This window comes from Bradyrhizobium hereditatis (genome assembly GCF_020329435.1).
In the GTDB taxonomy this organism is placed as follows: Bacteria; Pseudomonadota; Alphaproteobacteria; order Rhizobiales; family Xanthobacteraceae; genus Bradyrhizobium; species Bradyrhizobium hereditatis.
The window spans coordinates 1-56351 of record NZ_JAGKJK010000012.1; the positions used below are offsets into that span (position 1 = coordinate 1).

Here is a 56351-nt window from a genome sequence, read left to right on the forward strand (position 1 = left end):
CACAACGGCGAGATCAAGTGGAACGGCAGCACGATCTACATCAACGAGGCTCTCGTCGGCGAGCCGGTCGGCCTGGCCGAAGACGACGCGGGATGCTGGACCGTCAGCTACGGGCGGATCGAGCTCGGCGTGATCACTCACCGCGGCGATCGCCTGAACAAACCAAAACGCAAGGCCTGTGGACTTGTGGACAACGCGAAGGGGCGTTGCCCACAAGCCGCACAGGCCCAGCAACAACAGACCTGAACGAAACGGGAATTGTGTTACCTATGTCGTCGGTCAGAACTGTTACCCATGTAGCCGGTTGCTCAGAGAGGGGTAAGCCACGAGCACTGCCGTTGCCGCTACCCCTCTCCCTAACCCTCCCCCGCAAGGGGGGAGGGAACAGACCTGTCGCGCGGTGACAGCATGCCCGTACTCCCGCGCGCAGCTTCATCGCGAGCGAAGCGATCCATCTCACCGCAAAGCAGATCGATTGCTTCGTCCGCTTCGCTCTTTGCAACGATGAGCGGATATAGCATTGCCCCACAAGACCGTCTGGTGCCAAGCTCACTCCACAATAAAATGCGAGGGAGCGCTACATGTCCGAGGAAAATTCCGTTCTCGTCGAACGCGATGGTGCCGTCACCATCGTCTCCATCAACCGGCCGCATTGCCGCAACGCCGTCGACGGCGCGACCGCGCGCAAGCTGTATGACGCTTTCCTCGCCTTCGACGCCGACGAAAGCGCATCCGTTGCGGTGTTCACCGGCACCGGCGGCTATTTTTGCGCCGGCGCCGATCTCAAGGCGGTGGCGGCGGGCGATCCCAACAAGAAGCGGGAGCTTGGCGGGCACGATTCGATTGCGCCGATGGGGCCGAGCCGGATGCGGCTGTCGAAACCGGTGATCGCGGCGGTCGAGGGCTTTGCGGTGGCCGGCGGCATGGAGCTTGCGCTATGGGCCGATATGCGCGTGGTCGCCGATGATGCGACCTTCGGTGTCTTCTGCCGCCGCTTCGGCGTGCCCCTGATCGATCTCGGCACCATCCGCCTGCCGCGGCTGATCGGCCATTCGCAGGCGATTGACTTGATCCTCACGGGACGCCCGGTCGGCGCGCAGGAAGCGCTGCGCATGGGGCTCGCCAACCGCGTCGTCGGCCGCGGCGAAGCTGTGGCGCAGGCGATTGCGCTCGCCAAGGAGATAGCGCGCTTTCCGCAAAAATGCCTGCGCGCCGACCGGCTGTCGGCGCTGCGGCAGTGGGATCTCTCCGAGGAAGAGGCGATCGACAACGAGATGCGCGGCGGGCTCGCGGTGATCGCCTCGGGCGAAACGCTGTCGGGTGCGACGCGCTTCGCCTCCGGCGTGGGACGTCACGGCGCGTTCGCCAGTGACGCCAGTGATTGATTGGTCGCAGCTATACGCCCGCCATCATCACATATTTGATCTCGACATATTCCTCCATGCCGTGATGCGAGCCCTCGCGGCCGAGGCCCGATTCCTTCACACCGCCGAAGGGCGCGACTTCGGTGGTGATGAGGCCGGTGTTGACGCCGACCATGCCGGCTTCCAACGCTTCGGCAACGCGCCAGACGCGGCCGAGATCGCGCGCGTAGAAGTACGATGCCAGGCCGAACGGCGAGTTGTTGCACATCGCGATCACGTCGGCCTCGTCCTTGAAGCGGAACACGGGCGCCAAGGGGCCGAAGGTCTCCTCATGCGCCACCAGCGCGTCCGCCTTCACGTTGGCCAGCACCGTCGGCTCGAAGAAGCTGCCGCCGAGCGCATGGCGCTTGCCGCCGGTGATGATCTTGGCGCCGCCCTTCACGGCATCATCGATGTGTTTTTCGACCTTGAGCACCGCATCCATGTTGATCAGCGGCCCCTGCACCACGCCCTGCTCCGTGCCGTCGCCGATCTTCATCGCGGCGACCTTCTTCGACAGTTTCTCGACGAACTCGTCATAGATCTTGTCCTGAGCGTAGATGCGGTTGGCGCAGACGCAGGTCTGGCCCATGTTACGGTACTTCGAGATGATGGCACCGTCGACCGCGGCATCGACATCGGCGTCGTCGAACACCACGAACGGCGCGTTGCCGCCGAGCTCGAGGCCGAGCTTCTTCACGCCCACGGATGCCTGCTGATAGAGGATCTTGCCGACCTCGGTCGAGCCGGTGAAGCCGATGAAGCGAACGGCCGGATGCTCGCACAGCACCTTGCCGATGGCTGATGAGTTACCGGTGAGGATGTTGAACACGCCCTTGGGCACGCCGGCTTTCTCGGCGAGCGCAACAAGCGCCAGCGCGGTCAGGGGCGTCTCATTGGCCGGCTTGAGCACGACGGTGCAACCGGCAGCGAGCGCCGGCGAGACTTTTCGCGTGATCATCGAGCACGGGAAATTCCACGGCGTGATCGCGCCGCAGACGCCGATCGGCTGCTTGATCGCGAGCAGCCGCGCATCGGGCCGTTGGGTCGGGATGGTCTCGCCATAGACGCGGCGAGCTTCCTCGGCGAAAAATTCGACATAGGCGCCGCCGATGTCGACCTCACCGAGCGCTTCCGCCAGCGGCTTGCCCTGCTCGGAGGTGAGGATCAGCGCGAGGTCCTCGCGGTTGGCCGCGATCAGCTCGAACCACTTTCGCAGGATGTTGGAGCGCTGTTTGGCGGTGAGCTTGGCCCAGGCCGGGAAGGCGCGCTCGGCGGCCTCGACGGCTTGCGTCGTTTCCGCCGTACTCATCACCGGGACTTTTGCGAGCTCGACGCCGTTGACCGGATTGGTGACCGGACGCGACGGCGTGCCGACCCAGGCGCCGTCGATGTAGCAGCGATCTCGCAGCAGCGAGGGATCTTTCAGGCGGTCGTGCAGCGAGGGCTGGGAGGATGGAGCGCGAGCGGCGACGGGCGGGTTCATGGCGTTACTCCCTGAGGGTTTCTTGGGGTTGGGTGGGAGTATAGGCCTATACGAGGGACGGCGCATCGGCCGCGGACGCAGCTCTGCTTCAATGAATTTTGAGGCGCCGCCAGTGAGGGGCCTCGTCATTCCGGGATGGTGCGCTGGCACCAGACCCAGAATGATGGCACCCTTTACGCCGCGCCGCTCATATACGTCTCACGGCGGCCGATCATGCGCTGCGCGGCGGCCTTGGCGTCGGCTTTCGTCGATGTCGCGCAGGTCCGGTATTCGAGGTCGGGCAATTTGGCCGTGTCGCGGCGGCCGAACCAGGATTTGGAACCGACCGGCAGCAGTGCCAAGGCCTGGGCGACGTTGTCGACCGCCTCGAACGAGTGCAGCGCGCCGGTGCCGGCATAGCGGACTTCGTAGATGCCGGGCGAGATCGGCGCCTCGATATTTTCGCCACGCCCGGGACGGGGGTAGCGCTTCCATTCACTCCAAGTCGAAATCATTGCGCACCTTCGCAACTGAAGAAATGACAGCCATTTTGGTTAATTTGATCCAGCCAAGACGCGGGCGTTTGTGCTGGAATCTGAACGCCTTACTGAAAAAGATCGGCGACGGGAAGCGCAGGCGCCATCACGATATCGTGGATGGTTAAGCCGGTCACCGCCACTCCCTGCCATCCACCGCTGAATGCGGCGAGGTGTTGCAGTTTTGCGCCGGAGCACCGCGCGAGGCCTGCCCACACGCCTCCCACGCCCTTTGCCATCACGAGATCGCGACATTTGCGGCCGCGCTCGCCGGGCGCTTGCGGGATCAGGCGGGCGGGAGGATGATCGTTCCACTTCCATAAAAACAAAGCGGGAGGTGACCCATGCAAGGCAAAGCTGAGATCGATCAGGTTCTGCGTCAGAAATGCGAGGCGAACGAGATCCCCGGCGTGGTCGCGATGGCGGCGACGGGAAGCGACGTGATCTACCAGGGCGCGTTCGGCAAGCGCGACCTTGGCAAGGACGACGCCATGACCACCGATAGCGTGTTCTGGATTGCCTCCATGACCAAGGCGATCACGACCGCCGCCGGCATGCAGCTGGTCGAGCAGGGCAAGCTTTCGCTCGACGAGCCGATCGGCAGGCTTTTGCCCGACCTCGCCAACCCGCAGGTGCTGGAAGGCTTTGACGAGCGCGGCGAGCCGAAGCTGCGCCCCGCCAAAAGCCCGATCACGCTGCGCCAGCTCATGACGCACACCGCGGGCTTTGCCTACAACATGTGGAACGCCGACTGCGCGCAATATCTGGAGAAGACCGGCACCCCCGCAATCACCACTTGCCAGAACGCCGCGCTGAAGACGCCGATCATCTGCGAGCCCGGCACGCGCTGGGAATACGGCACCAATATCGATTTCGTCGGCAAGGCGGTGGAAGCCGTGAGCGGCAAGCGGCTCGATGTGTATCTGCGCGACCACATATTTGCGCCGCTCGGCATGAACGATACCGCCTTCAAGATCACGGACTCGATGCGCCAGCGCCTGGTCGGCACGCATGCGCGCGGCGAGGACGGGTCGCTGGCGCCGATCCCGTTCGAGCTCGAACAGGAGCCGGAATTCCACATGGGCGGCGGCGGCCTCTATGGCACCGCGGGTGACTACATCAAGTTCACCCAGATGATCCTCAACCAGGGCCGCGGCAACGGCAACGAGGTGCTCAAGCCCGAGACCGTCGCGCTGATGAGCCGGAACCACATCGGCGATCTCACCATGGTCAAGATGGTGTCGGTGGCGCCCATGTACACAAACGATGTCGATCTCTACCCCGACATCGTCAAGAAGTGGGGCCTCTCCTTCATGATCAACACCGCCAAGACGCCGGAAGGCCGCAGCGCCGACAGCCTGGCCTGGGCGGGCCTCGCCAACACCTATTTCTGGATCGACCCGGCGCGCAACGTCTCCGGCGTGATCCTGATGCAGCTGTTGCCATTCGCCGACGCGAAGTGCCTGGAGGCCTTTGCGGGCTTCGAGCGCGGGGTTTACGCCGGGCTCGATGCCGGCAGCGGCCAGAAGGCAGCGTGAGAACGTACAACGAGGGCGGCGACGCGTCCGCGCGTCGTACGCCCTCACCTCGCCCACAGTTATCATGCCCCGCCACCGGGTCTTGCTTCAGGCGAGCCCGGTGGCAGGCGCCAGCGGGGCATCCAGTACGGCGCGGCTTCTCGGCTTAAGCACCGCTTTCTCCGCAGCGTCATTGCGAGGAGCGCTAGCGACGAAGCAATCCATCTCTCCGCGTACGCCGCGGCCGCCCCATCGCGCCCCTCAAGCGCAGGGCTGTCGCACCCCTCAGGTCAAAATATCGAAAACAACCCCATGCAAAGTAGCCTGGCGGCTGGATGGACGCGAAGCGTCAACGCTGGCGAAGCCTGCTGGCTTAAGCCGGCCAACCAGTGGTCTCCAACAGCCCTGAGATTGTCCGGTTTGACCGGTGCGATCCAGCATTCCGGAGACGCCATCTCTCAAGCCGATATGCCTACGGTCTGCTGGATGCCCCGGGTGCGCGCTGCACCCCGCGAGCGCGTGAGCCTTCACCGCTCGTTGGCCTTGTCCCGATCGAACTTGTAGTCGGCCGGAAAAACCCAGTTGAGCGAAGCCAAGCGCTCCAGCGCGGCCTTGCGCCGATCTTCTTTTTGTACAAACAGCGTCCGGTCGACCACCTCGACGATGTTAGGTTCGTCGCCGACCTTCAGACCCATGTTCTCGACCAGCGCCTTGGCGCAACCGCACCGCCAGGCTATTGCCCCATTTCGAAACCTGCATGGCAGCCTCTTTTTGCGTCGTCGGGTAAATCAGCGCTGACAGCCTTCAATCCAATTGCAGATGCTGCGCCACTCCTTCACCAAAATACTCTTCGACGAAGACGCGCCGGTCGGGTTGAGCCGGAGGATCATCGGGGATGCTATGCAGTAGGAATTCGCGTCCGCCGAGTTCGTCGAGACGCGCAAACCACGCCTCCGCATCGAACGGCACTCCATCAGCGGCTTGCAGTCAAGTTTGTTCCGGATCTTGCTGACGGCCTGTCCTTCGGATGGAAGTCGAATTCGTTCGTATTGAACTTCTAGGCGAAGTTGAGCACTTTCGAAAGCCCGCAGGCTCTGCTCGCAGCGCAAGACAGGACGTGGATGGCCGGGCCATCAAACCCGGTCATGACGGAGAACGGCCCCTACACCCCCAACCCGTTCTGCCCCGCCAGTTCCTTCAGCGACACCTGCGGCCGGGCGCCGATATGCTGGATCACCTCGGCTGCGGCCAGCGCCCCTAAGCGCCCGCACATCTCATAGCTCGCATCCCGCACCAGTCCGAACAGGAAGCCGGCGGCGAAGAGGTCGCCGGCGCCGGTGGTGTCGACCAGCTTCTCGATCGGAAATGCGGGCGCGGAGGTGATGCCGTCCTGGCTTATGACCACGCAACCCTTCTCGCTGCGGGTGACGACGGCGAGTTTGCTATCTGCGCGGAGCTGCTTCAGCGCACCGTCGAAATCCGAGGTCTGGTAGAGCGAGTGCAGCTCGGCCTCGTTGGCGAAGACGAGATCGACGGTGCGCTTGCGCATCAGATCGAGAAACTCGTCACGATAACGATCCACGCAGAAGGAATCCGACAGCGTTAGCGCCACCTGGCGACCGGCCTGGTGTGCGATTGAAGCTGCCTTGACGAAGGCTTCCTTGGCGTTCTTGGGGTCCCAGAGATAGCCTTCGAGATAGACGATGCGGGAGGCCGCGATCTGCGCCTCATCGATATCAGCAGGCGAAAGGTCCTGCGCAGCGCCGAGATAGGTGTTCATGGTGCGCTCGCCGTCCGGCGTCACCAGGATGTAGGAGCATCCGGTGGCGGGGCCCCCTTCGGCCGCCTTCGTCTCATAGGCGACGCCGGCCGCTCTGATATCGTGGGTGTAGAGGCCGCCGATTTGGTCGTTCTTGACCTTGCCGATGAAGGCTGTACGCGCGCCGAAGCCGGCGACGCCGACGATGGTGTTGGCGCCGGAGCCGCCGGAGACTTCGGTGGCCGGCCCCATGTCGCGGTAGATCGAGGCGGCGCGGGTCTCGTCGATCAGCGCCATGCCGCCCTTGGTCATGCCATGGTCGGCGAGGAATTTCTCATCGGTCTGGGCAAAGACATCGAAAATCGCATTGCCGATGGCGAGCACGTCGTATTTTGCGTCAGTCATTCATCCGTCCTGTCAGCGGCGCTTTCGATGAGGCTCGGGCTATCAGATCGGGCCTTTCGCAGCAAGGGAAGTGGCCTCACCTCGCCCCGCCTGCGGGGAGAGGTCGGAATTCAAGCACCAGCTTGAATTCCGGGTGAGGGGGAGTCTCCGCGCACTCTCTGCCGGCCGTATTCGCGGAGAGAGCCCCTCACCCCGACCCTCTCTCCGTGAAGAACGGGGAGAGGGAGAAGAGGCGCCGGCGCTGATGGTTTCTTTGCTCCTCGCTGCTATACAGCCCCTCAATGATCCGCTCCTTTCTCACGGTATCCACGGGAACGCTGGCGTCGCGGCTACTCGGCTTTGCGCGCGATTCCGTGCTGGCGGCGCTCTTGGGCGCAGGCGCGGTGGCGGATGCGTTTCTGGCGGCGTTTCAGCTGGTCAATGTTGTCAGGCGGCTGCTCACCGAGGGCGGGCTGAATGCGGCGCTGGTGCCGGCGTGGCTGCGCGTGCGCGAAAGCAGCGATGCCGAAGCAGCGGCGGCGTTTGCAGGGCGCGCGCTCGGCAGCATCGCTTGTATCCTGATCGTGGCGACGGCGCTGCTGGCGCTGGTGATGCCGCTGGTCATCACCGTGCTGGCGCCGGGATTTGTCGGGCGCGAGACCTTGCAGCTTGCAGTCGACAACGCGCGGCTGATGCTGCCTTACCTCGCCTTCGCCGGTCCTGTCACTGTCATGATGGCGCTGCTCAATGCGCAAGGGCGGTTTGCGCTCACCGCGTTCTCGCCGCTCTTGTTCAACATCGCGCTGATTGCGGTGATGGCCGCGCTGCTGGTGGCCAAACCGGATGCGGCGCACGCCGCGCAGATCATCGCGGCCACCGTCGGCATCGCCGGGCTGCTGCAGCTTTCCGCGCTGGTGCTGCGCCGGGGCGAGGCCCTCGCGACGCCGCTGCGCATTTCCTTCGACAAGGAGATCCGCGGCTTCCTCGCCAAGGCGGCGCCGGGCATGATGGCGTCGAGCGCGCCGCAGCTTCTGATGGTCGCCGGCGCGATCATTGCATCAACCTCGCCATCGGCGGTGTCGTGGCTCTATTTCGCAAACCGCCTGGTCGAACTGCCGCTCGGCATCGTCGGCGTCGCCATGGGCACGGTGCTGATCCCGGAACTGACGCGCGCGGTGCGCGGCGATGACCATGCCGCGGTGGCGCATGCGGAATCGCGCGGGCTCGAACTCGCCGTTGCGCTGGCGCTGCCGGCGACGCTCGGGCTGATCGTGTTAGCTGCGCCGATCGTGCGGCTGTTGTTCGAGCGCGGCGCCTTCACGGCAGATGATACGCAGGCAACCGCCCGCGCGCTGATGTGGCTGGCGCTGGCGCTGCCGGCGCATGTGTTGGTCAAGGCGCTGTCGCCGGCGTTTTTCGCGCGCGAGGATACGATGACGCCGTTGGTCGCGGCGCTGCTGGGCGTGGTGCTTTCGATCGCTTCTGCCTTCCTGCTCGGACACTGGTACGGCACTGAGGGCATTGCCGCGGCGATTGCGCTCGGCGCCTGGAGCATGGCGCTCTGCCTGCTCCGCCGCGGCGCGGAGACGTTTGGGTTCTCGATCGATGCAGACGCCCGGCGGCGGCTGCCGCGCATCGTGCTTTCGGCGCTCGCGATGGGCGCGGTTCTCTGGCTTTTGACACGGTCGCTGCCGGCGCTCGCCTCAGGCGCACACAGCCTCGTGCAGGCCGTCCTGCTGCTCGCCGTGATCGCAGCGGGAATTGCGGTGTATGGCGTTTTCCTTGGCCTTTTCGGCGTCACGGGCTGGCGCGAGGCGGTTAACGCCTTAAGGCGAACGCGGGCTTAACGGCTTGCACGGACACCGCCCGCGTGGCAAACGACGGCGCGAAACAGGCACCCCAAACCGGCATTCTCGGGAAAGCTGACCAATGGCCTTTGTTGAACGGGTTTTCTCCGGCGTCCAGCCGACCGGTAATCTGCATCTCGGCAATTACCTCGGCGCGATCGTCAACTTCGTGAAGATGCAGGAAACCCATAACTGCATCTATTGCGTTGTCGACATGCACGCGATCACGCAAGGCGTCGACGTCTGGGGCGGCCCGGCGGAGCTTGCCCGCAACACCCGCGAGGTCACCGCGGCCTTCATCGCCGCCGGCATCGATCCGAAGAAGCACATCGTGTTCAACCAGAGCCAGGTCGCCGGCCATGCCGAGCTTGCCTGGATCTTCAATTGCGTCGCGCGCGTCGGCTGGCTCAGCCGCATGACCCAGTTCAAGGAGAAGGCCGGCAAGGACCGCGAGAACGCTTCCGTCGGGCTCTACGACTACCCGGTGCTGATGGCCGCGGACATTCTGCTCTATCGCGCTACGCACGTGCCGGTCGGCGAGGACCAGAAGCAGCATCTGGAGCTGTCGCGTGATATCGCCCAGAAGTTCAACAACGATTTCGGCGATTCCATTCGCAGCCATGGCTTTGGTGACGGCCAGTTCTTTCCGCTGCCGGAGCCCTTCATCACCGGCCCGGCAACGCGGGTGATGAGCCTGCGCGACGGCACCAAGAAGATGTCGAAGTCGGACGCCTCGGATAATTCGCGCATCAACCTGACTGACGATGCGGATTTGATCGCGCAGAAGATCCGGAAAGCGAAAACCGATCCGGAACCGCTGCCGTCGGAGGAAAAAGGGCTGGAGAACCGGCCCGAGGCCGACAACCTCGTCGGCATCTATGCGGCGCTGGCCGACAGGAGCAAAGCCGATGTCCTGAAGGATTTCGGCGGCGGACAGTTCTCCAGCTTCAAGAACGCGCTGGTGGAACTTTGCGTCGCAAAGCTCGCGCCGATCGCTTCCGAGATGAAGCGGCTGGTCGCGGACCCCGGCCACGTCGACAGCATCCTGGTCGACGGCGCCGATCGCGCCCGCGCGCTGGCGGATGAGACCATGCGCACGACCATGGACATCGTCGGTTTCATCCGAAAGCGCTAGGCTTCACTAGCGCCTGATCGCAGCGAGGCCGCTTGTCGAACGCGGCCGCGCCGTGGCAGCATGCGGCGGTTTGGCGCAGCACCGGGACATGCATGACCACCCAGCGACGAAGCTACGAGACGGGTCACAAGCCAAAATGCCTTGTCATTGTTGACGACACCGCCGAATGGGACCGCGCGGTGTATTACGCCAGCCGCTGGGCGGTGCGCGGCGGCGGCGGCGTCGTGATGCTGCGCATCATCGCAATCGAGGACCAGAACCAGCAATGGCTGGGGGTTGCCGACCTGATGCGCGCCGAGGCCGAGGACGCCGCCAACGAGGCGCTCGACCGGGCTGCCGGCCGCGCCAACGGCATTGCCGCGATCACGCCGGAGCGGGTGATCCGCGAGGGCGACCCGATCACCCAGATCCTCGAGGTGATCGACAAGGACGTCGATATTTCGATGCTGGTGCTGGCGGCCAATCCCGGCCCCGAGGGCCCAGGGCCATTGATCAGCATGATGGCGCAGGTCGCCGGCTCGTTCCCGATCCCGGTCGTCATCGTGCCCGGCGATCTCACCGATTCCGACATCGACGGGCTGTCTTAGCGATTGATACGCCTACAGAATTGCTGGTTTGCGCCCCTTGATCGTGCGCAGCCCATCGCCATCTGCTAAGGGATACCCACGCGCCGGCCTTGAACCGGCGACGCCGGAGAAAAACGCATGTTCATTCAGACTGAAGCTACGCCCAATCCCGCCACGCTGAAATTCATCCCGGGCCGCACCGTGCTCGACTCGGGCACGATGGAATTCTCAAACCGCGAAGCCGCCGCCCGCTCGCCGCTGGCCGAGCGGCTGTTCGGCGTGCCTGGCGTCTCCAGCGTGTTCTATGGCTATGATTTCGTCACCGTGACCAAATCGGAGGGCGACTGGCAGCACCTCAAGCCCGCGATCCTCGGCGCCATCATGGAGCACTACATGTCCGGCGCGCCGCTGCTCGCGGACGGCACGGTCGGCAGTGATGAGGCTTCCGACGAGGAAGGCGAGTTCTTCAACGAGCAAGACGCCGAGACGGTCGCGACCATCAAGGACCTGATCGAGACGCGGGTGCGGCCCGCGGTCGCCAACGACGGCGGCGACATCACCTTCCGCGGCTTCAAGGACGGCGTCGTCTATCTCAACATGAAAGGCGCCTGCTCCGGCTGCCCGTCCTCGACCGCGACGCTGCAGCACGGCATCCAGAATCTGCTGCGGCACTTCGTGCCCGACGTGATCGAAGTCCGGCCGATGTAAGTTGGTGCCGTAGGGTGGGCAAAGCGCAAGCGTGCCCACCTACTTCTTCCGTCAGACCTCATCCTGAGGAGCCGCGAACCGGCGTCTCGAAGGATGAATGGCACCAGCGCGGCCTCGTGGTTCGCGACGGCGCTGCGCGCCTCCTCACCATGAGGGTTTACGGTCCCTCTGCAGCCGCAAGACATGACGGCATGATTGCGCGTCTGCTATACCTGCCCTTATGCTGATCCTCTCCATCGATACCGCGCTCGATGCCTGCGCCGCGGCCGTGCTCGACACCACTGCGGGCGGCGCGATCGCGCTGGAAACGCTAGCGATGAAGCGCGGCCATGCCGAAGCGCTGATGCCGCTGATCGCGCGCGTGATGAAAGCGTCCGGCGTCGCCTTTGCCGCGCTGGATCGCATCGCCGCAACCACCGGTCCCGGCAGCTTTACCGGACTGCGCGTCGGCCTTTCCGCCGCGCGCGGCATTGCGCTCGCCGCCGGCAAGCCGGTCGTCGGCGTGACGACGCTCACCGCTTTTGCCGCTCCCATCGTCAGCGTGCACAGCGAACATCCGGTCATATCGGCCGTCGATGCGCGGCATGATCACGTCTATTTTCAGGCGCTGGGCGGCGACGGCCGTTCGCTGATCAAGCCGAAGGTCGCGCCGATCGCCGAAGCGCTCGAAGCGGCGCGCCTCGGCACGCCGCATCTGGTCGGCAATGCCGCGAAGCTTCTGGCCGAGCGCTGGCCGGCCGATGCGCCGCCACCATTCAAGGTCGACCAGCAGGCCGCGCCCGATATCGCCTGGGTGGCGTGGCTGGGCGCTGCCGTCAATCCCGAGGGCTCGCCGGCACGGCCCTATTATCTGCGCGCGCCGGACGCCAAGCCGCCGAAGGATCCATTATCCGGCGCATCGCAGCCATCCGCCTCATCATGACATGGCTTTCCGATTGGTGGGGCGGCGGCACGTCGGTGATCGAACCGGCTGGCCCGCGCGACGCGTCGCGTCTGGCGCAACTGCATGGCGCATCGTTTCACCGCGGCTGGGGCGAAGGCGAGTTCGAGGTGATGCTGAGCGAGCGCAACACGCTCGTTCACCGCCTCCGGCTCGGGCGCAGGATCATCGGCTTTGCCGTATCGCGCATCGGCGCCGATGAAGCCGAGCTGCTCTCGATCGCCATCGATGCGACCCAGCGCGGCCGCGGCCTGTCGCGCAACCTGCTGCTGACACATCTCGGCCATCTCGCAGGCCGCGGCGTGCGCAAGGTGTTCCTCGAGGTCGAGGAAAACAATCAACCGGCGCGGCGACTTTATGAATGGGCCGGATTTGAGGTCGTCGGCCGCCGGGAACGCTATTATCAGCAGCCCGGCGGGGAGCAATTGAACGCACTTCTGATGCGGCGCGACTTGTCGTAGGATGCGCGCGATGGCAAAACATCCCCGATCTGCCCCGAGGCGTTAGAGAGCATGCCCGCATTGAAATCCCCGCCAGCGCAAAAGAATACCGGCATCGAGGCGCGCTGCGCCGCCACGGGCATGCGCATGACCGAACAGCGCCGCGTGATCGCACGAGTGCTGGCGGAATCGGTTGATCATCCCGACGTCGAGGAACTCTACCGGCGCTGTGTCGCGGTCGACGACAAGATCTCGATCTCGACGGTCTATCGCACCGTCAAGCTGTTCGAGGATGCCGGCATCATCGAGCGGCACGATTTCCGCGAAGGCCGCGCGCGCTACGAGCAGATGCCCGACAGCCATCATGACCATCTGATCAATCTGCGCGACGGCAAGGTGATCGAGTTCACGTCCGAGGAAATCGAGAAGCTGCAGGCCGAGATCGCCCGCAAGCTCGGCTACAAGCTGGTCGATCACCGGCTCGAATTGTATTGCGTGCCGCTTGACGAAGACAAAACTTAAGCTTTCGCGAATTACTTTTCGTGAACTTCGATCTCATCATCTTCGACTGCGACGGCGTGCTGGTCGACAGCGAAGTGATTTCGTGTCGCGCGCATGCGGAGACGCTGACGCGTCACGGCTATCCGATCACGTCGGAACAGGTGTTTCATCGCTTTCTCGGCCGCTCGACGCGCCAGGCTAACCTCGAAATCGAGGCCGAGCTCGGCCGCGCGCTACCAGACGATTTTCATCTGCAGTTGCAGGATGAACTGCATCGGAGTTTCGAGACCGACCTGGAAGCCGTGCCGCATATTCACGCGGCACTCGATGCTATCACCCAGTCGGTCTGCGTCGCCTCCAGCGGCTCGCACCAACGGATGCAGATCAGCCTCGGCTGCACTAGACTCTACGAGCGCTTTGCGCCGAATATTTTTTCGGCCTCGCAGGTCACAAATGGCAAGCCTGCGCCCGACCTGTTTCTGTTCGCGGCCGAACAGATGAAAGTCTCGCCGGAACGCTGCATCGTGATCGAGGATAGCGTTCCCGGCATCACCGGCGGTCGTGCCGCCGGGATGACCCTGCTCGGTTTCCACGGCGGCAGCCATTGCCAGCCGGGTCATGCCGAGATGCTGCGCGCCGCCGGCGCCGTCGCAACGTTCGACGATATGCGGCAATTGCCCGATCTGATTGCGCGTATTGGTCGAAAGCCCGACTAGACTAGCACTACATAGAGGTCGGGCGTCGCTTCCGGCATCACATCAAGCGACCTTGCCGCGAGTTAACTGGCCGCGAAACCCGCTGGTAGGTTCAGACAAACCTGCGTCAAAGGGGCGGCGCATTCTGGAATTACGCGACAGCCGGATAAAAGCCGCCTCGGTATTGAAGGCGGCCGTACCGCTCACGCTCATCGTGGCGCTGGCTATGCTGGCGCGAACTTGGCAGCTTTCGCAGAACGAGTTCGGCAGGCAATAATTACGCTGCGGGCGTTCGCAGCCAGCTCGATAGCTGGCACAATTTCATCTTCAATTCGCTCGATCCCGCCGGCTTTGTTTCCATCGACAAGCCGCCGGTGGCGGCGTTGCGGACGTCGTGGGTGGAAGCCTCCCGCAAGAAGCTCATCAGCTACCTGACCGCCGATCGCGGGGCCGCAAACTTTCTGGTCGCGGTTCCCAACGCCAGAAACCCGGAATGACTGGGGCCAAACACTGGCTTTTTGGCCATTTAGGCTATATTTGACCCCCAAGCCGCCGCCAGGGCGCTATTTCCACCAGCACTCAAGGTCCCATGAAGCCGCCGCGCAAGCTGCACATCAAATCCTATGGCTGCCAGATGAACGTCTACGATGCGCAACGCATGATGGACACGCTGGCCGGCGAAGGCTTTGTCGAGACCGAAAGTGCTGATGATGCGGATCTGGTGATCCTCAACACCTGTCATATCAGGGAAAAGGCATCCGAAAAGGTCTATTCCGAACTCGGCCGGCTTCGCCTTGCCAAGGATGAGGCCGCGCGCCACGGGCGCGACATGCGCATTGCGGTCGCTGGCTGCGTCGCGCAGGCCGAGGGCGAGGAGATCATCCGCCGCGCGCCGACCGTCGACGTCGTGGTCGGGCCGCAGAGCTATCATCATCTGCCGGAGCTGTTGGCACGCGCCAAGAGCGAGGGACGCGCGCTCGAGACCGAATTCCCGGTCGAGGACAAGTTCAACTTTCTCCCTGCGCCCAAACCGGATGCGATCCGCGCGCGCGGCATCTCCGCCTTCGTCACCGTGCAGGAAGGTTGCGACAAGTTCTGCACCTTCTGTGTGGTGCCCTATACGCGCGGCGCGGAAGTCTCGCGCCCGGTCGCGAAAATCGTCGACGACGTCAAACGGCTGGCCGACAACGGCGTGCGCGAGATCACCCTGATCGGCCAGAACGTCAACGCCTATCATGGCGAAGGTCCTGATGGCCGCACTTGGCCGCTCGGCAAGCTGTTGCACCGGCTTGCCGAAATCGATGGCATCGCGCGGCTGCGCTACTCGACCAGTCATCCACGTGACGTCGAGGAGTCACTGATTACGGCCCACCGCGATCTCGACGCGCTGATGCCCTTCGTGCATCTTCCGGTACAATCCGGCTCGGACCGGATTCTCGCCGCCATGAACCGCAAGCATACCGCCGATGATTACCGCCGCGTCATCGACCGTTTCCGTACCGCCCGCCAAGATATTGCGTTTTCATCGGATTTTATCGTCGGCTTTCCGGGCGAAACCGAGGGAGAATTCGCCGCCACCCTCGCGCTTGTCATGCAAATCGGGTACGCTGCGGGCTATTCGTTCAAATATTCGCCACGGCCCGGCACGCCGGCGGCGGACATGCAGGAGACGGTGTCAGCGGCTGAAATGGACGAGCGATTGGTGCGGCTCCAGGAATTGATCGACAGCCAGCAATCGGCCTTCAACAAGGCCATGATTGGCAACACCGTGGATGTGCTGTTCGAACGCGCGGCCCGCAATCCCGGCCAGTTCGTCGGGCGTACCGCCCATCTCCAGCCCGCGCATGTGTTCGCCTCATCGGACATCATCGGACAGGTGCTGCCGGTCAGAATCGATAGCCTCGAGCGTTATAGCCTGCTCGGCGAACTCGCCGGACCATCTGCGCGCCCCGCCCAGTCACTTCCTGTTCAACCGGCCAGTTCTTCTCAAGAAACGCTGGGAGCCTGAACCCTTGCCAAAAAGCGCGTCGGATTCACCTTCGCTCGCTCCCAGCCGCAAATTTGAACGCGACATGCAAATTCCGCCCGAGACCCAGGTCGTCATCGATTTCGACGACAACCGCGCCGCTTCCGCCCTCGTCGGCCCTTATGGCCAGAACCTGGCGCTGATCGAACGGCGGCTCGGCGTCGTCGTCGATTCCCGCGGCAACCACATCACCATCGCCGGCTCCCGCGACGGCTGCGACGCTGCGCGGCGCGTGCTGGAGACGCTCTATTCGCAGGCCGTGCAGGGCCACGACCTCTCGCAGGGTGAAGTCGAAGGCGCGATCCGCGCCGTGCTCGCGCAGGGCTCGCTGTTCGAGTTCGACGCCAAGACCGCAAAGCCGCAGTTCGAGACCATCAACCTTCGCAAGCGTCCGGTGCGTGCCCGCACGGCGGCACAGGATTCCTATATCCGCGCGCTGAAGCGTCACGAGCTGGTGTTCGGTATCGGCCCAGCCGGCACCGGCAAGACCTGGCTTGCTGTGGCGCACGCCGCGCAACTATTCGAACGCAAGGAAGTCGATCGCATCATCCTGTCGCGGCCGGCCGTCGAGGCTGGCGAGCGGCTCGGTTTCCTGCCGGGCGATTTACGCGAAAAGGTCGACCCCTATTTGCGACCGATTTACGACGCACTGTACGACCTGATGGATTCGCGCATCGTGGAGCGCGCGCTGCAGGCCGGCGAGATCGAGATCGCGCCGCTCGCCTTCATGCGCGGCCGCACGCTGACCAATGCCGTCATCATCCTCGACGAGGCGCAGAACACTACGTCGATGCAGATGAAGATGTTTTTGACGAGGCTCGGCGAGAACAGCCGCATGATCGTCACTGGCGATCCATCGCAGGTCGACCTGCCGTTCGGACAGGCCTCGGGGCTTGCCGAAGCCTGCAAGTTGCTCGACAACGTTGAAGGCATTGCGCAGGTGAAATTCACCGCGGAAGACGTCATCCGCCATGAACTGGTGGCGCGGATCGTCGCCGCCTATGAGGGGTTGCCGCAAAAGCCGGCAACCGGAAAGTCTTGACCCAGAAATCTTCGGCGTCGGGCCCGTCGCAAGCAGGCCCGGGCCGTAACCCGAACATTGCAACGCAAAGCGCTGGAACGCTCGTGTCCTCCGTCCCGCTCACCGAAGTCCTCGTGGTTGCCGATTGCTGGCAGAGCGAGCCGGATGCCGAGGCGGTGATCCATCGCGCCATCAACGCCGCCGCCGAAATCGCCGATGCAGATGTCGGCGAGGCAGAGCTTGCGGTCATGCTGACCGACGACGCCGGCATCCGCACGCTGAACAGCAACTGGCGCGGCATCGACAAGCCGACAAACGTATTATCGTTTCCGGCGCTGCAGCCAACCGCAAACGGCCCGCCCGACGCGCCGCGCATGCTCGGCGATATCGCCATCGCCTATGAGACTACGCGCAGAGAGGCCGATGAGGAAGAAAAACCGTTCGATCATCACCTCAGCCATCTTGCGGTTCACGGGTTCCTGCATTTGATCGGATACGACCACGAAAAAGATGACGACGCCGAAGCCATGGAAGGTCTCGAACGCGAGATTCTCGCGCAGCTCGGCATTCCCGATCCCTATGCGGACCGGGAGCGGATGGACTGAAATGCCGGACTCCGACCCAATACAGGATAACCCGCGCAACACGCGCAACCTGCCGGTGGTGGTTCAGGAAGGCGAAGTGCTGCGGCCACCTGCAGAGAACTGGCTGCTACGAGCGATCCGCACGCTGTTCGGCTGGAGGTCGGGATCGGTCCGCGCCGATCTTCAGGTGGTGCTCGACGCTGCCTCCACGCCCGATGACGTCGGCTTTTCCGCCATCGAGCGCACCATGCTGCGCAACATCCTCGATCTCAACGAGCGGCGGATCGCCGACGTGATGGTGCACCGCGCCGACATCGTCGCGGTGAAGCGCGATATTCCGCTCGGCGAGCTGATGAGCCTGTTCGAGAGCGCGGCGCATTCGCGGCTCGTCGTCTACAACGAGACGCTCGACGACCCCGAAGGCATCGTTCACATCCGCGACCTCCTGGCATTCATGACCGCGAAGGCCCGTGTCGGCGAGACTGCCAAGCCGAAACGAAAGAAGCCGTTCCCGGCAGGCCTCGACCTGCGCGCCGTCGACCTTTCGATGCCGCTTGCCGAGGCCAATATCATCCGCAAGCTGCTCTACGTGCCTCCCTCGATGCGGGCGATCGATCTGCTCGCGCAGATGCAGGCCTCGCGCATCCATCTGGCTCTGGTGGTGGACGAATATGGCGGCACCGACGGGCTGGTGTCGATCGAAGACATCGTCGAGCAGATCGTCGGCGAGATCGACGACGAGCACGACAGCGATGAGCCGCCTTCGATCGTGCGGCAGGGCGACAATACGTTCATCGCCGACGCCCGTGCCAGCCTCGAGGACGCACGCACGATGATCGGCGAGGAGTTCGTCACCGGCGAGGCAGGCGAGGAAGTCGAGACGCTTGGCGGCTATCTGGTTGCGCAGGTCGGCCGCCTGCCGGTGCGCGGCGAGGTGATTGCCGGCCCCGGCAATTTCGAGATCGAGGTGCTCGATGCCGATCCGCGGCGGGTCAAGCGGCTGCGGATTGGGATCCGGAAAGAACGCCCGACGCCGCGCGTACCCCGCGACCGCAACCGCCGCGAGGCCACGCCGGATGCCAATGTGCCGCCGACCAATGACAATACGCCGCCGGCCTCCGGTGATGGAGCCGGCTCACAGTGATCCACCCCAATAAATTCCGTGTGGCGGGACTCTCGATCATCCTCGCCTGGGGCTGGAAGCGCGCGGTGATCGCGCTTGCCGCGGGCGCGCTGTCATCGCTTGCGATGGCGCCGTTCAATGCCTGGCCGGTGCTGTTCGTCACCTTTCCAATCGCGGTATGGCTGGTCGACGGCGCGGCGGCCGGAAAATGGCGCGGCGTGCCGGCCGCGGCCATCTCAGGTTTCTGGTTCGGGCTCGGCTATTTCGTGCCCGGGCTCTACTGGATCGGCAACGCCTTCCTGGTGGATGCACCGACCTTTGCCTGGCTGATGCCGTTCGCGGTGCTCGGCCTGCCGGCCTATCTGGCATTATTTCCCGCGCTCGGCTTCGCGCTGGCGCGCCTGATCTGGACGCGGGATGCCTCGCGAGTGCTGGCACTCGCGGTCGGGCTTACGATCAGTGAATGGCTGCGCGGCTACGTGCTGTCGGGATTCCCTTGGAATGCCTTCGGCTACGCGCTGTCGGAGCCGCTGGCGCTGGCGCAGGCCGCCTCGCTGATCGGGCTGTGGGGCATGACCTTTCTCGCTGTCGCCATCTTTGCCAGCCCGGCCGTGCTGATCGACGAGTCTTCGCGCGGCCGCAAGCCCTGGATCGCGCCGGCGGCGGCGCTCGCACTGCTGGTGGCGATGGGGATTTTTGGCGCCGTGCGGCTGTCGCTGCTGCCGACCGTCCTGACCAAGGTCAAGCTGCGCATCATGCAGCCGAACCTGCAGCAGGACGTCAAATTCAATTATGGCGCCAAAGCAGAGGTGATGCAGAAATACCTTGCTCTGTCCGACCGCGCCTCGGGACCGCAATCCACCGGCGTGCGCGACACGCAGATCCTGATCTGGCCGGAATCGGCTTTCCCGTTTTTCCTGACGCGGGAGGCGGACGCGATGGCGCAGATCGCCGAGCTCCTGCCCAAGGGCACCGTGCTGATTACGGGATCGGTGCGCGCTCCTGACGGACCGCCCGGCGTCCGCGTCACCCGCGCCTACAACTCGATATATGTGATCGACCATGACGGTGGCGTGCTGTCGGTCTACGACAAGCTGCACCTGGTGCCGTTCGGTGAATATCTGCCGTTTCAGGAGTGGATGGAAAAGCTCGGTTTCGTGCAGCTGACAAAGGTGCATGGCGGCTTCATTCCCGGCACGCGGCGCCGCGCCATGGAAGTACCTGACGCGCCGAGCGCGCTACCACTGATCTGCTACGAGGCGATTTTTCCCGGAAATGTTGCGGCGCGTGACGATCGCCCCGGCTGGATCATCAATCTGACCAATGACGGCTGGTTCGGAAATTCGACCGGTCCCTATCAGCACCTGCAGCAGGCACGCCTGCGCGCGATCGAAGAGGGGCTGCCGATGGTGCGCGCCGCCAACACCGGCATCTCGGCGGTGATCGATCCTTCGGGGCGCATTGTGGCACGGCTCGGCCTAGGCATCGAAGGCGTGCTCGATGCCAACCTGCCGTCACCACTGCCGCCGACGATTTATGCTCGCCTTGGAGATATCCCGGCGGCCGTCATTGTGGCCGCGGCACTTCTGGTCGTCTTCCGACGCCGCGCTACGAAGCACGCTGCCTGAGATTTACACATCGCAGAGTTGTCACTGGTTTACTAAAAAACGTTGCCTGCACGGTTCCACCAGTTGACAGACAGCCTGTGATTCGCTTTCTGCGGTTGCCAGCGAAGAACAACAACCAGTCAAGTTCATTGCTCAGATCGTCCGCAATTCCACCCGATCCTCCGAGCAGGATTTGACGGTGCCGGCGCCTGAGGCATTGCGCTTCCACTGCCTCAATCGCGTCGCGCAATCCCAGGAGTGATGCAAGATGTCCACGAAAGCGCCTAATCCGGTAGACAAATATGTCGGGAGCCGCGTCCGGATGCGCCGCATCATGCTGGGCATGAGCCAGGAAAAACTGGGCGAAGCGCTTGGCCTCACGTTCCAGCAGGTGCAGAAGTACGAAAAGGGCACCAACCGTGTTGGCGCCAGTCGCCTGCAGCAAATCTCTGAAATCCTGCAGGTGCCGGTGTCATTTCTGTTCGACGGTGGACCTAGCGGCGCAGCGAATGGCGACAATTTCGGCGAAGGCGCCTCCCCGGCCTACGTGTCCGATTTTCTCGCTACATCAGAGGGGCTGGCGCTGACGCGCGCTTTCACCCGCATCACGGACTCGAAAATGCGGCGCTCGATCGTCGAGCTGGTTGAGCAGATCGCCTCCCGCGACGGCCCCGATCCGCGCTGATCTCCATCCGGACGATTTGAAAATTTCGTATTCTGGAATATGCCGTCATTCCCGCTTCGCAATTGCGCATCGGGAAGTGACGCCGTATCGGATACGACATGACGACAGCCAATCCTTTCGATCCCACGCCGATCCTTGAGGGCATCCGCCGCTGGGTTGAAATCGAGACCCCCACCGAAGCGCCCGAGCAGGTCAACAAGCTCGCCGACCTCGTCGCTGAAGGCTATCGCGGCCTGCCCGCAACCGTGGAGCGGATCGCCGGGCACTACGGCTGCGGCGATCATCTGGTGGCGCGCTCGTCATGGGGTCAGGACGCGCCGGGCATCCTGGTGCTGAGCCATCTCGACACGGTGCATCCAATGGGATTCATCGAACGGCTGCCGTTCCGGATCGATGGCGACAGCGCGTTCGGCCCGGGCATCTATGACATGAAGGGCGGCGCTTATCTCGCCTATCACGCGTTTCGGCAGGTTTGCGCCGACGGTGCGATGCCGGCGCTCGGCATCACGCAGCTCTATGTCTCCGATGAAGAAATCGGCAGCCCGACCTCGCGCGCGCTGATCGAGGCCGAGGGAAAAAAGGCGAAATATGTGCTGGTCACCGAACCGGCACGCGATGGCGGCAAGATCGTCACTGGACGCAAGGGCGTCGGGCGCTTCGAAGTTTTCATCAAGGGCGTGCCCTCGCATGCCGGCACCAGGCCGGAAGACGGCCGCAGCGCCATCCGCGAACTCGGCAATGTGATCCAGACGCTGGAGGCGATGAACGATCTTGCGCGCGGGATCACCGTCAATGTCGGCGTGGTCCGCGGCGGCACTAGGCCTAACGTAATCGCGGAAGACGCCTATGCCGAGGTCGACCTGCGCGTGCCGACGATGGCCGATGCCGACGCGCTCGCTGCAAAAATTCTCGGTTTGAAGTCGCGCACCGAGGGTGTCACCGTCAAGGTGATCGGCGAGTTGAACCGTCCGCCTTACGAAAAGAGCAATGCCGGCGCGGCGCTCTACGAGCATGCCAGGACGATTGCGGCGGAGATCGGCTTTGAACTGCTCGATACGTCGACCGGCGGCGGCTCCGACGGCAACTTCACCGCGCCGCACACCGCAACACTCGACGGGCTCGGCGTCGACGGCCAGGGCGCGCATACTCACTACGAGCAGATGTACATCTCCTCGATCGAGCCGCGGGGGCGGCTATTGTATCGTCTGTACCAAACGCTGCGATGATGAACGCTCCGCGCGACATCGGCGACCGCGACGCGCTTCCGGAGGCCGGCGCGTCGGCACATGCGCGCGGCTCGTTTTTCGGCCGGCGCAAGGGCCACAAGCTGCGCATTCACCAGGCCGGCCTGATCGACAATCTGCTGCCGCATCTTTCGCTCGATATCGCAACATCAGCGCCGGCGCAGCTTGCCGACCTGTTCGGTGGCAAGGCCGAGGATGTCAGGCTCGAAATCGGATTCGGCGGCGGCGAACATCTGGTCGCAGAGGCGCAGGCCTTTCCGAACGTCGGCTTCATCGGCTGCGAGCCTTACGTGAACGGCATGGCGAAGATCCTGACGCAGATCGAGGCGCACAATATCGGCAATATCCGCCTCTATGCCGGTGATGCCGCGGAGCTGCTCGCCTGGGCGCCGCCGCGATCGCTGGCGCGGATCGACCTGATCCATCCCGATCCCTGGCCGAAGCGGCGGCACTGGAAGCGGCGCTTCGTACAGGACGCAACCGTGCAGGCGATGGCGCGCATCCTCAAAGAGGGCGGCGAGTTCCGCTTCGTTAGCGACATCGACGATTATTGCGCCTGGACGCTGGCGCACCTGATGCGAAGCTCCGATTTTCTCTGGACCGCCGAGCGCGCCGCCGACTGGCAGAAGCCGTGGGACGGCTACACCATGACGCGCTATGGCCGCAAAGCCGAGCGCGAAGGACGCGTCGCGACGTATTTGCGATTTCGGCGGGTCGGCTAACTGCAGCCCTTCTGGGCAGCGCGGGCCGATCCCGACCTCCCACCGGGAGGAGCCTAATCCGTTCTTGCAAAAGCAAAACAAGGCATTGTGAATTCTATTCGCGCCGCTTTGCTGTAGCTTTGCGGAACCCTCTTTTGAATAAGAAAAATTCAAATCAGGAGGATGGGCGCGACGCAGACATTCAGCAGATATTCAAGGCGCACAGCCTGCCGTTTCTCAGCGGGGCGAGTTTGCTTGAGATCATGCGGTGATCTCCAGGAAACAGGCCCTCGCTCACGACATCAACAGCCTAATCAAGAGCGAGGCACGTCATGATCAAATTGAAGATCAATGGTCAGGAACGGAACTGGGATGGAGATCCCGATCTTCCGTTGCTTTGGTTTCTCCGGGATGAGGCCGGCCTGACGGGCACAAAATATGGCTGCGGCCAAGCCTTGTGTGGCGCGTGCACCGTCATCGTCGACAAACAGGCCGTCCGCGCCTGCATCACCTCGGTTTCCGACGTGGTCGGCCGCGAGGTCACAACCATCGAAGGCCTGCATCCGACCGGGGATCACCCGGTTCAGAAGGCCTGGCGTCAATTGAATGTTCCGCAATGCGGCTATTGCCAGGTCGGCCAGATTATGCAGGCCGCGGCCCTCTTGATCGAAAATCCAAAACCGACCCACGACCAGATACGCGAAGCGATGGCGGGTAACATCTGCCGCTGCGGCACGTATCAACGCATCGCGAATGCCGTGCATCTCGCATCGACGGGGGTGTGACCATGAATACCCTCACCAATCCCAACAAGCTCCGTGGCTTTGAACGGCACATCAAGGTCGATAACGTTTCACGCCGCAGCATCCTCAAGGGCCTCGGACTGGCTGGCGGCTTTGTTCTGGCCGCCCCCGTGATGTCCCGCCCCGGCTTTGCCGCCTACCAGACCGGCGCGGACAAGATGCCGCACGGTACTGTGGTGGACCCGCGCGTCTTCGTTTCTATCGCATCCGACGGAACAGTGACGATCGTCGCGCACCGCGCCGAGATGGGAACGGGTGTCCGCACCAGCCTGCCGATGATCGTTGCCGAAGAGATGGAAGCCGACTGGTCGCGCGTTCGCGTCCAGCAGGCGCCCGGCGACGAGGTCAAGTTTGGCAATCAGGATACCGATGGATCGCGCAGCACGCGCCACTACCTGATGCCAATGCGCCAGATCGGCGCCTCGGCCCGCACGATGCTCGAAGCCGCCGCGGCGAAACGCTGGGGCGTGCCTGCGACCGAGGTGAAGGCGGTCAATCACGAGGTCATCCACAGTGCGAGCGGACGGCGCATCGGCTTCGGCGAGCTGGCAGCCGATGCCGCCAAGCAGTCGGTCCCCAGTGTCGAAGGCCTGAAGCTGAAGGACCCGAAGGATTTCCGCTATCTGGGCAAAGGCCAGATCGGCATCGTCGACCTTCGCGACATCACGGTTGGCACCGCGCGTTACGGCGCCGACGTTCGCCTGCCCGGCATGAAATACGCCGTCATTGCCCGGCCGCCAGTGACCGGTGGCAAGGTGGTCTCGTTCGACGGAGCGGAGGCGATGAAGGTCTCCGGCGTCGAGAAGGTCATCGAAGTGAAGGGTTGGCCGTGGCCTTCAAAATTCCAGCCGCTGGGCGGGGTCGCGGTGATCGCGCGCAACACCGGCGCGGCCATCAAGGGACGCGACGCGCTGAAGATCGTCTGGGACGACGGGCCGAACAGCAAATACGAATCCGTCGCCTATCGGGCAGAGCTCGAGGGAGCAGCCCGCAAGCCCGGCCTGGTGGTACGCAAGGAGGGCGACGTCGAGACGGCCTTGAAGGGCGCCGACAAGGTGATCGTCGGTGAGTACTACGTGCCGCATCATGCCCATGTCAGCATGGAACCGCCGGTCGCGGTCGCGGACGTCAAGGGCGACAAGGCGGAGATCTGGGCACCGGTGCAAAGCGCGGGCGGAACGCGCGAAGACGTCGCCAAAACGCTCGGCATTCCCCAGGAGAACGTCACCGTCAACGTCACGCTGCTCGGCGGCGGCTTCGGGCGCAAGTCGAAGTGCGATTTCGCCCTTGAGGCGGCACTGCTTTCAAAGGAGCTCGGGGCCCCCGTCCAGGTTCAATGGACGCGGGAAGACGACGTTCGCAACGGCTTCCTGCACACCGTGTCGGTGGAACGCATCGAGGCTGGCCTCGACAAGAACGGCAAGGTGACGGCCTGGCGGCATCGCAGCGTCGCGCCGAGCATCGCCTCGACATTTGCCGCCGGTGCAGTGCATCAGGCACCGTTCGAACTCGGCATGGGGCTGGTCGACATGCCCTTCGAGATCGCCAACGTCCAGTGCGAGAATCCGGAAGCGGCCGCGCGTACCCGGATCGGCTGGTTCCGCTCGGTGTCGAACATCCCGCGCGCTTTCGCGGTGCAGTCCATGGTCGGTGAGCTCGCCCATGCCACTGGCCGCGATCAAAAGACCATGCTGCTGGAGCTGATCGGCTCTCCGCGGATCCTCAAGCTCGATTCCGTGAAGGACCTCTGGAACTATGGCGAGCCCTATGATAGCTATCCGATCGATACCGCGCGTCTTCGCAAGGTCGTCGAGCTGGTCGCGGACAAGGGCGGCTGGGGACGGTCCGTGCCCAAAGGCCACGGGCTCGGCATTGCCGCGCACCGCAGCTTCGTCAGCTATATCGCGACCATGGTCGAGGTAGCCTTCGACAACGGCAAGCTCACCGTGCCCCGGGTGGATACCGCGATCGATTGCGGAGCCTACGTCAATCCGGAGCGAATCCAGGCACAGATGGAAGGCGCTGTGATCATGGGCCTGAGCTTCGCCAAGCATGGCGAGATCACTTTCAAGGACGGCAAGGTGCAACAGGGCAATTTCGACGATTTCCCGGTACTCCGGATCGACGAATCCCCCGCCGTGACGAACGTCTACATCGTACCTCCCGGCCCCGACACGCCGCCGAGCGGCGTTGGCGAGCCGGGTGTGCCGCCCGTTGCGCCGGCGCTGATCAACGCGATCTTCGCCGCAACCGGCAAGCGCATCCGCGCGCTGCCGATCGGCAAGCAATTGGAGGCGTAAGAGGAACAGTAGACTGCGCGGGCCGTTTTCCTTGATCTGAGAGGAGTTCAGATCGATGAAACCAAGCTCAACGGCGCTCGCGGCGTCACTACTGTCGAGCGTGCTTCTGTTGAATGCACAGGCGGCGACCGCTCAAACGACGTCGCCGCCGCCCGCGACCGCGACGCGGCCGGCAACGACACCGCCGGGGCAAACTTCTATGCCAAGCGAAAGCCCTCCGGCCACGACAACTCAGACCACCGGCGAAGCCAGCCGGGATCCGATGATCAAGCAAATGAATGAAGACGAAAAGCGGAAGGTCGAGACCAAGGGCAAATAAGCCAAATTTAAAGCGGCGGACTTTCGTCCGCCGCTTTTCTGGTGCCGCTCTGTTTGCCGTCCTCGCGCAATTACCCTTTGCAGTTATTTCTTGAGGGCAAACACCCAGACGACGCCGCCCTGAGGTACGTTGTTCTCGATACCGATGTTGTTGGTCGTCAGGGCGTCCTGGATGCGCTGGGCGTCTACACCCCACCCGGACTGGATGGCGATGTACTGTGTCCCGTCCACTTCGTACGCAACCGGCATGCCCATGATGCCGGAATTGGTCTTCTGCTCCCAAAGCAGTTCGCCTGTCTTGGCGTGGAAGGCGCGGAACATCCGGTCGTTGGTACCTCCGACAAAGACGAGGTCGCCAGCGGTGGCCGTCACCGAACCAAACAGGTGCGATCTCGGGAAAATATGCGACCAGACCTTCTTTCCCGTGGCCGGATCCCACGCCTGCAGTTCACCAAAATGCGTGGCGCCGGCGCGAACCTTCAGACCGATATCTTCGGGCTTGGTCCCGAGCCAAAGCTGACCGGGAACCAACGGCACCTTCTCGCCGGTAAAGCCGCCACAGAAATTCTCGTTGGCGGGAACGTAGACCAAGCGGGTCTTGGGACTATAGGCCGCTGACGGCCAATCCTTGCCGCCCCATAGCGATGGACAGAACTCAACCCGCTTGCCCATAACCGGTTTGTGAGCCGGATCGACAATCGGCTTGCCCGTCTCGGGCTCAATGCCCTTCCAGACGTCGGTATAGACATAAGGCCAGCCGGCTACATACTTGATGCTGTCCGGCTTGCGCTCGAGGACCCAGAAGATCGCGTTGCGTCCGGGGTGGATGAGGCTCTTGAAGATGCGACCATCTCTCTGCAGGTCGATCAGCATTGGCGCATCCACCTCGTCCCAATCCCAGGAATCGTTCTGATGGTACTGGAAATAGGTTTTGATCTTGCCGCTATCCGGGTCGAGCGCTAGCACTGAGGTTGTGTAGAGATTGTCGCCGGGGTGAGTATCTCCCGGCCAAGGTGCGGCGTTGCCGGTGCCCCAGTAAATGGTCCTGGTGTCGGGATCGTAGTTTCCCGTCATCCACGCAGAGCCGCCACCCGTTTTCCAGTCGTCGCCGCTCCACGTCTCATGGCCGGGTTCACCTGGGCCGGGAATTGTGAAGGTCCGCCACAATTCTTTGCCGTTATTGGCGTCATACGCGACGATATAGCCCCGCACGCCGAATTCACCGCCGGCGGCACCGACGATAACCTTTCCGTCGACAATCAGTGGCATCAGGGTCAGGTACTGACCCTTCTTGTAGTCCTGGACTTTGGTATCCCACAGGACTTTGCCGGTTTTAGCATCGAGCGCGACCACATGGTCATCCGTTGTAGCCAGGTACAGCTTGTCTTGCCACAATCCCACCCCGCGGTTGGTCGGGTGCAATTGGAAGAGATCGTCGGGGAGCTGGCGTTTGTAACGCCAGTACTCATCGCCCGTCTTGGCGTTGAGGGCGATCACCTGGCCCTGTGGGGTCGCAACGAACATCACGCCATTGTTTACGATCGGCGGAGCCTCGTGCCCTTCAATCACGCCGGTCGAGAAGGTCCACACCGGTACCAGATCTTTCACGTTCGAGGTGTTGATCTGGTCGAGTGGGCTGTATCCCTGGCCGTCATAGGTTCGGCGATAGAGCATCCAGTTGCCGGGCTCCGGGTTCTTCAGGCGGTCGGCTGTCACTGGAGTGTATTTCTCAATCGGGCCGGCAGAAGCAGCGATTGAAAACAGGCACGTGGACGCGACAAAGCTCGACAATAGCCATTGCTTCATGGTCATAGACGCTACCTCCCGTTTGTTTCCTTCAACTTTTTCGGTAGTTGTGCGGCATGTGATGCGGGCTGCGATCACCCTCCTTGCTGTACCCCTACCTTTCCAACGAATGTTCCAGCGACGGTGAGCAAACCGTCAGCCGTCGCCAACGGAAGTGCCGCGAGGCGCCGCGGCGCCGGTCCAAACACCACTTGTGCACTTTGCCGCGCATCAAATTCCGAATTATGGCAAACGCACTTAAGGACGTCCTTGTCGCCTTGCGCTGCCTTCCCCCAGGCCGTGATGGGGCACCCGGCGTGGGAACAAATTATCGAGTACGCAACGATTCCGTCAGCCGACCGAGCGCGCGTGTCGTCATCAAGTTCAGCCGGATCAAGCTTTATGACCACCACCTCATTCAGCCGCGAGCCCTTTCGGATCACCGAGGTTTTGGGGTCCTTTGGCCAAGCGCGCACGAACGGTCCGCCGGGCTTTAGATCCTGCGGCTTGATCGCTTCACCCGCTTGGTCCCCCTCGGCGAAGACCAGGAGGTCGGCTTTTTGAGGTCGCAGATCGCTGCCAGGCCGGTCTTCCTCAGCGGCGGCCGGTCTAGGCACCGCTGCGTGCACCGCAGTAGCGAAGGCAGTCAGGATGATCGTGCGTCGTGTCTGATCTGAAGGCGATGACATTTTCGTCTCGCGTTCTGCACTGATGCCATCGGGCGATGGTGGTAGTGCGTGAGGATATTATAACAAACTGAAGGGCCGAACCCGACCAAAAAGGGGTGGCGGACAAATTGTCACGTGCGCCTTCATCTTTTCTCCGAAGGTCACTGGACAGCAGAATTGCATCATGCCGCGACGCGCATGAACGAACTCCAGTGGTGGTCGTCCGGCCGTCCCCTGAACTCGCGGTGGAAGTGGCCTTCGGAGAGCTGTGCTCCGTATCGTCGAGCTCAAGCGTGTCGATGAAGTTGGTGACGCCGCAACCACCATCCCGGCAGTCTAATCGACGTATCCTTCACTTTCGCACCGCCGTATCGGCGTGCAAGCGCGGGTTCTACGCGCCTTTCTTCTTCACAATTTGCCCAGGAAACTGTCGCTATCTCGCGCGTTGTGCGGGGAGGGGAAAATCATAGGAGGAGAGGTCATGCGAACCTCAATTCTCGCCACAACCGTCGCTTTTGGAATCACCATCGCTGTGCCGGCACTGGCTCAGCAGCCGACGGCGCCTGGCCAGCCACAGATGCAGTCTGACAAACAGATGCAGGAGGAAGCGGATAAAGGCGTCAAGACCCGCGACTCCGGAGAATCCGGATTTGTCGGGCAACAGGAAAGGCCGGGTGCTTCCGCGCATCCGCCCGGGCAACCCAGCCAGACAACGACGGGCTCGGGTGCTGCTACGAGTGGCGGCCGGGGCGCGGAGACTGAGAGCAGTCCGCGCTAGCTAGCTCTGGGTTTCGGCACGCGGTACGAACGACATGCGGCTTCGCATTTCCGTTGCAGGTGTGGCGCGGAGCGAGCCTCGAATGATACACGGCTCTCACACGGGGCCATCGTCCTTTGAGAAGCTCCTTGTCGAAGCAGTCAGGGCTCAGCCCCGTGGCAGGTCTGCAAGAGCCGAGGACGCATGTCGGCGGCGATCACGCCCTCATTGTCGCTAACTCTAATCGAGTTTTGCGATCTACTTAACGTTTGCTGCTTCCGCCCTTCGTTGCTTGGCTCTTCCTATCGGCCATGTGACTCAAATACGCCAAGATCAGCCCGAGTTCCTCATCGCTCAGGTCCTCTTCGGCAAAGCTGGGCATCCGCTGCTCGGGCCAAACCCGAACCGAGCGAGGATCTCGGATCAGCGCGCGCAGACCGGCATCAGTGAAGTACTCCGTCGGGTTCATCGGCAAATTCAGATCGGGGCCAGCCGACGCCGATCCTGCCCGATTCATCGTATGGCATACGAAGCATTTGTTCACAAAGACGGTTTGTCCGTCTCGCGCCGGATGGAGCGCGGGGAGCATGGGATCAACCGCCAGCGCGGGCCACCGCCTCGCTGGCGCTTCCTGCACCGACAAACTCGCAACTTGGTAGGGCCAGTTCATGCTTGAGACGGATGACGCTTGATCGCCGATCCATACGACATAGAAGGGGCCAGCGCTCTTATCCTTACCTGGAATTGGCGGCCACGGCGTGTCGGCGGTTTCGATTGCCATATACGCGATGACGCCATGGTTGGCGTAGACCAGATCGCGAGGAAGTTGCGTCACGAATCCGTCTTGCGATGCCACTTCCAATACGGCATCGGGCGGAATGACAACTCCTTCAAGTAATTTCGCGAGCGCCACGGCCGGATACGTCCGAGGACTACGGTATGCGACATCGCGCGACGTGACTATCTCAACGACGTCCGTGCGGGCAAGCAACGCGTCACGATCGAAGATACGGACGCCGCCATCGGCTGACACCGTCAACGTCGGACCGGCTGCCCAAACCGATGTCGGCGTTGTGAAGTTAGCCAGCGAGAAAGCGAACGTGACAGCGAGCACGATTACCGTTGGAGGCATATCCGAAGCGTCCCTTGAACGCTGCCGTGCAGGGTTGCAGCTATTATTCCCAACTCCTCACGGCCGGCAACACGCCACCGGGGCCAATCTTCCCTGCCAAACGCTAGTCCGCCGGCGACGACAACTCAGACCACCGGCGAAGCCATCCGGGACCCGACCATCAAGCAGCATTGCCAGCCGGCAGTAACAAAGGGCGCCGACCATTCGTTCGGCGCCCTTTTCTCATCTCCGGTCGATACCGAGTAAAGCCTGCCAATCACTTCTTGACGGCGAACACCCAGACAACGCCGCCCTGCGGCACGTTGTTCTCGACACCGATATTATTCTGAGTTGCCAACGCATCCTGGATGCGTTGGCCGTCAACGCCCCATCCTGACTGCACCGCGATATACTGCGTGCCGTCCACCTCATAGGCGACGGGCATGCCCATGATGCCGGAGTTGGTCTTCTGCTCCCACAGCAGTTCGCCTGTCTTGGCGTGGAACGCACGGAACATCCGGTCGTTGGTGCCGCCGACCAGGACCAGATCGCCGGCTGTCACCGTCACCGAACCGAACAGATGCGATTTGGGGAAGTTGTACGACCAGACCTTCTTGCCGGTAGCCGGATCCCACGCCTGCAGCTCGCCAAAATGCGTGGCGCCCGGCCGAACCTTCAGACCGATGTCTTCAGGCTTGGTCCCGAGCCAGAGTTGACCCGGCACCAAGGGCGTCTTTTCGCCGGTGAAGCCGCCGCAGAAATTCTCGTTGGCGGGAACGTAGACGAGGCGGGTGTTCTGGCTATATGCCGCCGATGGCCAATCCTTGCCGCCCCACAAGGAGGGACAGAATTCAACCCGCTTGCCTATGACCGGTTTGTGAGCGGGATCGACGATCGGCCTGCCTGTCTCGGGTTCAATGCCCTTCCAGACGTCGGTATAAACAAATGGCCAGCCGGCGACATAGTTGATCTTGTCCGGCTTGCGCTCGAGCACCCAGAAGATCGCGTTGCGTCCGGGGTGGATCAGACTCTTGAAGGTGCGGCCATCCCGTTGCAGGTCGACCAGCATCGGCGCGTCAACTTCGTCCCAATCCCAGGAATCGTTCTGGTGGTATTGGAAGTAGGTTTTGATCTTGCCGGTATCCGGATCGAGAGCGAGCACCGAGGTGGTGTAGAGGTTATCGCCTGGGTGAGTGTCTCCTGGCCACGGCGCGGCGTTGCCGACGCCCCAGTAGACTGTCCTCGTCTCGGGATCGTAGTTGCCCGTCATCCACGCCGATCCACCACCCGATTTCCAATCATCACCGCTCCACGTTTCGTGGCCCGGCTCGCCCGGCCCTGGTATGGTGAAGGTCCGCCACAGCTCCTTGCCCGTATCGGCATCGAACGCGACGACATAGCCACGTACACCGAACTCGCCGCCCGAACCGCCGACGATCACCTTGCCGTCGACCACCAGCGGCATCAGGGTCAGGTATTGGCCCTTCTTGTAATCCTGAACCTTTGTATCCCAGAGCACCTTCCCGGTCTTTGCATCGAGGGCCACCACGTGGTCGTCCGTCGTGGCCAAATACAGTTTGTCCTGCCACAGCCCTACGCCGCGATTGGTTGGATGCAGTTGGAAGAGATCGTCCGGGAGCTGCCGCTTGTATCTCCAGTACTCATCACCTGTCTTGGCGTTGAGCGCGATCACTTGCCCCATCGGGGTCGTGATGAACATCACGCCATTGTTGACGATCGGTGGCGCCTCGTGCCCTTCGTTGACGCCGGTCGAGAACGTCCATACCGGCGTCATGTTCTTGACATTCGAGGTGTTGATCTGGTCGAGCGGGCTATATCCCTGACCGTCGTACGTCCGGCGATAGAGCATCCAATTGCCGGGTTCCGGATTCTTCAGGCGATCGGCGGTGACCGGGCTGTAATTCTCGATGGGGCCGGCACTGCAGGTGATTGAGAAAAGGCATGTTGACGCGAACAAGTTCGGCAACAGCCATTGCTTCATGTTCATAGACGCTACCTCCCTGTTTGTTTTTCTTCATCTTTATCGTTGTGCGGCATCCGAGGCCGGCTAGCGTCATCCTCCTTGCTGTGCTCCGACCTTTCCAACGAATGTTCCGGCGATCGTGAGCGAACCGTCCGCCGTCGCGAGCGGAAGTGCCGCTAGGCGCCGAGGCGCCGGCCCAAACACCACCTGCGCGCTTCGCCTGGGATCAAACTCGGAATTATGGCAAACGCATTTGAGGACTTCTTTTTCGCCCTGCGCTGCCTTCCCCCAGGCCGTGATCGGGCAGCCGGCGTGGGAACAGATCGCGGAATAAGCCACGATGCCGTCAGCCGACCGCGGGCGGGTGTCGTCATCGAGTTCAGCCGGATCAAGCTTGACGATCACCACCTCGTTCAAACGCGAACCTTTGCGGACTACGGAGGTTTTGGGATCCTTTGGCCAGGCGCGCACGGGCGGTCCGCCGGGCTTCAAATCCTGCGGCTTGATCACCTCACCCGCATGATCTCCCTCGGCATAGACCAGGAGGTCCGCTTTCTGAGGTCGCAGATCGCTTCCGGGGGGATCGTCCTCGGCGGCGGCCGATCGAGGCGCTGAGGCGTGCACCGCAGTAGCGAGGGCCGTCAGGATAATCGTGCGCCGTGTCTTGTCTGAAGGCGATGACATTCTCGTCTCGCTTTCTGCACTGTTGCCATGGCAATGGCGAATGCGCGAAGATTTGACAAGCTGAAAGGCTGAACCCGGCCAAAAAGAGGCGGCGGGCAAATTTGTCTCGTGCAACCTACAACTTTTTCCCGCAGGGCGCGGATTTCATCTGACGCAATTGCAGCATGCCGCTTTCGCGGTCACTTCACGCGTGATGTCACACGTCGAATTTGAAAGCGGCGTTCCGGCGTAGCGTCAGTGCTGGCTACGACTTCGCTGCCTCGAGCCGAGTTACCGCGTCTTCCAGAATGCGACGACGCGCTGGGCGGTCGAGGGCATCAGGCGCACATAGTTCACGCGGGCGTCTTCGATGTCGGTGGGGGATGCCGTCCGGTTCGGGCCGAGCCGCAGCACGATCAGCGCGCGCACCGTCGCCCATTCGAGGTCGATGGATTTTCCCGCGATCAGGATCGGATCGTAGCGTTCGCCGCTGATCAGGCGGTCGAGGGTTTCGATCTTGACGCCAGTCATTGCTGACAGCGCAGCGATCGACTCCTCATATTTGAAGGCCCTCGCGAAATTGAGCAACGCGCCTTCGCCCAGCGCGCCTTCGCGGTGAAGCTTCAGCACGGTGCGCTGCGCCGACGTGAAGTCGCGCCGCTCCTCGCGTTCGGATGGCGCATTGATGATGGTCATCGCCTGTTTGATGTCGGCCTGCCGCTCGGGCTTGACGACCTGGAACAAGCGGCGGCGGACGACGTCGATGGAGCCGGAGAGCAGCTCCTTCAATTGATCGGGCGACAGGTCATCGCGCTGGCCAAGCCTGATCGTCAGCACGCCGTCCTGGCCGGCGCGCTTGATCAGCGTCGAATAGCTGCTCGATGAGAAGGCTGCGCCGGCATTGCCGGCCGCGCGCCTGATGACGTCGCGATCGCCGCGCGCGACAATGACATCGGTAAGATCGGTGGAAAGCGTGGGCCGCTCCGCCATCGCCAGCAGGTGGCCCTGGCCTTTCACGGAGGCGATTTCGATCAGCATTTTTTCGTCGATGACCGGTGAGCGGCGTAAGAGCGGACCCGCGATCGCGATTTCATCCTCATGCGCGAGCTGGCCAACCAGACCGCGCGGCGCGTTCTCCAGCAGCGACAGCCGCTCGGCCAATTCGGCGCGCGCTTCGAGTTCGGCATGCGGGACGAGACTGGTCAGGACGCCGTCGAACAGCTCGACATGGTCGGGATGAAAATTCGCCGCCCCCTGCAGGAAGAGCTCGCTGACGCGGCGCGCGGCATCGGCACGGCGCTTCGGATCGCCACGACTGACGATGTCGTCGAGTTCCGGGATCAGCGATGGTGAAATAGTCATTAACCCACCCAAACCGGCCGAATTGGCTGGTTTTTCGGGAAATCTAGGTAGCGTTCATGAATGAAGGGTTAGGTGTAGTCTCACCTCTCGAAGCGTGGCAAAATCGGACTTAACGGAATCGCGGGCCTTGTCGTATTGCGGAAAAACCGCTATATCCACGGCAACTTATGGTTCTCATACGATCGCGTATTGAGAGTGGGCCCCCCGGGACCCGCTCTTTTTTATTACCTGAACCTGCCTGGCCCAGAACGGGCGTCACGGGATGGTTCGGGGAACCGGCCGGACCTTTTGGTTAGGCCCGGCCTAAGCCCATGCAAGTAAGACGCTTTTGACCCTGGACATGACCGATCCAACTGCTGGTTCCGTGAATGCCGACCTGCTCGCCGAGCCCCGCCTCGTCGTCGAGCCGGGCGTGGCGGCGCGGGTGTCGGCGGTGGCCACCCCCGTGCTGCAGGGAATGGGTTATCGGCTGGTCCGGATCAGGATATCGGGCGAGGCCGGCTGCACCGTCCAGATCATGGCGGAGCGGCCCGATGGTTCAATGCAAATCGAGGATTGCGAGGCGATCTCGCGGGCGCTGTCACCTGTGCTCGACGTCGCCGACCCGATCGACCGCGCCTACCGCTTAGAGATATCCTCGCCCGGCATCGATCGCCCGCTGGTTCGCCGTTCCGATTTCGAGCGCTACGCCGGTCATCTCGTGAAAATCGAAATGGCTGTTGCCCATCAGGGCCGCAAACGTTTCCGTGGTACGCTGGCCGGCGTCGAAGGCGACACCGTTCGGCTACATCGGGATGACACACGCGCGGACGAAGATGCCGACGTGCTGCTGGTGATGGAGGACATCGCCGAAGCACGCCTAGTTCTGACGGACGAATTGATTGCGGAATCGATGCGGCGCGGCAAGCAGGCCGAGCGCGAGCTGAAGCAGAATCTCGGGCTGGCGCCGCCGCCCCCGCCGCACGCGAAGAAGGGTGCCACGGGCAACAAACCGAAGTCCGGCAAGAAGCCGGTACCGACGAATACCAAGAGACACCGCCTCGCCGCAGAGAGACTGCGCAGAGGCGACATCGATCCTACTGAAGGAGACTAGGCCATGGCAGTCAGTGCCAACAAACTCGAACTGCTGCAGATCGCAGACGCGGTCGCCCGCGAGAAGTCGATCGACCGCGGGATCGTGATCGCTGCGATGGAAGACGCCATCGCCAAGGCGGCCCGCGCCCGTTACGGCAGCGAGACCGACGTTCACGCCGAAATCGACGCTAAGAAGGGTGAGCTGCGGCTGTCGCGCCACATGCTGGTCGTCGAGCATGTCGAGAACTCGGCGAACCAGATTTCGCTGGCGGACGCGCAGCGCGCCAATCCGGGCGCCCAGGTCGGCGATACCATCGCCGACACCCTGCCGCCGCTGGAATATGGCCGCATCGCCGCGCAATCCGCCAAGCAGGTGATCGTGCAGAAGGTGCGCGAGGCCGAGCGCGACCGGCAATACCAGGAATTCAAGGACCGCATCGGCGACATCGTGAACGGCGTCGTCAAGCGCGTCGAATATGGCAGCGTGATCGTCGATCTTGGCCGCGGCGAAGCCATCATCCGCCGTGACGAAATGCTGCCGCGCGAAGTGTTCCGCAACGGCGACCGCGTCCGCGCCTACATCTTCGACGTTCGGCGCGAAACTCGCGGCCCGCAGATCTTCCTCTCCCGCACCCATCCGCAGTTCATGGCCAAACTGTTCGCGCAGGAAGTGCCGGAGATCTATGACGGCATCGTCGAGATCAAGGCCGTGGCGCGTGATCCCGGCTCGCGTGCGAAAATCGGCGTGATTTCCCGGGATTCCTCGGTGGATCCGGTCGGCGCCTGCGTCGGCATGCGCGGCTCGCGCGTGCAGGCGGTGGTGAACGAGCTGCAGGGCGAGAAGATCGACATCATTCCGTGGTCACCCGACATCGCGACCTTCGTCGTCAACGCGCTGGCGCCTGCCGAAGTCGCCAAGGTCGTGATCGACGAGGACCGCGAGCGGATCGAAGTCGTCGTTCCCGACACCAATAACCAGCTCTCGCTGGCGATCGGCCGGCGCGGCCAGAACGTGCGCCTCGCCTCGCAGCTGACCGGCTGGGATATCGATATCCTCACCGAGCAGGAAGAATCGGAACGCCGTCAGGCCGATTTCGAGAATTCGACGCGCGTGTTCATGGAAGCGCTGAACGTCGACGAGGTGGTTGGTCAGCTGCTGGCGTCGGAAGGCTTTACCTCGGTCGAGGAACTTGCGCTGGTCGATGTCAAGGAATTGGCCGGCATCGAGGGCTTTGACGAAGAAACCGCCAACGAGCTGCAGAGCCGGGCGAAGGAATACCTTGAGCGGCTCGAGACCGAGCTGGAAGACAAGCGCAAGGAACTTGGCGTGGAAGACGCCATGAAGAAGGTCCCGGGCGTGACCTCGAAGATGCTGGTGAAGTTCGGCGAGAACGACATCAAGACGGTCGAGGATCTGGCGGGCTGCGCGACCGACGATCTCGTTGGCTGGACCGAGCGCAAGGAAGGCGGCGAGCCGACCAAGCACGCCGGCATTCTCGACGCCAACGAGATTTCGCGCGACGACGCCGAGCGCATGATTATGCAGGCCCGCGTCATCGCCGGCTGGATCACCGAGGCCGAGCTTGCCAAGAAGACCGAGGCGGCTGAGGCCACCGAAGACCAGACGGCATAATGCAGGTGTTACGCAAGGACGGATATCTTTTCTGCGCACAGACCGTGCGCAGATGACTGGAGCCATCAAACAGGCATGCTCGCTTTGGCTGATTCCGATCTCGACCATGGGCCGCGGACCGACAAGTCCGCGACCATGCGGATGTGCGCGGTCAGCCGCGAGGTATGCGGAATCGATGAGCTGATCCGCTTTGTGGTTGCCCCTTCGGGCGAGGTCGTTCCCGATTTGAAACGCAAGCTGCCTGGCCGCGGCCTGTGGGTCCGGGCCTCGCGCCGGATGGTTGCGGAAGCGGTGCGGCGTCACCAATTTAGCCGCGGGTTCAAGCGCGACGTCCGGGTTGCGGCCACCCTTCCCGCCGATACCGAGGCCCTGCTGGAACGAAGCTGTATCGAGGCGCTGGCCATGGCCGCCAAGGCCGGCCAGGTCATTTCCGGCTACGCCAAGGTCGAGGGCCTGCTCGAACAAGGCAGGGCCGAAGCTCTGATACACGCTTCCGACGGTGCGGCCGACGGAATCCGCAAATTGGACGCGATCGCCGGGCAAAGGAGCCGAAATATCGGCGAATCGCACCGTTTGCCGATTGTTACTGCTTTAACCTCGGCACAATTGGATTTGGCACTGGGCCGGTCAAATGTGATACATGCTGCGCTGCTCGCGGGCCCGGCGAGCAAAACGTTCCTGTCGCGCTGCCAGGTCCTGGTTCGATACCGGATGGACGATGACGACAGGACCGGGGACGGCGGCCAGAAATTCTGACGACGATCGGTTCCGAAGACCTGCTGTAATGACAGTGCGGAAAGCACAACGCTAACGAGATTAGGACTGCTGAATGGTTGATACCAAAACGCCTGGCGACAAGACTTTGAGTGTTCCGAGCAAGACCTTGACGCTGAAGCCGCGGGTCGAGACGGGCACCGTGCGCCAGAGCTTCAGCCATGGCCGGACCAAGCAGGTCGTGGTCGAAAAGCGCGGCAAGCGCCGCGTCGGCGGTGAAACGCCGGCCGCGGAAACGCATGCGCCCGAACAGGCGACCGCCAAGGCAGCGCCTGCTGCAAAGGCTCCGCTATCCCGGCCCGCCGCAACGCCGGCTGCCGCGCGCGGCGGTTCGGGCGTTGTGCTGCGCACGCTGACCGAAGACGAGCGCTCCGCCCGCGCCAGCGCGCTGGCCGATGCCAAGGTGCGCGAAATCGAGGAAAGGCGGCAGGCCGAGGAAGAAGCCAAGCGCCGCGCCATCCGCGAAAGCGCCGAGAAGGCCGAACGCGAGGCCGCCGAAGCTCGCCGCAAGGCCGAGGAAGAACGGCACCGGCAGGAAGAGGAAGCCAAGCGCAAGGCCGAAGGCGAGGCCAAGAAGCGCTTTGGCGAAGGCGAGGCCAAGCCAGCAGCACCGGCACCGGCAGCACCCGCCGCGACTGCCCGTCCGGCCACAGCCCGCCCGGCAGGCGCCCGTCCGGCCGCAGCGGCGCCCGCCGCCCGTACCCCGGTCGCCGCTGACGGCTCCGACGACGACGAAGGTCCGCGCCAGGTTCGGCGTGGTCCCGGCGGCGCCATGCGTCCCGTCGCGGCCCCGAAGACCACGCACAAGCCCGGACCGCAGAAGGAACGCGGCCGCCTTACCGTGGTCACCGCGCTCAATGACGATGTCCGCGAGCGTTCGATCGCCTCGTTCCGCCGCCGCACCCAGCGCCTGAAGGGCCACGCTTCGAGCGAGCCGAAGGAAAAGCTGGTCCGCGAGGTCACGATCCCGGAAGTGATCACGATCCAGGAGCTCGCCAACCGCATGTCGGAGCGCGCGGTCGACGTCATCCGCCTGCTGATGAAGCAGGGCGCGATGCACAAGATCACCGACGTGATCGACGCCGATACCGCGCAGCTGATCGCCGAGGAAATGGGCCACACCGTCAAGCGCGTTGCCGCGTCCGACGTTGAAGAGGGCCTGTTCGACGTGGTCGACGATTCCACCGATACCGAGCCGCGCTCGCCTGTCGTCACCGTGATGGGTCACGTCGACCACGGCAAGACCTCGCTGCTCGACGCCCTGCGCCATGCGAACGTGGTGTCGGGCGAAGCCGGCGGCATCACCCAGCATATCGGCGCCTATCAGGTGACCTCGCCGGAAAGCGGCAAGAAGATCACCTTCATCGATACGCCCGGCCACGCCGCGTTCACTGCGATGCGTGCGCGCGGCGCCAAAGTCACCGATATCGTGATCCTGGTGGTTGCAGCCGATGACGGGGTCATGCCGCAGACGGTGGAGGCGATCAACCACGCCAAGGCAGCGAAGGTGCCGATGATCGTGGCGATCAACAAGATCGACAAGCCCGACGCCAAGCCGGAGCGCGTGCGCACCGAACTGCTGCAGCACGAGGTCCAGGTCGAATCGTTCGGCGGTGAAGTCGTCGACGTCGAGGTTTCCGCCAAGAACAAGACCAATCTCGACAAGCTGCTCGAGATGATCGCGCTGCAAGCCGAACTGCTCGAGCTGAAGACCAATTCGGAACGACCTGCCGAAGGCACTGTGATCGAAGCCAAGCTCGATCGTGGTCGCGGCCCGGTCGCGACGGTGCTGGTGCAGCGCGGCACGCTCAGGGTCGGCGACATCATCGTCGCTGGCGCCGAGATGGGCCGCGTCCGCGCGCTGATCTCGGATCAGGGCGACAATCTCGATGAGGCCGGACCTTCGGTTCCGGTCGAGGTGCTCGGCTTCAACGGGCCGCCGGAAGCCGGCGACCGCCTCGCGGTAGTCGAGAATGAAGCCCGTGCCCGCCAGGTCACGAGCTATCGCGCGCACCAGAAGCGCGAGAATGCCGCCGCCTCGATCTCCGGCATGCGCGGCTCGCTCGAACAGATGATGTCGCAGCTCAAGACCGCGGGCCGCAAGGAATTCCCGCTGGTCGTGAAAGCCGACGTGCAAGGCTCGCTCGAAGCCATCCTGGGGTCGCTGGAAAAGCTCGGCACCGAGGAAGTTGCCGCGCGCATCCTGCATGCAGGCGTCGGCGGCATCTCCGAATCCGACGTCACGTTGGCGGAAGGTTTCAACGCTGCGATCATCGGCTTCTCGGTGCGCGCCAACAAGGAAGCCGCCGCGGCCGCCAAGCGCAATGGCATCGAGATCCGTTACTACAACATCATCTACGATCTCGTTGACGACATCAAAAAGGCGATGTCCGGCCTGCTCGCGCCGACGCTGCGCGAAACCATGCTGGGCAATGCCCAGATCCTGGAAGTGTTCAATATTTCCAAGGTCGGCAAGGTCGCGGGCTGCCGCGTCACCGACGGCACCGTGGAGCGTGGCGCCAACGTTCGCCTGATCCGCGACAACGTCGTCGTGCACGAAGGCAAGCTCTCGACGCTGAAGCGCTTCAAGGATGAAGTGAAGGAAGTGCAATCCGGCCAGGAATGCGGCATGGCGTTCGAGAATTACGGCGACATGCGTGTCGGCGACGTGATCGAGTGTTATCGCATCGAGACGATCCAGCGCTCTCTGTAAGTCCAAATCTTGCAAAGAGCCTGGAATTTTCTGAACTAGACCGTCATGCCCCGCCTTGTGCGCAATTGCGCACTGGGGCGGGGCATCCAGTAATCGCTGCAATTTCTTTGGCCACGGAACACTGGATCACCCGCTTTCGCGGGTGATGACGACAATTGGGATTTCGAAAAATGCCTCGCCACCACACCAAGGGGTCCGCTTCCGGCGGTTCGCAACGTCAATTGCGCGTTGGCGAGACCGTGCGCCATGCCCTCGCCGATATTCTATCGCACGGTAACGTGCACGACCCCGATCTCGAAGGCCACATCATCACCGTTCCCGAGGTGCGGATGTCGCCCGATCTGAAGCTTGCGACGATTTACGTGATGCCACTCGGCGGCCGCGATACCGACATCGTGCTCGCGGCGCTCGATCGTAACAAGAAGTTCCTGCGCGGCGAGATCGCTCACCGCGTTAACTTAAAATTTGCCCCTGAGCTTCGTTTTCGCGTTGACGAACGATTCGATGAAGCGGAACGGATCGAGAAATTACTAAGAACACCTGCGGTGCAACGAGACCTCGCACCCGATTCGGACGACAAGTGATGATGACGCCCACCGCCAATCGCGCGATTGCGCAGCAAACTGCCGATTCGCACGACGCTGAAAAAAATATTTTTTCAAGTGAGTCGCGTGGCGATGACAAGCGTCACGCCGGCGATGACGAACGTCACGCTGGCGACGACCAGCGTCGTGCCGGCGAAGGTGTACGCCGCGCGGACGATGGTAATCGCCGCGACAACAACGATCCGCGCAACAAGCAGCCGCGTCAGAATAACCAGCCGCGGCGCGACAAGCGCGACGTTCATGGCTGGGTCGTTCTCGACAAGCCGATCGGCATGACCTCGACGCATGCGGTTGCCGTACTCAAGCGCCTGTTCCAGGCCAAGCGCGCGGGCCATGCCGGCACGCTCGATCCGCTGGCCTCCGGCGGCCTGCCGATCGCGCTCGGTGAGGCCACCAAGACGGTCCCCTTTGTGATGGACGGCAGGAAGCGCTACCGCTTCACGGTCGCCTGGGGCGAGGAGCGCGACACCGACGATACCGAGGGCCGGGTGGTCAGAACCTCCGACCTGCGCCCGTCGGCAGACGCGATACGGGCCCTGCTGCCGCAGTTCACTGGGTTGATCGAGCAGATCCCGCCGCAATATTCCGCCATCAAGGTCCAGGGCGAGCGGGCCTATGACCTCGCGCGGGACGGGGAGACCGTCGAATTGAAGCCCCGCCCGGTCGAGATTCACGAATTAACCCTTATAGAACATGGAGATAACGGCCTATCCGTGTTCGAGGCCGAATGCGGCAAGGGCACCTACGTCCGGGCGCTGGCCCGCGATATCGGCCGGATTCTGGGCTGTTTCGGCCATATCTGCGCGTTGCGGCGGACCCTGGTGGGTCCATTCCGCGAGACGGACATGATTCCGCTGGAAGAATTGGAGGCTTTGTGTAATAGAGCCGCGTCTGGCGAGGGAAGCCTCGCCGACGCGCTTTTGCCCGTTGAGACCGCGCTGGACGACATCCCGGCACTGGCCGTCACACGGGCTGATGCGGCAAGGCTCCATCGGGGCCAGGCCGTTTTGTTGCGCGGACGGGATGCGCCCAATAATAGCGGCACAGTCTATGTCACGGTGGCAGGCCGGCTTTTGGCCCTCGCCGAAATTGGCAATGGCGAACTCATCCCCAAGCGCGTGTTCAACCTGACCGGGCTGACTGCCAGTTCCGGTCGCAGCAATGAGAGAGTTTGACGATGTCGATTACCGCCGAACGCAAAGCGGAAGTCATCAAGACGAATGCCACCAAAGCCGGTGACACCGGTTCGCCCGAGGTCCAGGTTGCGATCCTGTCGGAACGCATCAACAATCTGACGAACCACTTCAAGACCCACGTGAAGGACAATCATTCACGCCGCGGCCTTCTGAAGCTCGTGTCGACGCGCCGTTCGCTTCTCGACTACATCAAGAAGAAGGACGAAGCTCGTTACAAGGCGTTGCTCGAAAAGCATAACATTCGTCGTTGATTTGAGAGTACGCGCGCGGTTTGCGCGCGTTTTCGCGTGATCTTCCGAAGAAAACGGACTCCCTTTGTTGGAGACGATCATGCGCAAGGAGCATCATCCGACCAGGATCATGCTCGACATGTCCAGCAGCAATCCGGCCGCTGGACAGGGCAAGGTGCCCGTGACTGCCGAGAGGATGGACGCCATCCGAAAGATAAAGACCATGGCAGGATCGCCGGATGCTGATCTCGCATTGCGATCAGCGTCCCGCCATCTTGCGCATGGTCTTTATGTTTTTGGGCTCCGTTCTCTCGTGAACCTATGAAAGAAACCGATATGTTCAATAAACATTCCGTCGAGATCGACTGGGGTGGACGTCCCCTCAAACTGGAAACCGGCAAGATCGCCCGTCAGGCCGACGGCGCCGTGATCGCCACCTATGGTGAGACCGTCGTGCTCGCCACCGTCGTCGCTGCGAAAGCGCCGCGCGAAGGCGTCGACTTCCTGCCGCTGACCGTCGACTACCAGGAAAAATCCTATGCCGCAGGCCGCATTCCCGGCGGCTATTTCAAACGTGAGGGACGCCCGACCGAAAAGGAGACGCTGGTCTCCCGCCTGATCGACCGCCCGATCCGTCCGCTGTTCGCCGACGGCTGGCGCAACGAGACGCAGGTGATCGTCACCGTGCTCTCGCACGACATGGAGAACGATCCCGACGTGCTGTCGATGGTTGCCGCGTCCGCGGCGCTGACGCTGTCGGGCGTACCGTTCAAGGGCCCGATCGGCGCCGCCCGCGTCGCCTTCAGCAACGACGAGTACATCCTCAACCCGACGCTTGACGAGATGACCGACACGCAGCTCGACCTCGTCGTCGCCGGGACTACGGATGCGGTGCTGATGGTCGAATCCGAAGCCAAGGAGCTTTCGGAAGAGATCATGCTCGGCGCCGTCATGTTCGGTCATCGCCACTTCCAGCCGGTGATCAATGCGATCATTGAACTGGCCGAGAAGGCCGCCAAGGATCCGCGCGAAGTCACCGTGATCGACAACAGCGCGATCGAGAAGGAAATGCTCGGCCTGATCGAGCAGGACCTGCGTGCCGCCTATGCGATCCCGATCAAGCAGGAGCGCCATGCTGCGATCGGCGCCGCCAAGGACAAGGTGATCGCGCACTACTTCCCGGAAGGCCAGGAGCCGCAATACGACAAGCTGCGCATCGCCGGCGTGTTCAAGGAGCTGGAGTCCAAGATCGTTCGCTGGAACATCCTCGACACCGGCAAGCGGATCGACGGCCGCGACGTCAAGACCGTGCGCAACATCGTCGCCGAAGTCGGCGTGCTGCCGCGCGCCCACGGCTCGGCACTGTTCACTCGCGGCGAGACCCAGGCGATGGTCGTGACCACGCTCGGCACCGGCGAGGACGAGCAATACATCGACGCGCTGTCGGGAACGTACAAAGAGACGTTCCTCTTGCACTACAACTTCCCGCCCTTCTCGGTCGGTGAAACCGGACGCCTCGGCGGCACCAAGCGCCGCGAGGTTGGCCATGGCAAGCTGGCCTGGCGCGCGATCCATCCCGTCCTGCCGCCGCACCACGAATTCCCCTACACGGTGCGCGTGGTCTCCGAGATCACCGAATCCAACGGTTCGTCGTCGATGGCGACGGTCTGCGGCTCGTCGCTGGCGCTGATGGACGCCGGCGTGCCACTGAAGCGGCCGACCGCGGGTATCGCGATGGGCCTGATCCTCGAAGGATCACGCTACGCGGTTCTCTCCGATATTCTCGGCGACGAGGACCATCTCGGCGACATGGATTTCAAGGTGGCCGGTACCGACCAGGGCATCACCTCGCTGCAGATGGACATCAAGATCGAGGGCATTACCGAAGAGATCATGAAGGTGGCGCTTGCCCAGGCCAGGGAGGGTCGTATCCACATCCTCGGCGAAATGGCCAAGGCGCTGACCAATGCCCGCGCCGAGCTCGGCGAATACGCGCCGCGCATCGAGACCTTCAAGATCGCGACCGACAAGATCCGTGAAGTGATCGGCACCGGCGGCAAGGTGATCCGCGAGATCGTCGAGAAGACCGGCGCCAAGGTCAACATCGAGGACGACGGCACCGTCAAGGTCGCTTCCAACGACGGCGAGGCGATGAAGGCCGCCATCAAGTGGATCAAGTCGATCGCCTCCGATCCGGAGGTCGGCCAGATCTACGACGGCACCGTGGTCAAGGTGATGGAGTTCGGCGCCTTCGTGAACTTCTTCGGCGCCAAGGATGGCCTCGTCCATATCAGCCAGCTCGCCGCCAACCGCGTGCAGAAGACTTCCGACGTCGTCAAGGAAGGCGACAAGGTCAAGGTCAAGCTGCTCGGCTTCGACGATCGCGGCAAGACCCGGCTGTCGATGAAGGCGGTCGACCAGACGACCGGCGAAGACCTCGAGGCCAAGCAGAAGACGGAGGCCCAGCCCCCGCGCGAAGCGGCCGGCGAGTAAGGCATCACTGGAGCCCGGTTCTTGTGGATCAGAACCGGGCTCCAGTCTTTCTTTGACGCGTTTTCTTCACGCGAACCGGCACCCACCCACGGATGTCCGAGGGCATGCTTCGCTCGTAAACGCTCTAAAATGTGAACGAAGGGCGGCCGAAAGGCCGCCCTTTTTTGTCATCCGCCAGCGTTAAACTGGACGAGTTGAGGGCCTGTGCGATTCCGCCGCAGGGTTGCGAGGATAAAAAACGAAACCCGATCCCGACGGTCACCCGTACCTTGTCGCGTCCAGCGGCGTACGGCGTGCCCGTTCACAGGTACCCATACCAATCACCCACAGGTTAAGGAGAAATCCATGTCATTCATGTCCCGGCGCCAACTGATGTTTGCCGCAACCGGCGTAGCCGCCATGGCGGCGGCCCCGCGCCTCGTCTTCGCGCAGGCTGCGGCGCCCGCCCCGGACGGCCCGTTCACGCTGCCGGCGCTGACGTATCCGACCAATGCATTCGAGCCTCATATCGACGCCAAGACGATGGAAATTCATCATGGCAAACACCACGCCGCCTACGTCGCCAATCTCAACAATGTCGCCAAGACCAATCCGCGATTGGGAACGGCGAAGATCGAGGACGTGCTCGGCAATCTGAACGCACTCGACGACAGCATCAAATTCACCGTACGCAACAATCTCGGCGGCCATGCCAACCACACGATGTTCTGGGAGATCATGGGCCCGAACGGCGGCAAGCCGGAGGGCGAGCTGCTCGCGGCGATCGACCGCGATCTCGGCGGCATGGAAAAATTCCAGAACGACTTCAACGCCGCCGGCGGCCGCCAGTTCGGCTCGGGCTGGGTGTTCGTCACCGTCACGAAGGACGGCAAGCTCGCGATCGAGACCCGCCCGAACCAGGACAACCCGATGATGGACGGCAAGCGCGCGTTGATGGGCAACGACGTCTGGGAGCACGCCTATTATCTGAACTACCAGAACCGCCGCGCCGATTATTTGAAGGCGTGGTGGAATACGGTGAACTGGGCCAAGGTCGCCGAGCGCTATAGCGCGGCCAAGGCCGGTACGCTCGGCGTGTAATCGAAGATGCTCGCGCCATCGGCGCGAACTCTTCCCGAAAATAAGAAGGGCGGCCCAAGTGGCCGCCCTTTTCACGTGAGTTGGCTCAGGCGATGTCGAAGCGGTCGAGGTTCATCACCTTGTTCCACGCCGCCACGAAGTCTTTCACGAACTTCTCTTTCGAGTCCGTGCACGCATAGACTTCTGCGAAGGCGCGCAGCTGGGCGTGCGAACCGAAGATCAGGTCGACGCGGGTGCCAGTCCACTTCGGCGCATTGGTCTTGCGGTCGCGGCCCTCATAGACGCCGTCGGCGCCGGCGGGCTGCCACTGCGTAGCCATGTCGAGCAAGTTGACGAAGAAGTCGTTCGTCAGCGTGCCGGGCTTGCTGGTGAACACGCCGTGCTTGGAGCCGCCGACGTTTGCGCCGAGGACGCGCAGGCCGCCGACGAGCACCGTCATTTCGGGTCCCGTCAACCGCAGCAATTGCGCGCGGTCCACGAGCGCCTCTTCAGGCTTCATGAACTGGTGCTTCTTGCTGTTGATATAGTTGCGGAAACCGTCGGCCCGCGGCTCGAGCGGCGCAAAGGACTCGACGTCGGTCTGGTCCTGCGACGCATCCATGCGGCCTGGGGTGAACGGCACCTTCACGTCAATGCCGGCATCCTTGGCGGCTTTCTCCACCGCCGCGCAGCCGCCGAGAACGATCAGATCGGCCAACGAAACCTTCTTGCCGAACTCCTTCTGGATGGCTTCGAGCTTCTCCAGCACAGTCTTGAGCTCGGCCGGCTGATTGACCTCCCAGTCCTTCTGCGGGCTGAGGCGAATACGCGCGCCGTTGGCGCCGCCGCGTTTGTCGGAGCCACGGAACGTCGAGGCCGACGCCCAGGCGGTCGAGACAAGCTGCGATACCGTGAGGCCGGAGCCCAGAATCTTCGTCTTCAGCTCGGCGATATCCTGTTCACCGATCAGCGGATGATCCACCGCCGGGATCGGGTCCTGCCAGATCAGCGTTTCCTTCGGCACCAGCGGGCCGAGATAGCGCGCGATCGGGCCCATGTCGCGGTGCGTGAGCTTGAACCACGCCCGCGCGAAGGCATCGGCGAACTGCTCGGGGTGCTCGTAGAAGCGCCGCGAGATCTTCTCATAGGCCGGATCGAGGCGCAGCGACAGGTCGGTGGTCAGCATGGTCGGCACATGCTTCTTCGACTTGTCGTAGGCGTCCGGGATCGTGGCTTCGGCATTCTTGGCCCGCCACTGCTTTGCTCCTGCCGGGCTCTGCGTCAGCTCCCATTCGTTTTCGAACAGATTCTTGAAGTACAGGTTGCTCCACTGGGTCGGCGTCTGCGTCCAGGTGACTTCCGGACCGCCGGTGATAGCGTCAGGGCCGACGCCCGTGCCATGCTTGCTCTTCCAGCCAAGGCCCTGATCTTCCAGTGCACCGCTTTCCGGGTCAGGTCCGACCAGCGACGGGTCGCCAGCGCCATGGGTCTTGCCGAAAGAGTGGCCGCCGGCAATCAGCGCGACGGTTTCTTCGTCGTTCATCGCCATGCGGAAGAAGGTTTCGCGGATGTCCTTCGCCGCCGCGATCGGGTCCGGATTGCCGTTCGGCCCTTCCGGATTGACGTAGATCAGCCCCATCTGCACCGCGCCGAGCGGCTCGGCAAGCTGGCGTTCGCCGCTATAGCGTTCGTCGCCGAGCCAGGTGCCTTCAGGACCCCAGAAGAGCTCTTCCGGCTCCCAGACGTCGGCGCGGCCGCCGGCAAAGCCGAAGGTCTTAAAGCCCATCGACTCCAGCGCGACGTTGCCGGCGAGAATCATCAAATCGGCCCACGAGATCTTCCGGCCGTATTTCTGCTTAATCGGCCAGAGCAGCCGGCGCGCCTTGTCGAGGTTGGCGTTATCAGGCCAGCTGTTGAGCGGCGCGAAGCGCTGCTGACCGGCACCGGCGCCACCGCGGCCGTCGGTGATGCGGTAGGTGCCGGCGCTGTGCCAGGCCATGCGGATCATCAGGCCGCCATAGTGACCGAAATCGGCTGGCCACCATTCCTGCGAGTCCGTCATCAACGCGTGCAGATCCTTGATCACGGCATTGAGGTCGAGACTCTTGAACTCCTTGGCGTAGTCGAACGTCTCGCCCATCGGGTCGGAGAGATCGGAATTGCGGTGAAGAACCGAAACATCGAGCGCGTCCGGCCACCAGTCACGGTTTGTACGTGCACGATTGCCGCCCGAGAACGGGCATTTGGTTTTGTCGTCCATGATTGTCTCCTGAGGTCGCGTCCTGTTCGGATTGGAAGCAATCTAAGCAGACCCTTCCATCAGGGGAAGTTGATTTTAATGATCGAGCCGATAAGATTATCTGATGTTCCAGATTACCCTCCGACAGCTCCGCTATTTCGATGCGCTGGTCCGTCACGGCCATTTCGGCCGCGCAGCCGAGGCCTGTTCCATCTCACAGCCGGCGCTCTCGATGCAGATCAAGGAAATGGAGGAGGCCTTGGGCGGCGTGCTGCTGGAACGCGGCGCGCGACAGGTCACGCTTACGAAATTTGGCGAGGAGATCATCCAGCGGGTGCGTGACATCCTGCGTTCGGTCGATGAGCTCGGAGACTTTGCGCGCGCCTCGCGTGACCGGCTCGCCGGGCGGCTGCGCATCGGCGTGATTCCGACGATTGCGCCCTATCTGCTGCCCAAGGTGATCGAAAATCTCGCGCGCATGCACCCGGAACTCGACATTCACGTCCGCGAGACGTTGACGCCGCGGCTGATCAAGGAGGTCACCGAAGGCCGGTTGGATACCGCGATCGTTGCGCTGCCGGTCTCGGAACCGTCGCTGACCGAGGTCGCCTGCTTTTCGGAGAATTTCCTGCTGGTGCGCCCGGGCTGGGACGAAGGCACGCCAGTGCCAAGCCACGAGACGCTGCGCGAAATGCGGCTGCTGCTGCTCGAAGAGGGACATTGCTTCCGCGATCAGGCGCTGTCGTTCTGCAACATGCAATCCTCGCCGCCGCGCGAAGTGCTGGACGCAAGCTCGCTGTCGACGCTCGTTCAAATGGTCGGCGCCGGGATCGGCGTCACTCTGATCCCGGAAATGGCCGTGGGAGTAGAGACGCGCTCGGCATCGGTCTCTGTTGCCCGTTTCAAGAATCCGCAGCCGGCGCGAACCATCGGCATGGTCTGGCGCAAGACAAGCCCGCTGGCCGGGCAGCTCCAGCAAATCTCCGAAGTGGTTTGCGTCGCGGCCGATGCATTGCGCGAGCAGCGCGAGGCGAAATCATCGTCGCGGAAACTGCGGGCCTGACGACATGCCCGCTTCGAGGAATACCGATTTGCCGCAACCCCTCATCCGCCCCGCCCGCGCGGACGAATATGATGAGGTCGCGCGAGTCTGGATGGAGAGCTGGGTATCGACCGGTCTCGAAGACGCCAGCAATTTCCTGTTGGCGAAACTGCGTGCCCGCATCCCGATGGAGGTCGAGAAGGGTTGGAGCCTTTACGTCGCCGACGACGACGGCGTGCTCGCGGCAATGCTCGCCTTGCATCTGCCCGAGCGTTATCTCGACCAGTCGTTCGTCTTACCGGCATATCAGAGCAATGGCCTCGGGCGTCGCCTGCTTGCCTTCACGCGGCAACAAATGCCTGACGAAATCTGGCTGCGCTGCGTGCGCGAGAATGAAAAGGCATGGCGCTGGTACGAGCGTGAGGGCTTTGTGTTCGAAAAGGAGGAGATCGAGCCGAAGGTCGGCTTTATGATGAAATACTATCGGTGGAAGAAGGGCCGCTGATCCGAGGCGTACGAAGCTTCTTCGTCTTGCACCCCGATCCCGCACCCTCTAGTTTCAGAACTGGCCCGATGCCCCTGCAACGCTAACGAGTTCCTATGGTTCGAGTACTCACAACCGCGATTTTCCTTTCGTGCTTCGTCATTTCCGCATCGGCACAAACCCCATCTCCGCAGGGAGCGGCCGCGCAAACCGGTACACCTGCGACCAAGCCTGCCGTAAAGGCTGCGCCAAAGAGTAAAGCCGCTGCCAAGCAGCCCGCTGCCGCCGAGAGCGGCCCGTGTCAGATCGGCATTATTTCGGCGATCGGCAGTAAGTTTGCGGTTCAGAAAGTCGGGCTTACGGTGTTCGGGAACGAGCTGACCGAGGTACCCATCGACGCGTGGGGCATTGACGATCTTGTCGTCGCTCGCGTTCGTGCGGCCGCTTCTGGCATCAACGTGCGAAAGATCGCCTATCCCAAGGCCGCGTTCGAGCCCTATTACCATCCTCCGACACGGCTTTTTCGCAACGACGACGAAGAGCTGACAGCCATCGTCAAGCAGATCGTGACAAGCCCAAATTGCGCTCGCTATTTCGTCTTCACGACCTACGCAGCGCAATTGCAGGGCACCAATCAGACGCTCCCGGGCATTGGCGTGCTTCACCACGGCTCGGGGCCCTTCAGCAACACGTCCCTGTTCGCCAATTTTGTGTTGAGGGTGTTCGACGGCCAGAGTTTCGCGATCGCTAAAAGACCGTCCGTAGATCTGGGCTCCATCCTGGCGGGGAGCTTTGGGCGCCTCGGACAGGACCCGCTCACGAAGCTTGAGGCCGAGGATTTTCCGGCAACCCCGGCTGACGCGGCGGCGAGCTCGACGTTGCGCGATCATACCCGCGCCTTGGTTGCAGCTAGATTGGACAAGGCGGTTGCCGCTTACCTGAAGCAAGAGTGAGATTGCACCGGCGGAACTCACCTTACAAATCGAAAGAGGACGTTACAGATGATCCAGCTCTACTGGTCGCCCCGCTCCCGCTCGTTCACCGCCATCTGGCTGATGGAGGAAACCGGGCTGCCCTACGAACGCGTGCTGACGGACATTTCGACCGGCGCGCAGAAGGCGCCGGAATATCTCGCGATCAATCCGATGGGCAAGGTGCCGGGGCTGAAGGACGGTGACGCCGCGCTCGGTGAGGCAGCGGCGATCTGCGCCTATATTGCCGACCGCTATCCCGAAACCAACCTCGCGCCTGCCGTCACCGATCCGCTGCGAGCGCGATACCTGCAGTGGCTGTTCTTCACGCCGAGCTGCATTGAGCCGGCCTTGATCCAGATTTTTACGAAGCTGGAAGTGCCGCCGAGCACGGCGGCGTGGGGCAGCGCGGACCAGACCTTCGACGTGCTCGACGCCGCGCTACAGAAAGGCCCGTGGATTCTTGGCGAAAAATTCTCCGCCGCCGACATCACCATCGGCTCCGGGCTGCACTTTGCGGTCCGGATGTTCAAGATGGTGCCACCGCGGCCATCGTTCGACGCCTATATCGACCGCTGCGTGGCACGCCCGGCATTCCAGCGCGCCGAGAAGATCGCGGACAGGTGAGGCGCCCGCCACTGTCGTCAGCCGCGAAGGCGGGTAACTCAGTATTCCATAGACGTCAGTGATTGAACGAGAAGCCGCAGCGAACTGGATGCCCCGCCGGAGCCTGTCATCGGGCGCGCATTTTGCGCGACCCGGTGGCGGGGCATGACAACTTAGCCCTAAGTCGCCTACTGCTTATACGTCCTCTACTCGCTCTTCAGATCTTCCGGGCGCGGCATCGAGATCACGTTGTAGCCGGAATCGACGTAATGGATTTCGCCGGTAACGCCGCCCGACAGATCGGACAACAGATACAGCGCGGAGCCGCCGAGCTCGTCCAGCGTCACGCCGCGGCCGAGCGGCGAATGCTTCTGCTGGAAGGCGAACATTGCGCGAGCGTCCCCAATGCCGGAACCTGCAAGCGTGCGCACGGGACCCGCCGAAATCGCGTTGACGCGGATCTTGCGCGAGCCGAAGTCGGACGCGAGATAGCGCACCGAGGCCTCAAGCGCCGCTTTCGCCACGCCCATCACGTTGTAGTTCGGCATCACGCGCGTCGATCCGCCGTAGGTCAGCGTGATCATGGAGCCGCCGCTCTCCGGCATCAGCTCGGCCGCACGCTTGGCGATTTCAGTAAACGAAAAGCACGAGATCAGCATGGTGCGCGAGAAATTCTCGCGCGTGGTATCGGCATAGCGCCCCTTCAGCTCGTTCTTGTCGGAGAACGCGATCGCATGAACCAGAAAGTCGAGCCCACTCCATTTGGCCTTCAGTGCAGCAAACACCGAATCGACGCTGGCGAGATCCTCCACGTCGCAGGGCAACACGGTGTCGACGTTCAGCGACTGCGCCAGCGGCTTGACGCGCTTGCCAAGCGCTTCGCCCTGATAGGTGAAGGCGAGTTCGGCGCCCTGCGCGTGAAGCGTTTTGGCGATGCCCCACGCGATCGAATGATCATTGGCGACGCCCATGATCAGCCCGCGCTTGCCTTTCATCAACATTGTCATGCGGAGGTTTCCGTAAGTTGGAATGAAGCTGCTTCAGCTTCTATCATGCCGCCGAACAGGTCGATAACAAGGATTTCGGAATCGGCCGTGAACTCCACGCGCATGGAGCAAATGTTTCCGACGGAGCGATTCTTGAGCAATCTGGCGACGTCGCCACTCAGCAAGAAGCGCGAGAGCTTTGCGCCGATACACAGGTAGCGGCGGCGCTTACTATTCGGGTCGTTGTCGGGATAGAGATCGATGACGAGCGCAAGCTCCTGCACCTCTCCCGCCAATCCCGACAACCTGATGTCGACCAGAATTCCGTCATGCCAGTCGATGTCAGAATCAACGACTGACATCAGGCGATCACGCATCCATCCGCTTGAACACCAGCGTGGCGTTGGTGCCGCCGAAGCCGAAGGAGTTCGACAGTACGGTGCCGAGCTTGGCGTTGTCGATGCGCTTGCGCACGATCGGCATGTCGGCGAACACCGGATCAAGTTCGGTGATGTGAGCGCTCTCGCAGACGAAGCCGTTGTTCATCATGAGCAGCGAATAGATCGCTTCCTGCACGCCGGTAGCGCCCAGCGAGTGGCCGGTCAGCGCCTTGGTCGCCGAGATCGGCGGGCACTTCTCGCCGGTGCCGAACACCTTTCGGATTGCCTCGATCTCCGGGGGATCGCCGGCCGGCGTCGAGGTCGCGTGCGGGTTGATGTAGTCGACCGGCGTCTTCACGGTCGACAGCGCCATGCGCATGCAGCGCTCGGCGCCTTCGCCCGACGGTGCGACCATGTCGTAGCCGTCAGAGGTCGCGCCATAGCCGACGACCTCGGCATAGATGCGCGCGCCACGTGCCTTGGCGTGTTCGAGCTCCTCCAGCACCACCACACCGGCGCCGCCGGCGATAACGAAGCCGTCGCGGTTGATGTCGTAGGGGCGCGAGGCGGTGGCCGGCGTGTCGTTGTATTTCGAGGACATAGCGCCCATCGCGTCGAACAGCACCGACAGGGTCCAGTCGAGCTCTTCGCAGCCACCGGCGAAAATCACGTCCTGCTTGCCGATCTGGATCGTCTCATACGCGTTGCCGATGCAATGGTTCGAAGTCGCGCAAGCCGACGAGATCGAATAGTTCACGCCCTTGATCTTGAACCACGTCGCAAGCGTTGCCGACGCGGTCGAGGACATGCCCTTGGGAACGGCGAACGGGCCGACCCGCTTCGGGCCCTTGGTGCGCGCGATATCGGCGGCTTCCACTAGCGTTCGCGTCGATGGTCCGCCCGAACCCATGATGATGCCGGTGCGCTCGTTCGAGACCTCGTTGGGCTCGAGTCCGGAATCTTGAATCGCCTGCTCCATCGCAACGTGATTCCACGCCGCTCCCTCCGCCAGGAATCGCATCGCACGACGATCGATGACCTCGGCGGGATTGAGCGTGGGGGCTCCCTGCACCTGCGAACGAAAGCCAAGTTCGGCATATCTCTCCGCACGCTTGATGCCGGATTTCGCCTCGTGAAGGCTCGCAAGCACTTCCTGGGTGTTGTTTCCGATGGATGAGACAATGCCCATCCCCGTAATGACAACCCGCTTCATGATCGCCTCGCCCTGCCGTTCCGTTGCTTGAGAGTGTGTTTGCTGCCTGATCACGCCGTTCAGGTGGGCTCAGTGCCCTGTTTGAACAGCCCGACCTTCAGATCCTTGGCGCGATAGATAATCTCGTCATCCATGGAAAGCCAGCCGTCGCCGACGCCAAGCACCAGCTTTGAACGCATCACGCGTTTCATGTCGATGTTGTACACAACCTTGCGGGCGTTCGGCAGCACCTGGCCGGAGAACTTCAGTTCGCCGAGCCCCAAGGCCCGGCCTCGCCCCAGGCCGCCGATCCAGCCGAGGTAGAATCCGACCATCTGCCACATTGCGTCGAGGCCAAGGCAACCCGGCATGACAGGGTCGTTCTTGAAGTGGCAACCGAAAAACCACAGGTCCGGCTTCACATCGAGCTCGGCGCGGATCAGGCCCTTGCCGAACTCGCCGCCATTGTCGTTGATCTCGGTGATGCGGTCGAACATCAGCATCGGCGGCAGCGGCAGCTGGGCATTGCCCGGACCGAACATCTCGCCGCGGCCGCAGGCCAGCAAATCCTCGTATTCATAACCGCTGCGCCGATCCAGCATCGTATTCAGCCTTTACCTATCTCAGATGTCCCGATGGAGCGCGTTGTGAGCGAACCGGACCCGTTTCCCAGCGAAGACGCTCGTTCCGCAAATTGGCCACTTAGGATACTATCGGCGTAAGCCTCTGCCGAAATCGCATATGTGGTCCGCGCGCTCTGTAACATAGCCATGACGGCCCGGCAAAGCACTGGAACGGGCAAAATCCCCGCTTGTTCCGGCTTTAATCCCCGCTTGTCCTGATTTACCTTGGGCCAGTTCTAGTTGCGAAAAACTTGCATCTACCTGATTTCCTTTTATATTGGGCAAGATTATTGCCCAAGTTAGCGCGTGTGGTACCCAGTGGACATGAACGATCAAGCCTCGCCCCAAAACGACGACGGTATCGATCCGGCTGCCCGTGCCGCCGGTCATCAGCCAGCGTTGACCGGCTGTCCCTGGCACGACGTCAACGAGATGCTGCAGGCCGCCGGTCTCCGGCCCACCCGCCAGCGCATGGCTCTGGGCTGGCTGCTGTTCGGCAAGGGCGCGCGCCACCTGACCGCGGAAATGCTGTACGAGGAGGCGACGCTGGCCAAGGTTCCGGTGTCGCTGGCCACCGTCTACAACACGCTCAATCAGCTCACCGATGCCGGCTTGCTGCGTCAGGTCTCGGTCGACGGCACCAAGACCTATTTCGACACCAACGTCACCGCGCACCACCACTTCTATCTCGAGAACAATCACGAGTTGGTCGACATTCCCGATCCGCACCTGGTGTTGTCGAAGATGCCCGACGTGCCGGAAGGTTACGAGATCTCCCGTATCGACATGGTCGTGCGGCTGCGCAAGAAGCGGTAGCCGATTTCGTCGTCCCTGCGAACGCAGGGACCCATAACCACAAATCAGTGTTGTGACGGAAGCTGTCTAACCGCGCGCCTTATTGAGGAGCCGCGGCGTATGGGTCCCTGCTTTCGCAGGGACGACGTCGTTCTGCCGGGACAGACTTAGTCCACCTTCTCGTCGGCGTAGACACCCCACAGGCGCTGCTGCTCGATCCAGCCGTCAAAGCCGTTGCCGATCACGCGGCACCATCCATTGGCGCATTTCTTGACCTGGGCGACGACGCCGGCCTGCAGACGGGCCGCTACCGCGCTGGTCGGATCGGGGCGATCATAGAGCGAGGCCAGATCGTCCTTGCTCTTCATGGTGACGACCGCAGTGCGGCGACCTGACAGCAGCGAGTGATAGACCCAGCCCTCGGCGCCTTCGGAATCGCGCACGCGGCGCCAGTTCTCGAACTCGGCGGTTATTTCGACCGGCAGGCCGGAGCGGGTGTAGACCCAGGCGACGTCATTGTCCTTGGTCGGACCGGCGCGGACGTTCACATGATCGGATTTGAGGCTGACATATCGCGGCACCGGCAGGCCGCTCGAAGTGGTGGCCGAATCCTTGGCC

55 protein-coding genes and 1 pseudogene (1 of these 56 running past the window's edge) are annotated in these 56351 nt (G+C 62.7%); 37 read left to right on the forward strand and 19 right to left on the reverse strand.

Annotated features, from left to right (window positions below):
• Window positions 1-246, forward strand: a pseudogene (locus J6524_RS25745) (integrase core domain-containing protein); the annotation flags it as partial.
• Between the two features lie 335 nt (window positions 247-581).
• The gene (locus J6524_RS25750; protein WP_225675778.1) at window positions 582-1385 is read left to right on the forward strand and encodes a crotonase/enoyl-CoA hydratase family protein; all 804 of its coding nucleotides are present in this window, start codon (window positions 582-584) and stop codon (window positions 1383-1385) included.
• 10 nt (window positions 1386-1395) lie between these two features.
• On the opposite strand, the gene J6524_RS25755 is transcribed toward J6524_RS25750, so the two are convergent.
• From J6524_RS25755 to J6524_RS25765, 3 genes are all read right to left on the reverse strand, one after another.
• Window positions 1396-2889 (reverse strand): NAD-dependent succinate-semialdehyde dehydrogenase, encoded by a 1494-nt coding sequence (locus tag J6524_RS25755; protein ID WP_225675780.1) that lies wholly within the window; start codon window positions 2887-2889, stop codon window positions 1396-1398.
• A 173-nt stretch (window positions 2890-3062) separates the two neighbouring features.
• Window positions 3063-3383 (reverse strand): hypothetical protein, encoded by a 321-nt coding sequence (locus J6524_RS25760; RefSeq protein WP_225675783.1) that lies wholly within the window; start codon window positions 3381-3383, stop codon window positions 3063-3065.
• Between the two features lie 89 nt (window positions 3384-3472).
• Entirely contained in the window at window positions 3473-3643 is a 171-nt protein-coding gene (locus tag J6524_RS25765) for a hypothetical protein (RefSeq protein WP_225675785.1), read from the reverse strand.
• Between the two features lie 105 nt (window positions 3644-3748).
• Here J6524_RS25765 and J6524_RS25770 point away from each other — a divergent pair, with 105 nt between their 5' ends.
• A complete protein-coding gene (locus J6524_RS25770) occupies window positions 3749-4942 on the forward strand; it encodes a serine hydrolase domain-containing protein (protein WP_225675787.1) in 1194 nt (397 codons plus the stop codon).
• Window positions 4943-5448: 506 nt separating this feature from the next.
• Here J6524_RS25770 and J6524_RS25775 read toward each other — a convergent pair.
• The 3 genes from J6524_RS25775 to J6524_RS25785 form a co-directional block, all read right to left on the reverse strand.
• The gene (locus tag J6524_RS25775; protein ID WP_312002478.1) at window positions 5449-5616 is read right to left on the reverse strand and encodes an AbrB family transcriptional regulator; all 168 of its coding nucleotides are present in this window, start codon (window positions 5614-5616) and stop codon (window positions 5449-5451) included.
• Between the two features lie 109 nt (window positions 5617-5725).
• Window positions 5726-5890 carry a hypothetical protein gene (locus J6524_RS25780; RefSeq protein WP_225675789.1) on the reverse strand — a complete coding sequence of 55 codons (165 nt, stop codon included), beginning with the start codon at window positions 5888-5890 and terminating at the stop codon, window positions 5726-5728.
• A 193-nt stretch (window positions 5891-6083) separates the two neighbouring features.
• Window positions 6084-7085, reverse strand: a complete 1002-nt coding sequence (locus J6524_RS25785) for an adenosine kinase (protein ID WP_225675791.1) — start codon at window positions 7083-7085, stop codon at window positions 6084-6086.
• Window positions 7086-7366: 281 nt separating this feature from the next.
• On the opposite strand from J6524_RS25785, the gene murJ reads away from it, so the two are divergent.
• The 8 genes from murJ to J6524_RS25825 all read left to right on the forward strand — a co-directional run bounded on the left by murJ (window position 7367) and on the right by J6524_RS25825 (window position 13917).
• Entirely contained in the window at window positions 7367-8911 is a 1545-nt protein-coding gene (gene murJ, locus J6524_RS25790) for a murein biosynthesis integral membrane protein MurJ (protein ID WP_225675793.1), read from the forward strand.
• Between the two features lie 82 nt (window positions 8912-8993).
• Window positions 8994-10046 (forward strand): tryptophan--tRNA ligase, encoded by a 1053-nt coding sequence (gene trpS / locus J6524_RS25795; protein ID WP_225675795.1) that lies wholly within the window; start codon window positions 8994-8996, stop codon window positions 10044-10046.
• Window positions 10047-10138: 92 nt separating this feature from the next.
• On the forward strand, window positions 10139-10633 hold the full coding sequence (locus J6524_RS25800) for a universal stress protein (RefSeq protein WP_225675797.1): 495 nt from the start codon (window positions 10139-10141) through the stop codon (window positions 10631-10633).
• Window positions 10634-10750: 117 nt separating this feature from the next.
• Window positions 10751-11320, forward strand: a complete 570-nt coding sequence (locus tag J6524_RS25805) for a NifU family protein (RefSeq protein WP_225675799.1) — start codon at window positions 10751-10753, stop codon at window positions 11318-11320.
• Between the two features lie 220 nt (window positions 11321-11540).
• Window positions 11541-12242 (forward strand): tRNA (adenosine(37)-N6)-threonylcarbamoyltransferase complex dimerization subunit type 1 TsaB, encoded by a 702-nt coding sequence (gene tsaB, locus J6524_RS25810; protein ID WP_225675801.1) that lies wholly within the window; start codon window positions 11541-11543, stop codon window positions 12240-12242.
• Entirely contained in the window at window positions 12239-12721 is a 483-nt protein-coding gene (gene rimI / locus J6524_RS25815; protein ID WP_225675803.1) for a ribosomal protein S18-alanine N-acetyltransferase, read from the forward strand. Before tsaB ends, rimI begins: the two co-directional genes overlap by 4 nt.
• Before the next feature lie 51 nt (window positions 12722-12772).
• Complete coding sequence (locus J6524_RS25820; protein ID WP_225675804.1) at window positions 12773-13222, forward strand: Fur family transcriptional regulator; 450 nt, start codon at window positions 12773-12775, stop codon at window positions 13220-13222.
• A gap of 20 nt (window positions 13223-13242) precedes the next feature.
• Window positions 13243-13917 carry an HAD family hydrolase gene (locus tag J6524_RS25825; RefSeq protein WP_225675806.1) on the forward strand — a complete coding sequence of 225 codons (675 nt, stop codon included), beginning with the start codon at window positions 13243-13245 and terminating at the stop codon, window positions 13915-13917.
• Window positions 13918-14173: 256 nt separating this feature from the next.
• Here the strand turns inward: J6524_RS25825 and J6524_RS25830 are convergent, their stop codons facing one another.
• Window positions 14174-14320: a hypothetical protein gene (locus J6524_RS25830; RefSeq protein WP_225675808.1), complete on the reverse strand. Its 147-nt coding sequence runs from the start codon at window positions 14318-14320 to the stop codon at window positions 14174-14176.
• A 165-nt stretch (window positions 14321-14485) separates the two neighbouring features.
• On the opposite strand from J6524_RS25830, the gene miaB reads away from it, so the two are divergent.
• The 11 genes from miaB to J6524_RS25885 all read left to right on the forward strand — a co-directional run bounded on the left by miaB (window position 14486) and on the right by J6524_RS25885 (window position 26309).
• Window positions 14486-15904 carry a tRNA (N6-isopentenyl adenosine(37)-C2)-methylthiotransferase MiaB gene (gene miaB / locus J6524_RS25835; RefSeq protein WP_225675810.1) on the forward strand — a complete coding sequence of 473 codons (1419 nt, stop codon included), beginning with the start codon at window positions 14486-14488 and terminating at the stop codon, window positions 15902-15904.
• 4 nt (window positions 15905-15908) lie between these two features.
• Complete coding sequence (locus J6524_RS25840; protein WP_225675813.1) at window positions 15909-16964, forward strand: PhoH family protein; 1056 nt, start codon at window positions 15909-15911, stop codon at window positions 16962-16964.
• Between the two features lie 83 nt (window positions 16965-17047).
• The gene (gene ybeY, locus J6524_RS25845; RefSeq protein ID WP_225675815.1) at window positions 17048-17548 is read left to right on the forward strand and encodes an rRNA maturation RNase YbeY; all 501 of its coding nucleotides are present in this window, start codon (window positions 17048-17050) and stop codon (window positions 17546-17548) included.
• Window position 17549: 1 nt separating this feature from the next.
• A complete protein-coding gene (locus J6524_RS25850; protein ID WP_376712078.1) occupies window positions 17550-18671 on the forward strand; it encodes a hemolysin family protein in 1122 nt (373 codons plus the stop codon).
• Window positions 18668-20278, forward strand: coding sequence for an apolipoprotein N-acyltransferase (gene lnt, locus J6524_RS25855; RefSeq protein WP_225675819.1), 1611 nt, complete (start codon window positions 18668-18670; stop codon window positions 20276-20278). The genes J6524_RS25850 and lnt overlap by 4 nt, the downstream gene beginning before the upstream one ends.
• A gap of 247 nt (window positions 20279-20525) precedes the next feature.
• The gene (locus J6524_RS25860) at window positions 20526-20942 is read left to right on the forward strand and encodes a helix-turn-helix domain-containing protein (RefSeq protein ID WP_225675821.1); all 417 of its coding nucleotides are present in this window, start codon (window positions 20526-20528) and stop codon (window positions 20940-20942) included.
• Between the two features lie 98 nt (window positions 20943-21040).
• Entirely contained in the window at window positions 21041-22168 is a 1128-nt protein-coding gene (locus J6524_RS25865) for a M20 family metallopeptidase (protein WP_225675823.1), read from the forward strand.
• Window positions 22168-22908, forward strand: a complete 741-nt coding sequence (gene trmB, locus J6524_RS25870; protein ID WP_376712079.1) for a tRNA (guanosine(46)-N7)-methyltransferase TrmB — start codon at window positions 22168-22170, stop codon at window positions 22906-22908. Before J6524_RS25865 ends, trmB begins: the two co-directional genes overlap by 1 nt.
• Window positions 22909-23219: 311 nt before the next feature.
• Entirely contained in the window at window positions 23220-23672 is a 453-nt protein-coding gene (locus tag J6524_RS25875; RefSeq protein WP_225675828.1) for a (2Fe-2S)-binding protein, read from the forward strand.
• 2 nt (window positions 23673-23674) lie between these two features.
• Entirely contained in the window at window positions 23675-25990 is a 2316-nt protein-coding gene (locus J6524_RS25880) for a xanthine dehydrogenase family protein molybdopterin-binding subunit (protein ID WP_225675830.1), read from the forward strand.
• A gap of 55 nt (window positions 25991-26045) precedes the next feature.
• Window positions 26046-26309 (forward strand): hypothetical protein, encoded by a 264-nt coding sequence (locus tag J6524_RS25885; RefSeq protein WP_225675832.1) that lies wholly within the window; start codon window positions 26046-26048, stop codon window positions 26307-26309.
• 83 nt (window positions 26310-26392) lie between these two features.
• Here the strand turns inward: J6524_RS25885 and J6524_RS25890 are convergent, their stop codons facing one another.
• The 6 genes from J6524_RS25890 to J6524_RS25915 form a co-directional block, all read right to left on the reverse strand.
• Window positions 26393-28120, reverse strand: coding sequence for a methanol/ethanol family PQQ-dependent dehydrogenase (locus tag J6524_RS25890; RefSeq protein ID WP_225675834.1), 1728 nt, complete (start codon window positions 28118-28120; stop codon window positions 26393-26395).
• A gap of 68 nt (window positions 28121-28188) precedes the next feature.
• Window positions 28189-28782, reverse strand: coding sequence for a QcrA and Rieske domain-containing protein (locus J6524_RS25895; RefSeq protein ID WP_225675836.1), 594 nt, complete (start codon window positions 28780-28782; stop codon window positions 28189-28191).
• A gap of 998 nt (window positions 28783-29780) precedes the next feature.
• Window positions 29781-30650, reverse strand: coding sequence for a cytochrome c (locus tag J6524_RS25900; protein WP_225675838.1), 870 nt, complete (start codon window positions 30648-30650; stop codon window positions 29781-29783).
• Window positions 30651-30906: 256 nt separating this feature from the next.
• Window positions 30907-32637: a methanol/ethanol family PQQ-dependent dehydrogenase gene (locus J6524_RS25905; protein WP_225675839.1), complete on the reverse strand. Its 1731-nt coding sequence runs from the start codon at window positions 32635-32637 to the stop codon at window positions 30907-30909.
• A gap of 66 nt (window positions 32638-32703) precedes the next feature.
• A complete protein-coding gene (locus tag J6524_RS25910; RefSeq protein ID WP_225675841.1) occupies window positions 32704-33297 on the reverse strand; it encodes a QcrA and Rieske domain-containing protein in 594 nt (197 codons plus the stop codon).
• Window positions 33298-33567: 270 nt separating this feature from the next.
• The gene (locus J6524_RS25915; protein ID WP_225675843.1) at window positions 33568-34638 is read right to left on the reverse strand and encodes a DUF2336 domain-containing protein; all 1071 of its coding nucleotides are present in this window, start codon (window positions 34636-34638) and stop codon (window positions 33568-33570) included.
• 340 nt (window positions 34639-34978) lie between these two features.
• Here J6524_RS25915 and rimP point away from each other — a divergent pair, with 340 nt between their 5' ends.
• From rimP to J6524_RS25965, 10 genes are all read left to right on the forward strand, one after another.
• A complete protein-coding gene (rimP, locus tag J6524_RS25920) occupies window positions 34979-35731 on the forward strand; it encodes a ribosome maturation factor RimP (RefSeq protein WP_225675844.1) in 753 nt (250 codons plus the stop codon).
• A gap of 3 nt (window positions 35732-35734) precedes the next feature.
• Entirely contained in the window at window positions 35735-37345 is a 1611-nt protein-coding gene (nusA, locus tag J6524_RS25925) for a transcription termination factor NusA (RefSeq protein WP_225675846.1), read from the forward strand.
• Window positions 37346-37420: 75 nt separating this feature from the next.
• Window positions 37421-38101, forward strand: coding sequence for an RNA-binding protein (locus J6524_RS25930; RefSeq protein ID WP_225675848.1), 681 nt, complete (start codon window positions 37421-37423; stop codon window positions 38099-38101).
• Between the two features lie 73 nt (window positions 38102-38174).
• The gene (gene infB / locus J6524_RS25935; RefSeq protein ID WP_225675850.1) at window positions 38175-40832 is read left to right on the forward strand and encodes a translation initiation factor IF-2; all 2658 of its coding nucleotides are present in this window, start codon (window positions 38175-38177) and stop codon (window positions 40830-40832) included.
• A 170-nt stretch (window positions 40833-41002) separates the two neighbouring features.
• Window positions 41003-41416, forward strand: coding sequence for a 30S ribosome-binding factor RbfA (rbfA, locus tag J6524_RS25940; protein WP_225676190.1), 414 nt, complete (start codon window positions 41003-41005; stop codon window positions 41414-41416).
• Window positions 41416-42612, forward strand: coding sequence for a tRNA pseudouridine(55) synthase TruB (gene truB / locus J6524_RS25945; protein WP_225675852.1), 1197 nt, complete (start codon window positions 41416-41418; stop codon window positions 42610-42612). The genes rbfA and truB overlap by 1 nt, the downstream gene beginning before the upstream one ends.
• A 2-nt stretch (window positions 42613-42614) precedes the next feature.
• Window positions 42615-42884 (forward strand): 30S ribosomal protein S15, encoded by a 270-nt coding sequence (rpsO, locus tag J6524_RS25950; RefSeq protein ID WP_225675854.1) that lies wholly within the window; start codon window positions 42615-42617, stop codon window positions 42882-42884.
• A gap of 79 nt (window positions 42885-42963) precedes the next feature.
• Window positions 42964-43188, forward strand: coding sequence for a hypothetical protein (locus J6524_RS25955; RefSeq protein ID WP_225675856.1), 225 nt, complete (start codon window positions 42964-42966; stop codon window positions 43186-43188).
• Window positions 43189-43199: 11 nt separating this feature from the next.
• Entirely contained in the window at window positions 43200-45356 is a 2157-nt protein-coding gene (pnp, locus tag J6524_RS25960) for a polyribonucleotide nucleotidyltransferase (RefSeq protein WP_225675858.1), read from the forward strand.
• A gap of 345 nt (window positions 45357-45701) precedes the next feature.
• Window positions 45702-46436: a superoxide dismutase gene (locus tag J6524_RS25965; protein ID WP_283843348.1), complete on the forward strand. Its 735-nt coding sequence runs from the start codon at window positions 45702-45704 to the stop codon at window positions 46434-46436.
• 85 nt (window positions 46437-46521) lie between these two features.
• On the opposite strand, the gene katG is transcribed toward J6524_RS25965, so the two are convergent.
• Window positions 46522-48675, reverse strand: coding sequence for a catalase/peroxidase HPI (gene katG, locus J6524_RS25970; protein ID WP_225675861.1), 2154 nt, complete (start codon window positions 48673-48675; stop codon window positions 46522-46524).
• A gap of 103 nt (window positions 48676-48778) precedes the next feature.
• Between katG and J6524_RS25975 the strand changes: the two genes are divergently transcribed.
• The 4 genes from J6524_RS25975 (at window position 48779) to J6524_RS25990 (ending at window position 51778) form a co-directional block, all read left to right on the forward strand.
• Window positions 48779-49717, forward strand: coding sequence for a hydrogen peroxide-inducible genes activator (locus tag J6524_RS25975; RefSeq protein ID WP_225675863.1), 939 nt, complete (start codon window positions 48779-48781; stop codon window positions 49715-49717).
• A 28-nt stretch (window positions 49718-49745) separates the two neighbouring features.
• The gene (locus tag J6524_RS25980; protein WP_225675865.1) at window positions 49746-50201 is read left to right on the forward strand and encodes a GNAT family N-acetyltransferase; all 456 of its coding nucleotides are present in this window, start codon (window positions 49746-49748) and stop codon (window positions 50199-50201) included.
• A gap of 437 nt (window positions 50202-50638) precedes the next feature.
• A complete protein-coding gene (locus J6524_RS25985) occupies window positions 50639-51133 on the forward strand; it encodes a hypothetical protein (protein ID WP_225675867.1) in 495 nt (164 codons plus the stop codon).
• Between the two features lie 48 nt (window positions 51134-51181).
• Window positions 51182-51778: a glutathione S-transferase family protein gene (locus tag J6524_RS25990; protein WP_225675868.1), complete on the forward strand. Its 597-nt coding sequence runs from the start codon at window positions 51182-51184 to the stop codon at window positions 51776-51778.
• 185 nt (window positions 51779-51963) lie between these two features.
• Here J6524_RS25990 and fabI read toward each other — a convergent pair whose 3' ends face one another.
• From fabI to fabA, 4 genes are read right to left on the reverse strand one after another with little or no spacing between them, the layout of a single operon-like run.
• Window positions 51964-52764: an enoyl-ACP reductase FabI gene (fabI, locus tag J6524_RS25995; RefSeq protein ID WP_225675870.1), complete on the reverse strand. Its 801-nt coding sequence runs from the start codon at window positions 52762-52764 to the stop codon at window positions 51964-51966.
• Complete coding sequence (locus J6524_RS26000; RefSeq protein WP_225675872.1) at window positions 52761-53120, reverse strand: hypothetical protein; 360 nt, start codon at window positions 53118-53120, stop codon at window positions 52761-52763. The genes fabI and J6524_RS26000 overlap by 4 nt, the downstream gene beginning before the upstream one ends.
• The gene (gene fabB / locus J6524_RS26005; RefSeq protein WP_225675874.1) at window positions 53113-54336 is read right to left on the reverse strand and encodes a beta-ketoacyl-ACP synthase I; all 1224 of its coding nucleotides are present in this window, start codon (window positions 54334-54336) and stop codon (window positions 53113-53115) included. The genes J6524_RS26000 and fabB overlap by 8 nt, the downstream gene beginning before the upstream one ends.
• 59 nt (window positions 54337-54395) lie before the next feature.
• Window positions 54396-54917: a 3-hydroxyacyl-[acyl-carrier-protein] dehydratase FabA gene (gene fabA, locus J6524_RS26010; protein ID WP_225675876.1), complete on the reverse strand. Its 522-nt coding sequence runs from the start codon at window positions 54915-54917 to the stop codon at window positions 54396-54398.
• Between the two features lie 345 nt (window positions 54918-55262).
• On the opposite strand from fabA, the gene irrA reads away from it, so the two are divergent.
• The gene (gene irrA, locus J6524_RS26015) at window positions 55263-55754 is read left to right on the forward strand and encodes an iron response transcriptional regulator IrrA (RefSeq protein WP_283843349.1); all 492 of its coding nucleotides are present in this window, start codon (window positions 55263-55265) and stop codon (window positions 55752-55754) included.
• A gap of 146 nt (window positions 55755-55900) precedes the next feature.
• Here irrA and J6524_RS26020 read toward each other — a convergent pair whose 3' ends face one another.
• Window positions 55901-56351: the 3' portion of an SH3 domain-containing protein gene (locus J6524_RS26020; protein ID WP_225675878.1), read on the reverse strand. Its footprint extends 77 nt past the window's final position; only the last 451 of its 528 coding nucleotides appear in the window; its start codon lies off the right edge, out of view; its stop codon occupies window positions 55901-55903.

What these genes read in the sequence shown, in the direction of transcription:
- J6524_RS25760 (WP_225675783.1), bottom strand. Translation starts at nt 3,383, where the DNA reads ATGATTTCGACTTGGAGTGAATGGAAGCGCTACCCCCGTCCCGGGCGT.
- truB (WP_225675852.1), top strand. Translation starts at nt 41,416, where the DNA reads ATGATGACGCCCACCGCCAATCGCGCGATTGCGCAGCAAACTGCCGAT.
- J6524_RS25850 (WP_376712078.1), top strand. Translation starts at nt 17,550, where the DNA reads ATGCCGGACTCCGACCCAATACAGGATAACCCGCGCAACACGCGCAAC.
- J6524_RS25895 (WP_225675836.1), bottom strand. Translation starts at nt 28,782, where the DNA reads ATGTCATCGCCTTCAGATCAGACACGACGCACGATCATCCTGACTGCC.
- rimP (WP_225675844.1), top strand. Translation starts at nt 34,979, where the DNA reads ATGACCGATCCAACTGCTGGTTCCGTGAATGCCGACCTGCTCGCCGAG.
- katG (WP_225675861.1), bottom strand. Translation starts at nt 48,675, where the DNA reads ATGGACGACAAAACCAAATGCCCGTTCTCGGGCGGCAATCGTGCACGT.
- nusA (WP_225675846.1), top strand. Translation starts at nt 35,735, where the DNA reads ATGGCAGTCAGTGCCAACAAACTCGAACTGCTGCAGATCGCAGACGCG.
- J6524_RS25990 (WP_225675868.1), top strand. Translation starts at nt 51,182, where the DNA reads ATGATCCAGCTCTACTGGTCGCCCCGCTCCCGCTCGTTCACCGCCATC.
- fabI (WP_225675870.1), bottom strand. Translation starts at nt 52,764, where the DNA reads ATGACAATGTTGATGAAAGGCAAGCGCGGGCTGATCATGGGCGTCGCC.
- J6524_RS25830 (WP_225675808.1), bottom strand. Translation starts at nt 14,320, where the DNA reads ATGAGCTTCTTGCGGGAGGCTTCCACCCACGACGTCCGCAACGCCGCC.
- J6524_RS25955 (WP_225675856.1), top strand. Translation starts at nt 42,964, where the DNA reads ATGCGCAAGGAGCATCATCCGACCAGGATCATGCTCGACATGTCCAGC.
- J6524_RS25800 (WP_225675797.1), top strand. Translation starts at nt 10,139, where the DNA reads ATGACCACCCAGCGACGAAGCTACGAGACGGGTCACAAGCCAAAATGC.
- murJ (WP_225675793.1), top strand. Translation starts at nt 7,367, where the DNA reads ATGATCCGCTCCTTTCTCACGGTATCCACGGGAACGCTGGCGTCGCGG.
- J6524_RS25890 (WP_225675834.1), bottom strand. Translation starts at nt 28,120, where the DNA reads ATGACCATGAAGCAATGGCTATTGTCGAGCTTTGTCGCGTCCACGTGC.
- J6524_RS25820 (WP_225675804.1), top strand. Translation starts at nt 12,773, where the DNA reads ATGCCCGCATTGAAATCCCCGCCAGCGCAAAAGAATACCGGCATCGAG.
- J6524_RS25900 (WP_225675838.1), bottom strand. Translation starts at nt 30,650, where the DNA reads ATGCCTCCAACGGTAATCGTGCTCGCTGTCACGTTCGCTTTCTCGCTG.
- J6524_RS25785 (WP_225675791.1), bottom strand. Translation starts at nt 7,085, where the DNA reads ATGACTGACGCAAAATACGACGTGCTCGCCATCGGCAATGCGATTTTC.
- trpS (WP_225675795.1), top strand. Translation starts at nt 8,994, where the DNA reads ATGGCCTTTGTTGAACGGGTTTTCTCCGGCGTCCAGCCGACCGGTAAT.
- rimI (WP_225675803.1), top strand. Translation starts at nt 12,239, where the DNA reads ATGACATGGCTTTCCGATTGGTGGGGCGGCGGCACGTCGGTGATCGAA.
- J6524_RS26000 (WP_225675872.1), bottom strand. Translation starts at nt 53,120, where the DNA reads ATGCGTGATCGCCTGATGTCAGTCGTTGATTCTGACATCGACTGGCAT.
- infB (WP_225675850.1), top strand. Translation starts at nt 38,175, where the DNA reads ATGGTTGATACCAAAACGCCTGGCGACAAGACTTTGAGTGTTCCGAGC.
- tsaB (WP_225675801.1), top strand. Translation starts at nt 11,541, where the DNA reads ATGCTGATCCTCTCCATCGATACCGCGCTCGATGCCTGCGCCGCGGCC.
- J6524_RS25885 (WP_225675832.1), top strand. Translation starts at nt 26,046, where the DNA reads ATGAAACCAAGCTCAACGGCGCTCGCGGCGTCACTACTGTCGAGCGTG.
- J6524_RS25750 (WP_225675778.1), top strand. Translation starts at nt 582, where the DNA reads ATGTCCGAGGAAAATTCCGTTCTCGTCGAACGCGATGGTGCCGTCACC.
- J6524_RS25975 (WP_225675863.1), top strand. Translation starts at nt 48,779, where the DNA reads ATGTTCCAGATTACCCTCCGACAGCTCCGCTATTTCGATGCGCTGGTC.
- J6524_RS25770 (WP_225675787.1), top strand. Translation starts at nt 3,749, where the DNA reads ATGCAAGGCAAAGCTGAGATCGATCAGGTTCTGCGTCAGAAATGCGAG.
- J6524_RS25930 (WP_225675848.1), top strand. Translation starts at nt 37,421, where the DNA reads ATGCTCGCTTTGGCTGATTCCGATCTCGACCATGGGCCGCGGACCGAC.
- rpsO (WP_225675854.1), top strand. Translation starts at nt 42,615, where the DNA reads ATGTCGATTACCGCCGAACGCAAAGCGGAAGTCATCAAGACGAATGCC.
- J6524_RS25775 (WP_312002478.1), bottom strand. Translation starts at nt 5,616, where the DNA reads ATGGGTCTGAAGGTCGGCGACGAACCTAACATCGTCGAGGTGGTCGAC.
- rbfA (WP_225676190.1), top strand. Translation starts at nt 41,003, where the DNA reads ATGCCTCGCCACCACACCAAGGGGTCCGCTTCCGGCGGTTCGCAACGT.
- irrA (WP_283843349.1), top strand. Translation starts at nt 55,263, where the DNA reads ATGAACGATCAAGCCTCGCCCCAAAACGACGACGGTATCGATCCGGCT.
- J6524_RS25865 (WP_225675823.1), top strand. Translation starts at nt 21,041, where the DNA reads ATGACGACAGCCAATCCTTTCGATCCCACGCCGATCCTTGAGGGCATC.
- J6524_RS25805 (WP_225675799.1), top strand. Translation starts at nt 10,751, where the DNA reads ATGTTCATTCAGACTGAAGCTACGCCCAATCCCGCCACGCTGAAATTC.
- fabA (WP_225675876.1), bottom strand. Translation starts at nt 54,917, where the DNA reads ATGCTGGATCGGCGCAGCGGTTATGAATACGAGGATTTGCTGGCCTGC.
- J6524_RS25965 (WP_283843348.1), top strand. Translation starts at nt 45,702, where the DNA reads ATGTCATTCATGTCCCGGCGCCAACTGATGTTTGCCGCAACCGGCGTA.
- J6524_RS25910 (WP_225675841.1), bottom strand. Translation starts at nt 33,297, where the DNA reads ATGTCATCGCCTTCAGACAAGACACGGCGCACGATTATCCTGACGGCC.
- fabB (WP_225675874.1), bottom strand. Translation starts at nt 54,336, where the DNA reads ATGAAGCGGGTTGTCATTACGGGGATGGGCATTGTCTCATCCATCGGA.
- J6524_RS25860 (WP_225675821.1), top strand. Translation starts at nt 20,526, where the DNA reads ATGTCCACGAAAGCGCCTAATCCGGTAGACAAATATGTCGGGAGCCGC.
- pnp (WP_225675858.1), top strand. Translation starts at nt 43,200, where the DNA reads ATGTTCAATAAACATTCCGTCGAGATCGACTGGGGTGGACGTCCCCTC.
- J6524_RS25875 (WP_225675828.1), top strand. Translation starts at nt 23,220, where the DNA reads ATGATCAAATTGAAGATCAATGGTCAGGAACGGAACTGGGATGGAGAT.
- J6524_RS25915 (WP_225675843.1), bottom strand. Translation starts at nt 34,638, where the DNA reads ATGACTATTTCACCATCGCTGATCCCGGAACTCGACGACATCGTCAGT.
- J6524_RS25880 (WP_225675830.1), top strand. Translation starts at nt 23,675, where the DNA reads ATGAATACCCTCACCAATCCCAACAAGCTCCGTGGCTTTGAACGGCAC.
- J6524_RS25755 (WP_225675780.1), bottom strand. Translation starts at nt 2,889, where the DNA reads ATGAACCCGCCCGTCGCCGCTCGCGCTCCATCCTCCCAGCCCTCGCTG.
- trmB (WP_376712079.1), top strand. Translation starts at nt 22,168, where the DNA reads ATGAACGCTCCGCGCGACATCGGCGACCGCGACGCGCTTCCGGAGGCC.
- miaB (WP_225675810.1), top strand. Translation starts at nt 14,486, where the DNA reads ATGAAGCCGCCGCGCAAGCTGCACATCAAATCCTATGGCTGCCAGATG.
- J6524_RS25905 (WP_225675839.1), bottom strand. Translation starts at nt 32,637, where the DNA reads ATGAACATGAAGCAATGGCTGTTGCCGAACTTGTTCGCGTCAACATGC.
- J6524_RS25765 (WP_225675785.1), bottom strand. Translation starts at nt 3,643, where the DNA reads ATGGCAAAGGGCGTGGGAGGCGTGTGGGCAGGCCTCGCGCGGTGCTCC.